Source organism: Fodinibius salsisoli (assembly GCF_026229185.1).
Taxonomy (GTDB): Bacteria; Bacteroidota; Rhodothermia; order Balneolales; family Balneolaceae; genus Fodinibius; species Fodinibius salsisoli.
This window is the reverse complement of sequence record NZ_JAGGJA010000021.1, coordinates 1-47,371: the sequence shown is the minus strand read 5'-3', so window position 1 is coordinate 47,371 and position 47,371 is coordinate 1. Positions and strand designations below refer to the sequence as shown.

Genomic DNA, 47,371 nt, shown 5'->3' with positions numbered 1-47,371 from the left:
ATTTTTTTCCGTTCCTCGAACTCTTCCCGTTCAATTTCTCCGCGGGCAAATCTTTTCTTTAATATTTCCATGGCATTCTCTTCCAGTTCTGTTTTGGGGCGATAGGGGATGACATTGAAAACAACCAATAGGATAATACCAACCACAATGAGCCACCATATCCAATGCATGCCTATAAAGTGATGATCGTAAAACATAATCCTTATTTTTTTAATTAACGGTTGGTAAATACAGTAAGGACTGTATTGAAACTTATAGTAAGATAGGAACGGACGCCTTAAAACAAGCTTAAATTGGGCGGGGATTATTTATTCTTCAGCTTGTGCAGTTATCTGTTGTTCAAGAAGAATCTTATTGAGATCAGACTTTGTAACTATGCCCCAAATCTTGTTGTTGCCAATAACAGGATACATGGATTGATCCTCCATTTGAAGGACATCAACGACATCCGCCAATAATAAATTGGGCTCAAGAGTTTTTACATCATCCTGAATAAGATCAATTATTGGGCGTTCTGATTTACCACCCTGAAGTGCCTGAATAACGGATCTATAAGACACGATTCCTACAAATTGGTCCCCGTTTTTAACAACAAGTTCAGAGGATCGGTTTTCAAGCATGAGAGAAGCGGCCTGTGCTACAGAAGCACTCAGGGAGATACTCTGGTAATTACTGGTCATGATATCTTTTGCTGTTATCACCTTCATAGATTCAGCCATGGAGACCTGTCGGGCTTCAGCCCCAGCGCCAAGAAATACAAAAATCCCAATAAACAGTAGGAATGGATTGTAAAAAAGTCCGAATAGTATAAAGCCTATGGCCAGTAGTTGTCCTATCGAGGCAGCAACTTGGGTGGCTTTGGCACGTTTCATTTTAAAAGCCAGCAAGGCTCGGAGCACGCGACCTCCGTCCATTGGAAATGCTGGTATTAAGTTGAAAACGACTAAGATGATATTAATTACAAGCAAATCAGACAGGAAATTACTCCCCGTTACATGATGGCTAATATCGAGTTGGCTCTGTCCGGTAACCAGTATCAACAAGAATAGTACACCGGCAATAGCCACATTTACTGCAGGACCGGCAGCCGCAACAACTAATTCTTGCTTGGGTCCTCAGGCATTCGCTCAAGTCTTGCTACTCCACCAATGGGTAATAAGTTGATATCCTGTGTATCGATACCATACCTGCGAGCTGCCAAGGCATGTCCAAATTCGTGTAGCGTCACACAAGCAAACAGTAAGGCCAGAAAGAACAGGCCCATTATAATTTCAAAAAGTCCGTGTCCCTGTTGCAGGTGCATCCAGGAGAGCCATATAACCAACAGGATAAAGGTCCAATGAATAAAAACTTTGATGCCTGCTGGTTTACCGAGGTAGAGGGACCACTTCATGATGGTCTGCTTTCCTCTTGGGTATCCTGATCAATGCCAATATTATATATAGCCGCGATCAATGCACCGACCAGCCAACCCAGAATAAAGGTTTGTATGAGGCCAAACAGTGCATCCAATGGCGGTACACTCATGCGAATTATGGGTTCTACATCAAGCCCGTGCAATAGGCTATTAAAGAAGAAGATGGTTCCTTCTCTTCCAACTGAAACCATCAGGATAATACAGCCGATATATAGAACAGCGCCAGTAGTGCCAACGGCCATTCCCAATTTTTTAATGCTTAGCGTTTTCATAGTGACCTCCGTATTTAATGTTGATGATCTTGATGTTTGGATCCTTTTCGGTGGTGCCCAATCATCAGGATGTGGCAGGCAAACATTGCTACGACAAATAGAAAGATGGTTATGTTACTGCTCAGCCCCAGCATTGGGGCGAAAAACAGAAGTAGAAGTGGAACACCACAACCAATAATCATCCAAAGGGTATGCTTGCTCATTTTTATGTGATATGGTTAGTTGTTGGTAAGTGAACTTTTGAGCCTGTTGAACTCTTCTTTCGATATCTCACCGGTTTGAAATCGTCTACGGTGAACTTCGACGGCTGCATTTCTGATTTCAAGCCGGTGCTTGCCACGTAAGGCCAGATACCAGATTAGAAGAAAAACCCCGGCTAATAAAATCCATAGTACCGGGGCCCAATGCGTATTTAGAGCGTTTAGCCAGTCCATGATTAGTTGTGATGTTGTTGGTGGCTGTTGCCGTTCATGCCGTCTTTTTTGTTCATCATTCCTTTTCCGTCCATCATGTCTCCCTGCATCATCTGCATACACATCATATGCATCTTCATCATGGAAGAGTCACCCATCATCTTCATCATTTTAGAGTGGTCCATTTCTCCATCCTGCATCATAGACTGCATCATGTTCATGTGTTTCTGCATGCGCTCCTTCATCTGAGGATTATCCATCATCTTCTGCATATTGCCCATCATCATGGTACTGTCCATCTTCATATCACCCATCATTTTTTGCATCATTTGTTGGCGCATCTGGGGGTTCTGGGTCATATGTTCCATCATCATGGCCCGCATGGTGGAGTCTTGCATCATCTCCATCATTTGCTGCCTTTTTTGTGTCATGTCTCCCTGCTTCTGCTGAGCCATACCCATAGTTGTAAAGAGTAGCATGAAGGATAGAATCATTGTTAAGCGTTTCATAGTAGTCACCTTTTATTTGGATTTAATTCCAGTTTTATTTCTTGTTATAGGTTGCTGATTACCTTTTCTAATCTCTTTCGGACCTCGTCGGCAATAGGCTGAAGCCGGTCATTGGAAACGGCCTGCATCGAAGCCACCGGGTTGACGGCCGAAACTTCTACCGTACCATCTTCATTTTCCTCCACAATGACATTACAGGGGAGCATTACGCCAATTTTGTCTTCCGCCTGCAGCGCCTTGTGGGCAAAGTTTGGATTGCAGGCTCCCAGGATTTGATACTTTTTAAAATCTACATCCAGTTTCTTTTTCAGGGTATCCTTGACGTCGATTTCCGTCAACACGCCAAAGCCTTCTTCTTTCAGTAGGCCAGTTACTTTTTCTATGGTCTGATCATAGGAGAGATCGACTTTCTGTGATGTGAAATATTCCATAGTGTTTTTGGTCTTTTAAGATTCAATAGGTTTTGATGTTCTACTGTAACATACAACAACCTCCCTTAAAGCAACCTTAAAGTGCGCAAGAGTTAATTAAGAACTGTTGCACCCTCTTTACCGTCACGAATTCTTGTTACTCTCTCTATGGGGCAGACAAAGACGATGCCGTCTCCTTTGTGACCCGTTTTTCCATGCTTTTTAATAATATCGATAACTGTAGCTACATCGTCTGATTCCACTGCAATTTCAATCTTTGCCACATGCGTATGCATGGCCGGGAAGTTTAGAGATCCATGCTGATCATTGGGGTCGCTGAAACGACCTGTGCCTTCACCTTCGAAAACAGTCATGCAGCAATGCCCTTCTTTGCGGAGTGCTGTGTAAACATCTTCCAGTAGCATGGGTCGGATGTATGCTTTGACTAATTTCATCATAACCTCGGATTTAGCGTTCTATTTTAAGGAACCGTGCATTAATAGCCACGATTACGGTACTGAGTGACATGAGCACAGCGCCAAGGGCGGGGCTCAGAATAATGCCATAAGTGTATAACACACCTGCAGCCAACGGTATCGCAAAGGCGTTGTATCCCGTAGCCCACCACAAGTTCTGCACCATTTTCTTGTAGGTCGCTTTTGCAAGCGCGATTAATGACGCTACATCTTTGGGATTGCTCTGGGTAAGAATGATATCACCGGTCTCTACTGCAACATCCGAACCAGCCCCGATAGCAATACCCACATCGGCCTGCGCCAGGGCGGGAGCGTCATTCACACCGTCGCCGGTCATGGCCACTTTGAGTCCGCGCTGTTGTACTTCTTTAATTTTAGCTGCTTTTTCTTCGGGCAATACCTCGGCAAAGAAATCATCCAGTCCGAGCTCGTTGGCCACATAGGCGGCTGTTTGCCGGTTGTCGCCGGTGAGCATAATACACTGGATACCCATGTCGTGGAGGCTTTGAATAGCCTCGCGGGAATCTTCCCGGATACTGTCGCCAAGGGCGATCGCCCCCTGAAGTTGATCGTCAATAATGACGAAAACCACGGTTTTCCCCTGCTCAGAAAGCTGCTCATACTGTTCTGTCGGGAGTTCAATATTATTTTCACGCAGATAGCCGGGGCTCACTACTTTGACCTGTTTGCCATCCACGCGACCTTCAATTCCTTTTCCTGTGATAGAGTTGAACTCCTCTACTTTCATCAATCCGTCGGTAGCTTTTACGATGCCGCGGGCAATGGGATGTTCAGAGTTTTGCTCCAGCGAGCCGGCCAGGCTCAAGAGTTGTTCCTTATCTTCGAAGCCATTGAATGTCAGGACATCCGTTACGCCAAACTCACCATGGGTCAGTGTCCCCGTTTTATCGAAGATGATAGCTCCGAGATTACGGGCTTCTTCAAAGGCGGTACGGTTGCGGATCAGGAATCCATTCTGGGCGGCCAGGCTGGTGGAAACGGCTACGACCAGTGGTACGGCCAGTCCCAGCGCATGCGGACAGGCAATCACCATCACTGTAACGGTACGTTCCAGGGCGAATACAAAGCTTTGGGTTGTAAAGAAGGTCCACGCAAAAAAGGTGAGCGCACCGGCACCTAACGCAATGATTGTTAGCCAAAATGCTGCACGGTTAGCCAAGTCCTGTGTTCGAGATTTGCTTTCTTGTGCCTGCCGTACAAGGTCAATGACCTGGGAGAGAAAGGAGTCCTCACCCGTCCGGTTAACTTCAATCGTAAGAGATCCTTCTCCATTGATAGATCCCCCGATGACTTCATCGCCGTGCTTTTTGGATACCGGTTTAGATTCTCCGGTCATTAGCGATTCATTAACCGAACTTTTCCCGTCTACGACCACTCCATCGGCCGGAATCTTTTCTCCGGGTTTGACAAGCACTTTAAATCCTTTTTGCAACTCTTCCAGAGGGACATCCTTTGTGGAACCATCATCTTGGACAACGTGAGCCTCCGAAGGCATGAGTTTGGCCAGCTCTTCTAACGCACGAGAGGCGCTCATCACCGACTTCATCTCGATATAATGGCCGATCAGCATAATATCCACCAAGGTGGCTAGCTCCCAGAAGAAAACCTGTCCTTCTACCGCAAAGACTACGAGAGTGCTATATACGTAAGCGGCCGTAATGGCAACACCGATCAGGGTCATCATTCCGGGCTGGCGATCACTTACCTCGTCGTAGAGGCCCTTCAAAAATGGCCACCCACCATAAAAGAACACGATGCTAGAAAGGATGAATGAGATATAGGTATCACCGGTAAACTGGAGTGTATCTCCTAATCCCAAGAACCCCTGAATCATGTGAGAAAGAATCAGGATAGGAATGGTTAGGGCAATGGATATCCAAAAACGCTTCAGAAAATCCTCGGCCATGTGGGCGTGGTGTTCAGCATGCCCACCGGAGTGCTTGTGTTCTCTATGATTTTCGTGGTTATGTTCATGGTCGTGATGCTGATTGCCACTGTGATTATGATCGTGCTTCATGTCTTGGTGAGAATGTTCCATAATACCATCCTTAAGCTATTTATTGTGGTAACCCATAGATTATGGGCCTTGGTTTTCAGGTATTATAGGAAGAAGAGGCTTAAATTAAGCTTAAAAATCAGTGGTTTTTCCAGATTGATATTTATTTAATAAAAAAAGGCAGCTTTTTTTATTAAATCTGCCTTTTAGATAGTGCGTGGAATTAATCTCTATTTGAATCCTAAAATAGTTTTCGGATTACGCCTCCTATTCTAATCAATATTTTACTCCCGAACTGATCAATTACAATTCGCAGTTCGTTAAGAAACAGATCTAGCAGTCGCTCCTTTTCCTGTGGAGAGAGCTTTTTGCCTTCTTCACTATTGGGGTTGGTGTATTGGGCATACAAGCGAAGGATTCCTTGGGCTTTCTCAAATAACCCGCGAATTTGAACTGAGGCCGACAGGGCAATCACCCCCAAAATTACCACACCAATTTCGGCCAAGTTATTTGGAGCCAGTAGGCCTGATAGCCAATCAGTGCTTAAGAAAACTAAGAGGGTTGTGAAAATGAAGGATAGAAATGTAGTCATCGTTTTTTCTTTGATTTATGGGGTTTGTATTGGAAAATATCTTCGGCGCGGATGTTGAGATCAGAGTAGTCATCATCAAATAAGGAGTTGCCAGGAATCCGGTACTCCTGATTCTTCTGTATTTGCTTAAGCCATTCTCGTCCTAAAAATTTAGCCTGCTGATCTGATAAGCCTTCACCTTTTCCTTGGAGAAGATCATGTACAGGATTGGTCTGCGAGGACCCCGATGAGATCGCGATCATTCCGTATAGGTAGCCAATCATTTCCAGGATGGAAAGAATAAGCAGAAGGGTCGTATCAATTCCAGATGCAGAGAGCCTGCCGGTTGACAAAAGTCCAGAAATGGTAAGGCTAGCGATGCCGCTTTTGACGATTCCCCGGCCTTTTTTAGGGGTTCTGGATTTGAATAGACCAATTAAGGTAGGGACTGCTTTAATAATCGGCGATAGTATCTTTAGCATCAGTAGTGTCTCCTTCGATTGGAGGTTTATGTTGGTGGATTCGACGGGGAATGATTTCAAATTCGATAGATCGAATTCTCTGGTTATGATCGTCGAAAATCTCGTCGGTACGCTGAACATGGGTTTCCAGGCTCTTTTCCAATTTGCTTAGGTTGTCAGCCTGTACTTTTACTTTTTCATTGATGCCAATCATCAGCTCATACCACTTTTTAATCTCGGCCGTCTGATTATTGATGGAATCGTAGATACCGGTCAGAAATAGGCAGATAATCGTGGTAACAATCAGCTCCTTGTATTTTTGGAAAAAGCCATTGGGTTGGGAGTTGCTCATGGCCCGTACCTCCTAATTGCCTCATCCAGCGTAATGGTTTGCCGATTGGTTTTGCAGTAAAAATCGCCACGAGTTAGCGATTGGTAATAGTACTGGCCGTCGATTCGGAGCCAACGGAGCGGGCGCTGAGAATAGCCGTTCCCTGCCCAATCGTCCACGTGCAAACCGATAGCTGGTACTTTGTTACCTTCTTTGTTGGTGTAGCTCCAATCAAAGTACAAGCCTACGCCGTTAAATCCCCAGGTGGTTGCGAGCAGCCAATGCTGGAGCGCGGACGGTTGACTGACCAGCCACTGGTCAAACAGTAGGACATCAAAAGCCAGGCCTTGGCCGTGGGACTTCGGATCTCCTTTGCGCCAAGCCGAGGAAATAAGGGTGGAGATGCCGTGCCACTGGCGCCAAGCTAGAAAAGACCGTAAAAAGCCTATGTCCATGCGACCAATAGTGCCGGGACCTTGGACTTCGAATTCGGAGATCGAAAAATGATTGCCGTAACTGTCGAGGAGGGCCAAGTAATCATTTCTGTTCATATTAGTTTCCTCTCGTGGCTAAGGTGAGAAGGAAAATCAGTGCTACTCCACCAGCAATCTTATAGCTGGTCGGTATTTCGCCGTTAATGTATTTTTTGGCTTCACTGATAAGATCTTTTTGCGTTTCTGGGGCTTTGTCTTCTCCCAGTCCTCCGGTGCAACCGCATCCGGATTGGGAGGTATTACCAGCAAGACCGCTTCCAGCGCATCCACAGGATTGTTCATTTACAAAAGAGGTTTCCATAGTATTTCACCTGAATGTTTTGAGTTTTTAAAAGAGGATTTTCCAAAGAAGCAGGCTGCCTGCAATTCCGCCACCTGCCATTGCCGCATGGGTTTTCTTTACCTGCATGCCGCCAATACTAAAAGTGCCCACTAGGATATCCTTGTGGGAATTAGGCTGCTGCTTGCTGGCAGATTTGTTTGTGGTTTTGGATTTAGTGGTCGGCTGTGACTTTTGAGTAGAGGTTTTCTTAACTGTGTTGATTTTCAGTTTTGGAGGAGCAGGTACCGGATTTTTGTCAATAACCGGCTGAGGGAAAAGAACAGGCTTTGGTTTTGGGATAGGTCGTGGCCGTATTCGTGGTCTAGTTTCCCGGTCTCTATTGCGCGGCATAGGTTCATCCAGTACCGGGCGAAGCATAGTCGGTCGCGTCGGCATTCGTCCCAATCCTTGGGTTTCCGTAGGTTCTTCGTAGATATAACGTGATTCGGTATTCATGGGTGTTGGGTGGTCATATAGTTATAAGTTGCAAAAGCGATAGCGGCCATCGGAAGGACATATATGGATAAGCTGGTTGCTTTGGAGAGGCCGAGCAGCTGGACGATGAGCTGTTTTCGCTCCAGCACATCCTGGCTGTAATCCTTGCCAGTGGTGACCGAATCCGGTGGCAAGCCCGCGTAAATGGCAGTTCGTACTTTATTAGGCCCGGCGTTATAGGCGGCAACGGCCCGGGTGGTATTTCCGTTGAACTGTTGGAGCAGTTTTGCCAAGTACTGGGCTCCATAATCAATATTGGCTTGATGGTCAAAGTGGCTATGGCGGTCGGTAAAGTTGGGATGATGCCGCTTGTCGATCTGCATAATGCCGATGCCGTTGCCATGGTCGCCGGTGCCATCGGGAGCAAGGGCAAGTCCCATTCGGCTTTCCCGGGAAGCTACTGCCAGCAGCAGTGTCAAGGGTACGCCATATCGCCTGGAGGCATCAGCGAAATATCCCATCAGGCCACGAATTCGGGCGTAGGTAAGCTCGGCCGATATCGAAAAAGAGTTGGTCATTACACCACCATCTTAATCTTGTAGTTAACCTTGCGCATTTGACCGGCCATGATGGTAAACTGATCGGCGGGGGCAAGTGCTTTTCGGGCTACGAGTTTGGGGACCCATTCGTCATAGTCATCCCCACGGTTGGCGTAAATACCTACCTCCTTTATGGTGATGTCGGTAGTGCCCCTGTTTTCAAATACGCGAGCTAAGTTGAAGTACGCTTCATTGTTGGCTTCATCAATGGTTACCTGGTCGTCGATGATCATCCCGTGATGGATCAGCTGGCCGTCTCCGCTGCCATGCATGATGCCTCCGATGTTATAGGGCGTCTCTTGGGTAGCATCCGGAGACAGGTCGGTGTCGGTCATGGAGACGAACTTGTTGCTTTGGCCGAGCCGGAGTCCCAGGTGCCACCCCTTATTGATTTCTGACGCCCGGCGCTGCAGAGAGGTCATCGAGGTGCCCCCACCGGCGATACACATCAGATCCCGCCAGTTGGTATTGGTGTTTTCGACCGCTTGTCGCCGGAGGGCGCCCACAAATTCAGCGGTAAACCCGCCGTTGGAACCGTTGAGGTCGGTATCTTGGTTGAAGTTTTCGAGCTCAAACCGGCACTCGTAATCCAAGGTCAGCGTCTTGCCATTGGGCAGGTTGAGGGCTGCCGGTAGCACGTCGCGTGCATAGAGAGTAGCAATGGTGTTGATTTCATGGCGGTTGACATTGATATGCGTCATCAGCCCCATTTCGGTAATGGCCAGGTCACCTCCGGAGCCGTTGGTAAACGGAGCCGATACGGTAAAGACGCTTTTTTGCTGGTCGGTAATCACGCCGGAAACCGACCGCGCGCCCCGAGCCAACAGCGCGTCAATGGGGTTGTGCAGGCCCACATCGGAGATGCTTACCGGGCGGCTGCCTTGCCCGATGGTGGGCAAAATGACGCGAAAAGGTGGGCAGTAGCTTTCGGTGGTCGTAATAGGATGGTAGTGCTTGGCAATAACCTGCGCCTGGTCGGCCACGTAGGTTGCTGGATCAAAATTCGTGGGGGCGTCTTTCAGTCGGATATAATAGTCGCCGTAGGTGCTTTCAACTTCCCAGGTGCCGTTGATCTGTGGGATCGAGCTGCACCCCCAGATGTGTACCCAGACGGGCTCCTCGCCGTTGGGATTCACCCCGTGCATACCGCTGAATATATATTCCAGATAGTACTGGCTGTAGATTTCCAGGGCCCCATCGACAATGTGTAGGGACGTTATTTTGCCGTCCTGCACGTAATCGTCACCGGGGCTAATCAGCCGATCCGTTTTGCCGCCGTGCATCATCCCATGGACGTCGCGCAACAGGTTACCCACGAAGGACTCGCAGTGCATCCGAAACAGGTGCTTCCCGTCGATGCTGACGTTGCAAAACAGGTCCATCCCTGATTTAGGTGTGCCAATAGAGAGAGTTTGATTGATGGTATTCATAGAGTCAGCTAATAATGGTAATGGGGTTGGTGGTGGCATTGCTGCTGGTGGCGCCCGTCAGCTCCGACAGGTTTGCATTTGTTGATAGACCACTGATTATGGGTTGGGAGCTCGCTTCCGGTTGGTGATCCGAGCGGATATCTGTCGCTGGGGTGCAGGCCAGATATCCTTCTTGTTCATCAATAGGTTGCAGCTCTAGGATAACCTGGCTGGTCGGTGAATGGGTCGTCCGCTGGACATCATCGGGGGTAATGACCGAGTAAATGCGTGATTGACCGACTTGGCCCCCTACGGTCTTGGATCGAACCCGGAAGTAGTGCCGGGCGTCCAGGTAGGTGATGGGAAAATAAAGCGTGTGGTAGCGAACCATCTCCGCAGGTTCGCGATGATATTCAGGGGTCGTGGCCAAATTTTCCGGATCCAAGCCCCAATCCATCTGGGACGAGGCTTTTTTACCGGTGGCCCATGAGACCTGGATGGAGCCGTCGACCAGCATGCCGCTGACGACCCGCATTTTAAACCCTTCAGAAAACTCTTTGCCGGTGATTTCACTCATGCTAGGTGGTCCAAAAGATTTCAGTTACGAGGGCTTTTGAGGTCTCTAAAGCCCCGGTGTCTTCATCCCACAAACCCATCATGCCGCCTTTGTACAGCTCCTTGAATTGTCGTTCATCCATGTGCAGGGTTTCGCCGGGCTTCAGCCGAAAGGTGTAGTAGCGCTCATCGATGCGATTTTCGTCCAGGGCGATCATGAATTCTCCATCGCTACTATTCTGGATTATGACGCCCAGCCGCATAGGGTTGCCATTGACTAGTTTTACCGGCTGGGTCCCCTGCTTGAGTACCGGGGAAATAGAGGTCCCGATACGTCCGGCGGGTCCGATCCCTATGGATGGGGCATTCACTCGGAGTTGATCTAGAAGGACATCCATTTTCTGGGTGAGTTCGCAAAGTGACTGAATGAGGCTGTTCCACATCGATTATACCTCCAGCGGGTTGGCATCGGACTTCTGCACCACGTAGGATTCACAGAGGAAACTTACACCAGCCTGTTGCGCTCCTTTGTTAGAAGCGTACACTTGAAAGGGCATATTGGAGCCAATGATAAAAGGGACGTTAGCATAGAACTGGCCGAATTCGTCGTTAATCTGCTCCAAATAAACCTCGTTGCGGATAGTCGTATTATAGACTTTCAGGCTGGCAGTGATATCGCCCGGCCGGTCGCTACTCATTGCCAGGCGTCGGGCTTCTACATCGATGCTTTTGGCTTTCACGCCCATATCAATATTGACCGCGCCCGGGACCAGCGTGGCTTGTCCGTAGAGGAAGCGCGGCTGGGGCATCGGACTGCCAATTTCGGAGTAGATGTTTATCAGCTTGGTAAGGCTGTAATGATCGTAGCCAACGAGCTGGATATTTACGGTCTGAACTGCGTTGTGGGTGTTAGTCAGCTCGAAGACCAAGCTGTTGCTTTTTTGAATAATGAACGGGGCCAGCAGGCCGTCAATGTGGCGGAACAACCGGTGTACTACAGAAAGTTGCAGGTCGCGAAACAGGTACAAATCTTCATTAAGTCGAGCGGAAACAAATACCTTATTCATATCCAAGGCATAGGGCAATATCTTTCGGACGCCAAAACTTTCCCCGCCCATGCCATTCATCATAATATGTCCGCTAGCCCCAGCTTGCAGCTGGACAGCTTTGGCTGGATTAAAGGGCGTAGACTCGGTTGGTGGAATAAAATTCTTAACAATTTTCATTATGGTCAGCTAGGAGTTAGGGCAATAAAAAAGCCGGCAACGACCCGATGGCCGTTGCCGGATAGAGGGGTTATTTTTCGGGCTTCATTTCAGCCACGACAATGCTGGCGCGCAGGTAGAGCAGGCCTTGGCCGGACGTGGTCCAGTTCTCGTCACTTGGGAACACCGAGGAATCCTCGAAATGAACCGAGAGGGACAAGGTCTGATTGACAGCCAGATCGAAGGGATCGGCCAAGCGGTATTCGTCCGCTGAACGAAGGGCAGCGATACGTTTGAAAACCACCGGAGCATCTACGGTATTCGCCGTGCCGGCCACCAACTGCACATCAGTGCCGGAGAAGTTGGAATGCTTGGAGATGGGCACGCGCAGAAACTCTTTGTTGTCATTATCGGCCTGCAAAATGACGCCGGCATCTTTTAGGGAATTAACGATTCCGCGGGCATCGATGCCGTTGGCCTCATCGTCCTCGATGAACTGCTTGGTCACTTCGAAGGAAAGGGCAAGGATGCGTCGCTTGAGTTCCCCCGGGAAGGGATTGCCCACGTAATTGTTCCGGGTAATCTTCCGCGTCGAGTTAGGAGGAAAGAAGTTAACGACAGCGCCGTTTTGGGTGACTTGCTGGGTATCAAAATAGGTTTTGATGCGCGCGCTGGCGGGGACAATAGCTTTTTTAGAAATTTGGTTACTCATAGTTCGTTGTTAGTTAAAAGGGTTTTAGGTTGAGGCCGCTCTGGCCTACTGCTTGTTCCCGCAGGCAGTCCCTTATTCAGCAGGAGCTATGAGAAAAAATGGTAGCCGATTACACCTCCACGGTATCTTCAAATACGGTTTCGATTTGAGAGACATGGCCGGTTTCGATGGGGAGCTGCGCTGGTGGCGTGGGTTGTGGAGCGATATTTTGCTCATCCCACAGGTATTCGCTGCCTTCCATCAGGCCCTGGGAAGGAGTCCAGTCGGGCATGACGAACTTGATCAGTTCCATCACACCTTGCACGCCGAGCCCCATGGCCAGACCGCGAAGGTGTTTGTTTTTGGTGAACATGGTAAAGGCCATGCCAAGGGTGAGCGGGAGGCCAACGCGGGCCGCTTGCTGGACGGTCGCTGAGCTTCCGCCAAGAATAGCGGGTACGGCCAGCCCATTAAGCTGCGCACCAATTGCCTGGCCGCCCACAATATATCCGGCAGTGATAAGCTGCTGCTTAAATTCGCTGACAGCTTTTTCGGTTGTTAGTTGTTTTGCCATAGTTGCAGGTTTTGGGGTTGTTGGGTTTTCAATTACATCCAAGTGTGTTGGATTTTTTGCAAATATTCGTTGGGTCATAGGTCGGTTCGGTAAAGGTTAGTTAAGGATGCCTCGGCCGTCAATATTCAGGTTTGTGATGATGTACACGTCCCCGTAGGAGAAGACGGGACGTTTGCCATCGTCGAAATAGTGGTAGTAGTGATGGTCGTCTCCTTTCTGGTCGCCGGAGTAGATCACCTTGTCGCTGGAGTACATGATCCGTTCGGCGTGACCAATGGAAACCAGCTCGGCGCCGGCCGGTGGAAACAGTTCGTAATCGTAGCCGTCGGCCGGGAAATGGTGGAACTCCTCATACATCTGTTCGGCATCTCCGTTGTCAAAGGCTCCTTTTAGGAGCTTCATGCGCTGGGTCGGGAAGGCAAACAGCGTGGTTCCCTCGGCGTCGATAATCATCGCCAAGTCTTCGCTTTCCGAGACGATGCGCTGCATGAATCCTTTAGTGTCGATAAACTCCAGTTCCCCAACGGTGCCAGCATATACCAGCGGCTGGCCAAAGAGTGTCTTCAAGGGCATAGGGAGAGCTTTTAAGGGTGATTCTTTCTCGGACCGGTTTGGGCGAATGTTTTCGCCCGTTGGGCTATCCCGGTAAATACCCACTTCACGGACGCGGACGGTACCCTTCACGCCGTAGGTGGGGGCAATGCGGTTGAGCTCTTCGTAGAGCTCCGACCGGTCAGAAAATTTGGTTTTGACCAACTCGTTGACCACATCTTGCAATTTGGTTACAGTGTCTTGGTTGGTGGTAAGGTCGGACTGGGCCTGCTCCAACTCTTTTTGCGTTTGCTGGTGGGTACTCTCCAGTTCTCGCAATGTCTTTTTGGATCGTTCCAGCTCCGAGGTAATCTGCTGAATGCGTCCTTCGGCCGATTGCTGCCAGCCTTGTTCCAGGGCTAGGAAGAGTCCGGCCAGTTTTTGTTTTATGATTGGCAGCCAGCGCTCCGTTTTGTACATGCCCAGCTGTTGCTTAATCTGATCGAAAGTTACTTCGGTTCCGTCGGGGCCTGTTTTCTGTTTTTCGGCCTCGATATCTACATCGTAGTGGCTGTAAAAGTCGGACTCATCGGCAATAATATTGCCTTTGTTGCCGGCCAGGCTTCGGCCCCATTGGACCGGCTCGTCCATACTCCAGCCAAATTGCTGATTTAGCTGGTCGCTGGCCATCTGTTTGATCGAGCTCCACTTAATCTTGTTGTAGAAACTTCGGTTTGGAGCATTCGGGTCAGGGATAAGATTAAACAGCACCCGCCCGTTGGCGTTATTTTTTGGGACTTCCAGGGTAAGCTCGTGGCGGAACCGGGGAATGCGTTTGCCGTCTGAAGACAGGTTGTTTTCGATGGTCCCAACCTCCCCGCTGTGATCCAGCCAGTCTACCCGAATAAGTCCTTGATTTAAGGCCTCGGCCCCCGAGGTCGGAAGCTCTGAATCAATCAGGGATTGCTCTCGCTGGATCGCTGATTCCATGCGTTCACTTTTCTTGGCAACATCTTGGCTTGCTTGGGACAGGGAGGACTCCAGCCGCTGGGTTTCGCTAAGCAGGGAATCGATGCGGGCTTTCAGCACCTTGGTTTGTGCTTTGGAGCCAAAAAATTCTTTAACTCGCGGATCAGAGTTGGTGGCGGCCACCATCTGCTCGTATTCCAAGGATTCGCCCTCGGAATCGGCGGAGGTTTCTCGGCCGTCCCCGAAGAAGAGTTCATCAATCCAGCTTTGTTTCTTGCTGACCAGCTCCAGGCGGTACTGATCAAAAGAATCCTTCATCAGATAAAAATGGATGTTCACTTTTCCATGTTGGTTGCCCTGCCGGAGCCCGCGCCCGTTGCGCTGCTGGATCTGCGAGGGCGTATAGGGCACGTCCATGTGATGTAGGTCGGTGGTCCATTTCTGCAGGTTCATGCCTTCAGCAATGGACTGATTGCCGATCAACACGCGGTACTTTCCGATATTAAAATCATCTTGCACCTGCTTTTTGAGGGCTTCCTTGTCATCGGCCGAGGAGACGAAATAGTCGTTGCCCTTCTTATCGGTTCCAATGATGGAGCCATTAATAATGGCAACTTCGTTAGCCGGGATGCCTGCCTTTGTGAGTTCCTCCTTGATCAACTGGTGGTAACTGCCGCCTTTCTGGCCTTCCACAGAGATCCAGTCGCAGAAGATGATCTGGTTACGGAAGGTTGGGAACGCTGGGTTTTCGCGGCCGCCATACAAGACCTCAACAATCATCATCGCCCGGTCAAAGGTTTCTTCCATGGCATCGGAGCCGTCGGAGTGTTTCTCACGCTGTTTTTCGATTTTATTGAGCAAGAACTGTTTGCCAACGGGTACGGCGTGGAGGTCGCCTTCGGTGGCTTCAACTTCACCGGCTACCTCTTCGAAGTGCCCCAGGGATTTGAGCTCTTGAATAAGTTTGTGACGCGACTGGCCCGCGTAGGGGTTCGGGTTTTCTCTGGCCGGCGGTACTTTTGAAAAGAAGTCGCCATAGATGCTTTCCGGTACTCTGCTTGGGGCGGGGTTTTCGCGGAAGGCGTAACTTTCGGCTACGTTGTCCACTAGGGCTCCCAATTTGAGAAACTTGCCATCTACGCCTTCGAAGCTGTGGTCATAGACACGAAGATCCGTAGCTATCTTGCTACCATCGCCGGTAATGACCAGGAAGTTGTCCTTGGTCTGGCATCCGCGCTGGCGCATGCAGTCCAGAATATTATCGGCCCGGAGAATAATGTCGTCAAATAACAATTTGTGAATTTCGCTGGGCTCGATAACCTGCTGTTTGGTTTCGGCTTCGGGGCGCTTGAATTTCGGTTTGAGCGCTTGGGGATTGCCCTGGTTATCGGTTACAATTACGCCAGATTTATCTCTGAGGTAGTCCGGAAATTTCTCGTAGAATCCCACCAGCTGATCATAGCTTTTGATGTCCATGACCTCGTCGATGATAGACCGCATTTCCGGCAGGTTGTAATAGCCGGCCACTACGCGTTCGGTGCGGTATTCACCGTTGGTCTTTTTGACGATCTTTTCTTCCTCACGGACAAACTGGTTGATGAAGTTGTCGAGATTGGCAATCTGGTATTTGTCCAGCAGATCTGGGGCGCAGAGGTTGAGCATATGCCAGACCTCCACCGGAGAGTTGACGACCGGCGTGGCCGTTAGGACAAACACGTTCTTATATCCTATCTTGGAAAACAGCCATTTGGTTTTCTGGAGCGCATCTTCAGCTCGCTGGGAAGGCTTATTCGCGGCAATGCCCAGCTTGGCGGCTTTGGCGCTGCCCAACGCATTTTTGTAGAAGTGGGCTTCGTCAAAGAACAGGGCATCCACGCCGAGCTCATCAAAAAAGATATCGGTATCCAGGCGCTTGGCACTGGCTACGTTGCGGAGCTTGGCCTCCCACTCTTCTTTCATCTTCTCCAAGCGCGTGACCATCGACTTTTTAGCCGTGGAGCTTAGCGCGTCGTCCTCTTCGATAAGCTCGTCAAAATTGTCAATCATCTGATCGAAGTATTCCACGCGCTCCGAATACATTTGCTGCTGGACGGCCGGTGACAGTGGCAGACTCTTGAAGGCATGGTCGGCGATAAAGATCGCGTCCCAGTTGTAGAGTTGGGCCATGGTGAGTTCTTTGTGGCGCTCGGGGCCGGCCATTTTCATGTTGAGGATCTTGGCCTCCGGGAACAGCATCGCGTATTCCTCGACCCACTTTTCCTGCACTTTGCCGGGTACCACAAACATGGGCTTGTGGCAGGCGCCCTGCTGCAGAAGGACTTGCGAAGTGATAATCGAAGAGAGCGTTTTTCCGGCGCCGACGTCGTGGCAGTTGGCGCCGCGCCCGTTCCATACTAGTTTTTCGGCCACCGCGCGGTTGTGTTTATACACCGCAAAATCTTTGACTCCATAGAAGGTATCCGACATGCCGCGCACGCGGAGGGTACTCCCATCGAATTGCGGGTTGATATGAGCGTTATACTCGTGGTTATAGGCTCCCTCGATGAGTTCGCGAATTTCCGTGGAGGCCTTGGTGCGTACCCACTGGTTGAACTTTTGGGGCACGCGCGTCAACATCTGATCGTTATGAGTGCGCTGTTTAGCGCGCGCTCGTTCAATGAGCGCCTGCTGGCCGGTTTGCTCGGCTCGTTTCAGCGTCATATTTGGCAGGACGTTGTCGTTCTCATCATAGAAGACCAGCGGGAAACTGGAATCCTGGATATAGTTGTTAATAATTTTGCTAAATGGCGTCTCGCCCCACCCCTGGTTCCAATCGTCGGCAGTTTCTTCGCCATTTTTTATATACCGTCCGCCTTTGCGGAGTTTCATATAGAAGCGGTTGCCCAGCTCGGCTTTATCTTTGACCAGGCCAATATGGACATCCCGATAGCCCAGCTCATCTTTTATCCATTCTACTAGCACTTTGGCCGGCAAGTAGGTGAAAATGTGTCGCGGATCCACGGTGATCGAATAGGCATCAATCCATTCAGGCAGGACCGCCTTCAAGGCCTGGATGTTTTTTTCCAGCTGGTTGTCTTCGGCCAGCTCCAGCTTCCGGCGGACGTTACCGGCCAAGTATTGATACCGAAACTCGTAAGTATTGGACGCGGGATTATAGAAGAAATCCGGGTGCTCTTGGATGGCTCCAGTGAGCTCGGCCCGACTGGCGGTCCCGCCCTTATAGGTGGACCCGTAGAAATCTAGCGTCAGTTCTTCACCAATGGAGCGGCCATACATGGCAATTTCGGCCAGATCATCGGAGTCGGATACCGCCGGTACGTAGTTGCGGTTAAATAGGGAATCGGCGTCGATAATATCGGCATAGACCAGGTCTCTACTGATGGGATCCCGTTTCACAAAAGTTGTGAGTTTATACAGGCGGTTATCGAAGCGGAATATCTCGCGGATATCCTCGTCTTCGTCTGGAATACCGTAGCTATTGATGTGGCTTTCGAGCAGCTTCTTAAACTCTCCGCGAAGCGGCTCTTTTTGCTGGCTGTCTTGAGCCAGCGCCGTGACGAAATCATCGTATTTGTCCAGCATTTGGCAAGCCGAGCTTATCTTGGCGCGAAGGCCGTCACCCGCATTGTCCTTGCTGCCTACAGCAATAGGTTTAAAATAGTGGCGCTGTTTTTCGTAGAATTTCTCATCATGGTAGACAATATTCCCGGCGTGATAATCGCGGGTCGTCTCCAGCCGCACGCCCTCATCGGGGATCCGGTAGAACGGCAAGGTCCTCGGAAGCGGGTACGGGAAGCGAAGATCATCTCCGAGAACCTGGCCGGCCAGAGCCTCATCAACCTGACCTTTGACGCCCATGCGAGTCAGAAACTGCATGTCGTGGCCTTGGATGTGCTCGCCTAATACCTGCTCGGGATATTTCTGGTAATATGGATTATAATAGGCCCCGTAAGATTCTCCTTTGTGTTCAGTGATACTGACAGCCAGCTCTTGGTAAGCAAACAGCTGGTTTAATTCGCTGCTTACGTCCGGGTGGGTTTCCCCGTCCACATCCGGGTACTTCTGAAACAAAATAAGGTCCGTGGTAACCAGTGTATCGGCATTGTCTTTAAAAACAGTCGAGGGGAGCCGGTAAGCACCCACAAACCGGGCGCGTTGAACCATAGCCTGTCGAATGGCTGGATCCTTCTTGTCCATGGTACCGACTGAGGTGATCACCGCCAGGAAGCCGCCGGGTTGCAGAGCGTCCAGGGACTTCAGGATAAAGTAGTCGTGGATCCTTGGATTGAGGGGAGCCAATGGGTCTCGCTGGGTGTGAATTTTAATATCCCCAAAAGGAACATTACCGACCACGCCGGTCAGGTTATAGGGCGATAGGTCAGTCTGAGCAAAGTTTTCGTGTTTAACTAACTGGTTAGGGTATAGAAGCCCCGCGATGCGTGAGCTTACCGCCGACCGCTCGACCATCAGCATGCGAAAGGCTCCGCTGGTTGGCATGAAGCCTGCAAAGTTACCTACCCCTGCCCCGGGTTCTAAGATGTTACCACCGTCCACGCCCATGGCTCCGAGTTTATCCCAGATCAGGCTGGCCAGTTGGTAGGAGGTGTAGTGCTCGTTAAGTAGGCCGCGTTCGGTTCCTGTGGCATCCTCCCCATACCCGAGCCCGCCAGCACCGGTGTATTGTCGGAGTAGGTCCAGATCCGATTCGGTAATCGAACGATCTTCTTTTTCCAAGACGGCCAGGGCCGCCTCGTTGGCTTTTCGTCGCTCGGACTTCGAGAGTTTAATTGGGGCAAAATTTTTCAGTTGGAGGCCGGAAAAATGGCTTCCAAATCCCGCTTCTCCCGGCCGATCTTCGGAGGGTTGGTATGATGGATCGTCTTCTTTTTTTGGAGTTTCGGTTTTCTTTTGGGCGGCAGAAAATACTTCTTCAAAATCAACGCCAATAATATTTCCGTGCTGGCGAAACAGTTCCAAGGCCTGCTCTCGGTGCTCTGTGGGAAATTTATCGAGGGAAAAAGCCAGGGCTAGTTTCTTTACGGCCAGAGTGAATGAATTTTGGAGCTGTTGTAGGTCACTCGAAGGATTTTCGCGGGTTGTCAACTGCCCCGTCAATTTTTCTGGGTCATCAAGAAGAGCATCAATTTGATTGGCAGCAACTTCATCCCCTTGGTCCGCTTGCCAGGCCAAGTCAGTGAGCTGGTGCATTCGATTAGTGTTAAGTTGTCCGTTCTTGTATGGCGTGTGAGCGGCACTGGCTATTTGTGCCATCCGCCGGGTTTTTACCTGAATCTCGACCGGAATATCTTCGGTCTCCCCCGCCATCACGATAAAGTGATGCGCCCGGTAGCCACCGACGGGCTCGGCATATTTATCTTCATGTTCGAAAACTTTACCAACCGTACCTAAGCTAATCTGTTTGACTATCTGATCCAGTTCGGCTTGACCAGATAGCACGATCATACAGCCGGCCATATCGGTCAGGCCTTGGGTGTAGAGCTCGTTTGTATCAGCCTGTTTTATATCGCCTTTAATGCGTTTGCGACGCAGTTTGTTGATGACCGAGTAGGGCGATTTGACGCGCCCCTTCACGGTAGCTTTGGGTTGCAGGGCTTTAAGTTTTGCGATTACCTCGTCTAAGGCCTGCTGATAGTCGCCTCGCAGGTCGATCAGCTGCTTGATTTCTTCGGTGAGCTGGGTCTCTTCGACGGTTTCGGTGTCGCCAGCCAACTGTGGATTGGGATCATCGGCGTTGGGGATCCCGTCCCCATCAAAGTCCCCAAAAATGCCGGGATAGTCCTCAGTTGTAATGTCTTCAAAAGGGGTCACAGTGGGATTGTCTCGCATACGATTATTAGCCTAATACGTTGGTTAGGAAGGCGTCCAGTTTGGCCTGGCTTGCTTTGGCCGCTTCAATGTCTACCTGCTGCTGGGGTTTTTCCTCAGATGATTTATCCTTCGTCCTTGGCTTTTCTTTTGACGGAGTTTTTACTTGTTGCTTGGTTGAAATGGGTTTGGGTTTAGAAGCTGCTTTCTTCTTGGTCTTCGGGGCAGGTGAGTCGGTCGCAGTAGATTTTTCCTTTTTACCCAGCGCACGTTCCTGCCGTTTATACTCTTTGGCGCCCAATACCACTTTGGCGTGATCTTGTTTGAAGATGCGCACTTCCAGATCGCCATATTTGCTGACCAGCTTTTCCCAACACGCTTTTAAACCGCCCGCTTTGCCTTCCGTGCAGGCCTGGTATTCGAGGTGGCCGTCCAGAAGCAGATCCATGATATACCGCTTCTTGGGATAGTCGGCCGTGTACCGAATCGACAGGTGGGCGTTTTCAGATTCCCCGGAATGCTTGGGCGCGTAGCACGGCATCTTGCTGCCAAACATGGAGTTGATCCGCTTCCAGGAGCGAATTTTGTGGAGGGTGTCGATTTCTTTTAGGGTAATCTTAAAAGGGGTATCCACCGGATTCTCGCGTGATTTGGGGTCGTTTTCTTTGGTCACTGGGGTAGCCGGTTTAACTTCACGGTCTTTCGCTGAAAAGGGCACGGCAATAGCAGTGAGTTCGCGGTAGCGGTTTTTCTCGGTTTCCGCCCCGCCTTCTTTGGTGACTTTGATCTCAATATCACATTCGTGGGCAATGCTGGTGTTGCCTTTGTACTGCCCGTCTTTGGTCGCGTGGGAGACCATGACGAACATGATCCCGTTCTCGCGGCACCATTGGGCCAGCTCGACCGTTTCCTTCGCGTTGGCATCAATCACCGAAATGGAATCCAGGATGCAGGCGAACGACCGGTTCTTGAGCAATATTTCTTTGAGGGCCTGAATGGATTTCCACTTGGTAAAATTCAGGTTCCGGTGGGTGGCACCGAGTCGTTTGACGCGGTCGACCAGTGTTTTGCCAAAATGCTCTTCGGCGGGGATGTATTCGATACGACCATGCTCGGCCAGGGCGTCAGCGAGTCCCAGGCTCATCGTGGATTTGCCGGCCCCTTTTTCGCCCCAGATAAAAATGACGGCATTCTTCTCGGGTTCGCCAAGGAGCCGCCCGTAAGGTTGGGCTATTTTGATGCCTTTGATGTTGAGTTTTGCAAGCTGCTGGGCAGTCATCGATTCCATATTAATCTCGTTTAGTTCGTTTAATTGCGATTCCAATTCCAATGATGGCGATGGTCCCTATGGCCAGGAGTGCTGTTTTTGGCACAGTTCTTTTCAGAGTTCCCCGAAGAGATTGCTGGTTAATACCAAGCCTGCTTAGTAATACCTCGTCAGCTGTTCCACTCGGTGATAGTCCCAATTGTTGCTGGACCTGCTTGACAGCTGCCTGCGTTTCGGGGCCAAATATGCCGTCAACCCCATATTTAGGAAGCCCGATACCGAGGGCTTTCAGTGCCGATTGCAGGTGCATCACCTGCGGGCCTTTATCGCCTATGCTAAGAGTCATGTTGAAGATCGTTTTCGGTTATATAAGGAGAGGACGGCCACACCAATGGCAATACCGGCCGAGAAAATACCTACGTGCTTGATTATAGCCACTGGCTTGCTTTTGGCGACGGTTTCCTGCAGGCCAATCATATCGCTGACCGCCTGCAGATCGACATGCTCGAAATACTGGTTGATGACGTCGGCATTGCGGTTGAACACTCCTTGGAAGGAGCGCCTGTCTTTAGTGAGACCGGCCAGGACAAGGGCCGTGGTAGCGGCTTGTCCTTTTCGCCCGCTCAGGGCACGGTCGGCCAGACCGATGGCTTTTTTAAAAGCATTTCGACTGGTATGACGCAGGTAACTGCTGAGATCACCCATCCCGTCATCAACGATCTGGTAGTCCCGGCCTTCGATTAACTCATGCATCAGATTTCTCCTCCTGTTTCTTGTTGCGCCCGGCCATCTGTTTTACGCTGTCTCGCAGTCCGGGCATGAGGGGAGCCAGGAAATACGCGCCCGCGCCAAGACCAATCATCCACAGGGCTTTGGTGAGCGTGCTATTGACGCCACTAAATGCGCTTTGGGGGTCCGGCAGGTTGATGTCGTACCAGGACTCGGTGGGCTGGGCATACACTCCGCTTTGTTGACCTTCTTCGATATCCAGATCAAGGGTCATCACCTTAGAGGTTGCCAGTGGCTTGGCCTCGGAAATGTTTGCCCCAGTAACATTGCTGTAGTGAAGCTCAAATATGACGGGGTGATTTCTGTCGGGCCGGAACGAGCGGCCGAAAACCAGTCGGGCCTGTCCGCGACAGCCGTCCCACATGCTGGTGACGATGCGGGAGATGGCTAATACTTGTCTGGACTGGGGATCCAGAGCCGCGACCACCACATCCGGACAAACCACAAAAAGAAACGAGTTCCAAAAGGTGCGGTAGATATCGACTTCTACATCCACAGAAAATGGCACGCCGGATTTTGGCAGCCCGCGCTCGGGGTGACGTCCGATGATACGAAGTTCTCCGGCTTCCGAGCTTATGATGTTGCCCGATATGGCCGCCGATCCTAAGCTGTTATCACTATAGTTAGAATGGGTCACCGGTTACCTCCTTCGGGTTATGATTCGCAGGGCCAGGTATCCACCCGCAATCCATCCCAGCGTAGCTTTGTTGCGGTCAAACCACGAGCGAATTCCTTTGGTGGGATCATCTTCAGTCAGGCGCTCACATAAGGTTTGTTTAGTTTCGCCAGTTACTTCTGCTCCCTTCGCTATTTCTTGCAGTTGCACGGTGGGTTGCAGGTACACGGTCTCTTGCGAGGCCGTTGGATTAGGATACCGCCCGTTGGGAATATGACCATCGATAAAGTGAGAAATCCCAACGGGATGGTCTGTAGGTTCAATGGCTTGTGTCATATCAGGACTTCTTTTTTAACAGGGTGTACATGATACCCCCGCCAACGACGACCACGCCGCCAATCAGCAGTAGGGAAGTCATATTCCCACCCGACTTCTGGGATTGCATGAGCGCCATCTGTTGCTCGGGCGTGAGCCGAGCGCCCCCCGATTGGGGTTTTCCGCCATTGATAATCCCGTCAACAGTTACGGCGGTATCGGCCGCGGTCGTCAGGAAACTGGACAGGTCATCAAGTACACTGCCAAATTTGGTCTTCTTCGAGGCGGTAGATGATTGCACCGGTGGAAGCAAGGGATTTGTTACCCCGTAGTTAAACGGTCGGGTCGTCTGCAGAAAGTCTAACTGATCGTAGGAGCTGCTGTTCATAGGGATTGGGATATGTTTATTGGGATTTAGATTTCTTCTTTTTGGCGATAAACATGATGGCGGCTCCCAGGATGGCAACTCCGCCCACGGCGGCCCCCGCAATCATGGCCGTACTTGCAGTCTCTTGCTTTGCAGCCGTATTGGTTACGTTATGCTGTAGGGCCGTCATGAGCTGCTGTTTTTCCTGTTCTATTTTCTTCTTTTCGGCCAGTTTGCGCTCGTGAGCTTTGCAGAGGGCTTGGGATTTTTCGCGCTGACGGCGGCAGCTTTTGAGTTTGCCAAACATTTTGCCTTTGCAGCTTTGGTTGGCATACCGGCAGGGATCATCTTCTTCCCAACCTTCCAATCCACCGCCAGGAAGTTGGCTGGATATAATTAACCGGTCATTTTCGGGCTGTATAGCAACGGGTTGGAGATAGGAACTACTCATAAACAGTTGTTAATGGTTGAAGGCCCAGTAGCTGATTCCGCCGAGCGCGGCAAGCCCGGCTGAGAGTCCGCCGTACAGGAGCCATTTTTTGTTTCGGGATTGTTGTTGGCTAGCCAGAAAGTTGTTATCCAGGCTTCCAAATTTGTTCAAGTAATCAACGGCCGGTTGCCCGTGCTCTTGGATAACCATAGCATACTGCTGGAGGATGGCATTATCCTTTTGGGAAAACGAAATCACGTCCGAGCGAACCCCTCGGGCCATCAGGTAGTCCCGCCATTGTCCGCGCTGGGTGCGTTCGCCCTTATCTTTGGCGCCAAACCATTTGGAAAACAGCGGTTTCATAGCGGCTCCCGTTTTCAGGGCCGTCGTGGCAGCTGCCGTCAGGGTAATCGGGTCAATGCCTAGGCCTTCTGGCATACGGTTGGGCAGGTGCCTGGACTTTTTGATCAGCCGCTCGTCAAATTCGAAACCGGGATATTTGGCAACGGTTGTATCAAAAGATTTCCATCCTTGTGGCGACCGAAAGACCGTATAGATGTGATCGTAGGTTCGCCCCGTTCGGCTGACAATACGAAAGCCGGTTTGGATGCCCAGGCTTTGCAGCAGGGCCGCCGACAGGATCGCGTGGTCGTCGCAATCTCCGGCTTTTTGCCGAATGGTTACGTCCGGGGACTGGATCCGCTCGATATTCCACGGGTCGCGTACGTAGTTGATGTTGCGGGTTATCCATTTGTAGATGGCACCCGCAATCTGGTCTATATTTCGCAGGTCAGGCAGGCCGGTATTGATATTCCTGGGAACCTTGCGAGTAATTTTTAGCGCTAGTCCGCGGATGTCTTCGCGTCCGGTATAGTTGGTAACCAGCTTCGAAGCCAGTTCCAGGACGCCGTCGATTCCAGGGTATTGCCTGCGACTAGCAATAATAGAGGCGGCAACATCTCCTTGGGGGGAGCTTGCTGCCGCCTTGCTGCTCATCACTGAACCATGGGTCGTGACTGCGTTGCGGGAAGTTGGTATGGGATAGTGGCTACTCAATAAGTGTTTCGCTTAAATTTGTGGGATATGATTACCGGCCAGCTTTGACAAGCTTTTGCAGCTCGGCGATGACATCAGTGAGCAGTCGCCGGACTTGCGGGCTGACGTTGGTGCCGGTGAAACTCAATAATTGATTACAAGCGAAAGGGGCAGGGATATAGCAGAGCGTATTAGCGTGTTGCCCTAATCCATCCACAAGGGGATATATCGTTTTTGCAATGCGTTCGGCTCCTATATCCCTGCTTATCGCTTCAACAGAAAGTATCTTTGCCATCCGTACCCAGTCGGCTGCGGTGATCGGTTGCCCGCCAGCCTGCATTAAGGCCAGCTGCGACTTTATACGTTTGGCATAGCAGGCGTAGCCGCAGGGTTGACCCGCCAGGTATTCCAAGGCCATTTTCAAAAGGGTGAGCTGTCCGGGTTTCATTGGTATCCTTACAGGCTGATGGTTGGTTCGGCGTGGCCGTTGGTTTGGGGTGGTTCGAACATGCCGTTCAGGGTAGCAGGCGTTTCAAATTCGTTGGGCTCGGTTTCCGTGTTGTTGTCGGAGGGAAGGTGCCGAGGAGCTGGCTCCCCGGCACCTTTGGGTTGGCTCGCCTCGTCGGTAGAGAGGCTATGGGGTTGTTGGGATAGCGAGCCAAGAGTAGGTTGCAGTTGTCTTTTAAGCGATTCGGCCATCGATTTGGCCTCCTCTTCGCTAATATCAGGAGTGGCCGGAGGATTCAGTTGTTGATTCCTTGCTTGGCCAGCAAACAGCTGCGAGATTACCGTAAAAAACATTGGGGCATTTTCTTCGAGCATATCCAGCATGCGACTGCCCGCATCGCGGCCACCAGCCCGCTGTTCCATCTCCATGCGGAATTTTACCTTTTCTAATTCTCCAAGCTCTTTTTCGAGGGCTTTGAGGTTACTACGTTGAATTTCTTTGAGGCGGTCAATTTCGTTGCGATGGGATTCCTTGAGGTCGCCTAGCTCTTTCTGGTGTGTGAGCAGCGTGGCCGTTTTGTCTTCGGAGAGCTGACGCTTGAGGCCCATGATCTCGTCAACGAGCTGGCGGATCTTGCGGTCGGCGTCATGTAGCTCGCCTTCCAGGCGGAGGGCCCTTTGCTGGTAGTAGTTTTCGGGAGCGGTTCTGCTGGGGTTCAGTCCGTTAGCCTGATTATTTGGCTGCTCTTCTGGTCCGTCAATGCGAAACCCGATAACAATATCTTCGTCGATGCCGGTGTGAAGGGAATACAGGCCGGGCTCTAATTTGAAAATCGCTTTTACTACATTGAAAGGTTGCCGGAAATTAAAGGGGAGTTCCTTCTCTACTTGCTGGAGCCCATCGGTGGTACCGGTGATGCGTCCAAAGATGGGCAGCCCCTGCTCCAGCTCTTGCAGGCAAGTGGCATAATCCCGCTCTTGGGGTTCGTTCGGCAACTTTTCCAGCGTTTCAGGCATCGGGGTAGTGTTGGTTAGCGTAATGCAATAGCATCACTGTGATCAGTAACTGATGCTAACGTAACACTAATTTAAATCAGGAAAAATACCTCGGGATGGGCTGGAACAGGGTGTAATGAACTGTTAAAGAATGGGACAGATTGGGAAAAGATGAGACATCAGTAAATGATAATAGGCTGTGACGAATTATTTGAGTCTTTGTGGTTTATTTATCAAACTCAAACATTGATTCATTACATTTGATGTAACAAACCGAGCTGAAGTAATTCGATTTTTTCACATGAATGAAATTTGGTTAGAAGAGCCAACAGAGAGTGACGAAAGTTGGGCTCAAATTGGAGAACATACATTGGATTGGTTATCGAGATCTACACTTCCCCGAGCTAGACAAATGAGATTATTTCTGAATCATAATCTCTCCCAATTACCTTCATCTTTTGCAGACAAGCTGAAAAATGATTTAAGAGATCATTGGAAGTCCGCTTTCTTTGAACTTATAGTCGGTCGAATACTTCAAGAAATCGGATATGAATTTAAATATGAAGTAACTTTAGCTGGTGGCAGTAACCCTGACTTCTTAATAGAAACTTCGGTGGGTGAAATTGTAATTGAGGCGACTTCTCCAATTATCAATTCTGAAGTAGGTGATTTTTATAAAAAAGTAAACCCACTGATCAAAATCTTAAAGGAAAATGCACCAGAAAATTGGATTATAAATATCAATAATTTACCTGACATTGGATTTAATGATTCCAAAAAACCATTCAAAGCATTTATCAAAAGAGAATTCGATAATATACCAGCTATTGGTTCAAAGGATGAGATAAAAATCACAGAGAATTTTCCGCAAGGAAAACTTAAACTTTCTCTTATATATAGACTAGATCGTTCTAATCCAATCGGTTTTTATCCTTCTATTGGCTATGCTGAAAATTCTAAATACCGCATAGAACACATTATTGATGAGAAAAGAACCCAAATAAGAGAAATTGAAAAACCAGTAATTTTAGCAATTCAAGGATCTAATACTGGCACTGATTTAAATGACTTTGATCAAGTTTTATTTGGTCAAACTTTCACAAGAATGAATCGAGATATGGAAGTTATTGAAAAGGGTTTTAATCCAAATGGACTATTTATAAGTGATAATGAAAGCCCTACCTATCAAGCAATTTTAGCGTTTCATGAGGTTGGTTGTAAAGAGGTAGAAGTTCCAACTTTATATCTGCATCAAAAAGCTAATCCACAACTCAAAAATATATTCGACGCATTTCATATTCGATATTATGAGGAGTCAAACAATTGTATAAAAGAGATTGAGTCACAGAGAAATGATTACTTTAAAGATTTTAAATTCGTGACCGCCTAATCAATTGGGGCATCTCTGTTGGCTTTTTGATTTACCCTTCGTTATTTATTCAATTCAATATTGAATATTCTTATATGACTCGTTAGGTAAATATTAAAACTGATCAAAGAACAATTTTATGACTTTAGTTTTATCATGGATAGCTGAAGATAGTCGCAAGCCCTCCTCAACTTATATTATGACTGATTCAAGAATATCATGGGATATTAAGATGGAAGAGGGAAAATCAGAAAAGATTGAAAGCAATTGGGATTACGGAAGGAAAATTTTTGCCTTTAAAAACTATCCAGACATAATTGGGTATTGTGGTGATGTCCTATTCCCTACCCAAGTTATTTCAAAAGCTGTGGATATATTAGATAGCGGCCAATTTTATAAAAAAGGTTATGATTTTGAAGATAGAGTTGAAGTCATTAAAAGTTTTATTAAGAAACAATTAGACGATTATCCTGATCTTGTAAAACAAGGATTTACTATCCTAATAGCTGGACGTAAAATTGATAATCATGTTTTTAGAAGGTTTATTCTTTCTTGGCAACGAGATTCCTGGAAAGAAAAATATGTTGATGAAGATACCGATGCTATATTTGATAGTTCTATCATTCTAGGCTCAGGAAGAGAATATTTTAAAAAGTTTTATAACAATAAATATTACGATAGTGAACTACATAATTTTAGTAGAGGTGCAGCCACGTCTTTCTCGGATGCATTAACACAAGATAATTTAGAGGAAAGATGTGGTGGGGCCCCACAAATTGTTGCTGTTTATAATGGTGGTATGCCTAAAATTATTGGTACAGTATTTAAATCAAAAAGATATCTGCTAGGATCTGAAATAAATACACCAATTAATCTTGATAGCTTTCAGTGGAGAGATGAATCATTTCAGAGAATAAAGGGAGACAAGTTGGAATTGATTGAAGACGCTCAAGTTCAACCACCCCTACAATAATGAAGGGGGACTTGCACCCCCGTCCTCCCACATGTAGTATGGGCGCTCTACTTCTGAGCTATTCAGACATATTAACCTATAATTCCTAAACTTTACTTCCAAAAAATAATAGTGGATTCCTAACCTAGCCTATTGAGTGGAGATACTTCGCTTTTTCCTGCCGATTTTGGGTTAGCCAATTTCTAAAGTACATTTTGTTTTAAATAAACGTTGGCATTAAGGCACCTTATGCGCAAGATTTTAGCTATAAATAAATTTTCAGGATTATGCGAATGACAAGAGAAGAGGGCATTAAGAAAACCTACCCAGGTGTATCTCATGTTGTAATACTCGGTGCTGGGGCTAGTATCGCAACAACTATAAGAAATCCAGAGAAAAGCGGTAAGGAATTACCATCTATGAATAACTTTATTGATGTGGTTGGTCTGGATGATATTATTGAAACATTACCAGATGAAGTACAAGATGACAATTTTGAAAAACTTTACAGTAATTTGCATGGTCAAAACCCAGAATCAGAGGAGATATTAGAAATTCAGAGAAGAGTTCGGGATTATTTTTCTGATATGGAACTTCCAGAAGAGCCTACTATCTATGATTATTTAATTTTATCACTAAGACCCAAAGATTTTATTGCAACTTTTAATTGGGACCCCTTTTTGTATCAGGCATTTTGTAGAAATGTAGATAAAGCACCTATGCCTCATATTTGTTTCCTTCACGGTAATGTGGCCATAGGATATAGTAAAGCAGATGACAAAACTGGCCCTTCAGGTATGTATTCTAAAAGAACTGGAAATCAGTTTAAACCTACCCAATTATTGTATCCAGTTGCTGAGAAAAATTATAACAGTAATCAATTTATATCTAGAGAATGGAATAGTTTTAGAACAAGACTAGAAAGTGACGGGACTAAAAGAGTAACTATTTTTGGCTATGGAGCTCCTGATACAGATGTGGAAGCCATTGATATAATGAGAGAGGCTTGGGGAGGATCTGATGAAAGGAATATGGAGCAATTCGAATTACTTGATATACGTGAAAGAGAAGAACTAAGAGAGACTTGGGATGACTTCATTCACACACATCATTTTGATTACGGGAAAAGTTTCTTTGATTCAATTTTAGCTAAATTTCCTCGTAGAACAGGAGAGAGATACATGCATCAATTCCTTCCCACTACTCCAGCAGAGGCATTTCAAGAACCTTTTCCAGTACCTCAAGATGTAGATACTCTAGAAGAGTTATGGGATTGGTACGAGCCATTATTTAAAGTCGAAAGAGCATAGTAGTTATATGCGTTTTATCAAAAATGGTCCTGATATACCTGTAGAATTAATTCAAGCATTAGAAGAAGAGCGGCTTGTTATTTTTTGTGGAGCTGGTGTGTCAATGAAGGCAGGACTTCCAAACTTCAAGGGATTGGTTTGTCAGTTGAAAAAAAAGTTGGGCGCAAGTTTTGATTCAATAGAGAAACAAGAATTTGATAAAAAGAATTACGATCGAGTTATAGGCCTCCTTGAACGTGAAGAGCGTTTTGGTGCTAAAATTGTAAGGAAATATGTGAGAGAGGTACTAGATACACCATCAAATCCAGACTTGTCAACCCATGATGCAATATTAAAATTATCTACTTTATCAGATGGCTCTAAGAGATTAATTACTACAAATTTCGATTTATTATTTGAAAAGGTAGATAACAATCTTAAGGTGGCTTCTGCACCTACTTTGCCACCTCCAAAACCTAAAAAGTGGAATAGCTTAGTACATCTCCATGGGAAGTTTGATAAGCATGATCCTTTATGCAAGCATTTGGTCTTAACTTCAAGTGATTTTGGAACGGCTTATCTACTTGAGCGATGGGCAAGTGTTTTTATTTCAGAGTTATTCAATCATTATACAGTACTCTTTATTGGTTATGGCCTTAATGATCCAGTAATGCGATATTTGGTTGATGCGCTTTCAATTGAGAGAAGTATTGATCAACGTATTAAAAAAGCATATGCGCTTGTAGAGTACAAGAGTAAGGAAAATAGGGATTCAATAAGGGAAGAGTGGAAAGCAAAAAATATAATACCAATCCTTTATCATAATGATGATAATCAACATAAAAAACTTCACGAATCATTAATAAGGTGGTCAAAGATTTTTGAGGGTGGGGCTACCTCAAAAAGAGAGATAGTAAAAAAAGTAGCCCCTAATGAACCTGACAGTTTATCAATTGAGCAGGTAGATCAACTATGTTGGGCAATTTTTCAGTCTGATACTCCTTCTTATGCTAGACAGTTTGCAGATATCAAACCAACACCTCCAATAAGTTGGCTAAATACTTTTGAGAAACGAGATCTTTTGAAAGATTTGGTGAGTCCTGAACAAAATTTTAGTCTGGCAGGATATTATTCTCGAACCAAATCTCCACCAAGTTTAAATGATAAAGAAATTGCTATAGGGCGGTGGCTTTCTCAACATTTAGAGAATAAGAAACTTATAGACTGGGTAATTGAACAAGGAGGTAATCTTCATCCCCAATTTGAGGATTACATTAGAAGAAGACTTCAGAGTGATAACAGTGAAATAAAAGAACCTTATAAAAAGGCTTGGAGTACTTTGACAAGTGGCTATTTATTTTCTAGCCAAAATCAATTTGTAAATCCATATCACTTAAAAAAATTAGAATGGTCCAAAGCAACCCGGTTAAAGTTGCTCGAATTTTTAAAGCCTCAAATAAGTGTAAGAAAATATATTAATTGGGGTGTTGGTGAAAAGAAAGAGACATCTGATGAAATCGAAAGTACTAAAGAACTTATAAGAGCTGAAATATCTTTAAAAATCGGTAATACAGCCAAATCTGTATTTGATGATTTAGGTCAAAGAGATGATTGGAGTACTGTCCTTTCTGATATAGTTTTTACTGTTATTCAGTATCTCCGAGAAGCCTATGATTTACTTGAAATAGCTGGTGTGGTAACTGAAGAATATGACCAAAGTCACATACATCAGCCTTCAATTGAACCACACGAGCAAAATAATCACTTCCAGGACCAAACATTTTTAATTGAACTTATTAGGGATGCTATTGATCAGCATGAGGAGGATGTTAATAAGGTTAAGTCAATTATAGAAGTATTACTTTCACACCCTTATCCTATTTTTAAGCGAATATCTTTGTACGCTGTTAATAAGATTAATGCATATTATAAAGTTTATGATCTCATATTAGATCAACCTGATGCGTGGCTCTGGCGATATAGTGTAAGGAAAGAGATCTATGAATACCTGCCTAACCTGTGGGATGAGATAAATTTTATAGAAAGATCCAACTTATTTGATGTTATTAGGAAAGGGCCTTCGAGGGAGCTTTTTATCGATGGTTTAGAGGATGAAGAACTTGAAGAGGCGGTTGATCGGAATGTATGGAATCTATTAGTGCGGATTAATTATCATTCCGAAACCGGTTTAAATAAAAAACAGAAAAGTCTGTTAGATCAAATTGAAGGGCGAAGACCCAATTTTAGTTATAGAGGAACAGAAAGAGAGGATTTTCTTTTTTGGTCTGAATCTGGAAGCAGATCGTACCAAACAGATTACTCAATTGATGATTTGAAATCACAATCATTGAATGAAAGAGTTGACACGCTACTTGACCATGAAGAACATAGACGAGGTTTAATTGAGAACTGGCGGACATTTTGCTCGAAATATCCAACTGAAGCAATTGAAACATTAAATTTTATAATAAGAAAGAAAAGATTTGATGAGGATGTTTTCTCGACAGCTTTTCACGGACTTAATTTAGATGTTATAAGTAGCAGTGACATTTTAGACCTTCTATTAAGTTTAAGTCGTGAGCAATCATCATTAATTATCCGCTCATCTTCTAAGCTTCTTCAATCTATTTCAGAGGAATATGATGTAGTTCCAACAGATAAATTTTATACTCTCTGGGATAGGCTGTATCCATTTGCTGTCAAGGGTTCATCTTCATTAAGTGATTCGGATAGAATTAATCAAGCTATTAACCATCCCGCCGGTTATTTAGTATTTGCCTTAATAATGGTAACCAACCAATATAATCTTAAAAAAGGTGATGGATTTCCTGTAGAAATAAAAGAGAGGCTGATGCAAGTTATTTCATCAGAACAGGGATCAGATAATTTGGGTCAGGTCATTTTAGGTCGTTATTTACCCTTTTTAAATAGTATTGATCCTAAATGGAGCCAGAATGAGCTTATACCACTTTTCGACTTATCAGATCAAGAGCAGTCGATTAATCTTTGGCAAGGATACCTATGGAATCCCTCAATTAATATAGAGTTATGGGAATACATTAAGCCATATTTTATCAAAACATTTGATTATCTAGATAAATTAGAGGGAGGAAGTAAAAACCTGGCTCAAATTTTGGCCCTAGTTAATACAATGGATGAATATGATATAAGCCCAAAGGTAATAAGAAAGTCTCTCAAGAAATTAACAAATGAGGATAGAGCAGAATTTTTTAGATGGTTTGAATTGTATTTAGATAATACCGATAAGGAAGATGAAAAAGCTAAAGTTTGGCGGCAGGTATTAATCCCCCTTTTCAATAATACATGGCCTAAGGAAAAAAAGTATAAATCAGAAACAGTATCTAATAAAATTGCAACAGTACTTTTAAAAAGTGAAGACGTTTTTCCAGAAGCAGTAAAGGCCTGTAAACCATTCTTGGTATCACGAAGTGAACATTTTTATCATCCTCACGAATTGTTGGAGTCAGATCTGATTGAAAGATTTCCTGAGGCATCTTTGATATTTATTAATAAGTCCACTCCGGAAAATCCTCCACAATGGTTTGCCCCAATCCACAAAGTTCTACATAGAATAGAAGAGGCTGATGAGAAGTTAAGGGATAGCGAAGAATTTAAACGACTTCAGAAAATAATAATTGAGAATAACTTGGACCGATTTGATTAAATATTAAAATATGCTTCAAGCATGCCCATTAATATTCAGATTAATGTCAGGATTTATATACATAGCGATAAACAATTCGATGCCCAATCTTATTAAGATTGGTTTTTCTAAGAAGAATCCCTTACACAGATTAGATGAGTTATATTCTACAGGGGTACCTGAACCATTTATGCCAATTGCTTCTTTCAATGTTAAAAATCCTGAAGTATGTGAAAAAGAAATACATGCACTATTAAAAGAATACAGAATTAATAATCAACGTGAATTTTTTAGACTTGAACCAAGCAAAGCATTAAAATTATCGATTGATATTATATTGGAATTTATTCCGGATGGTATTGATGGTGCAGTAATTGAGGGATATACAAAAGCCCCAAGTTTTGATGAAGATCAGACTTTTGCTTTAAGGCTATTAATAGAAAAACCATTTAAGAGTCGAGGCTTATCAATTGAAGCAATGAGAAAAAATGGGCATTGGGCTAATGCACTTGAATTAGAATACAAATTGCTTGAATTAGAAAGAGAAGGATTAATTAAAAAGTTCAAGCAGAAGCGGCGGCAGCCAAGTATTTGGAAAATTACTAGTATTGGTATCAAATTTATGCTAGATAATGACCTAGTACATGATTCTGTACGAGAACAGTACGACTAATTGGGAAGAGTCCTAGTCTTAATTCGGATCAGTTTTAAGCCCTTATTATTCTCAGAGTTTAATTAATATAATTGAAAAAATGACTTTAAAAGAAGAGAAAAACGAGTTATCACAAGATGAAGTTTTATGGATAGAGAGTGTTTATGAACAGACGAATGGGGAAGGAAAAGCAAATTTCCGAGAATTATTAGTAGAACTTTGGGATGATTTATCTGATGACTTTCATCCAACGAATGTCAATTCAAATTTTTATGTGAGTGATACGAGAAACGAGAGATATCAAGAACTAACTTTAATGGGTGTCTTTCTAGTTGATCCAGATAATCAATTAATAAAGGACACTGATGCGGTAATCAAAGAAGTTAGAAGGCTACTAGTTGAGAATCCCCAGTTAGAGGAAGTTAGTTCTGCAAGAATTGCTGAAAGTCTAAGTATCCAAGAGGAAAGGGTCAGGAAGATCTTTGACTATATGAGGGACCTCGGAAACTTTTGGTCGGGAGCGTCCAGTGAAAAAGATGTAGAGGGGCACTCAAAAATAAGGTGTTATAACAGAGTATCTCAATTATTCTGATATAAAGGATCAAATCAATAAGAAACTAGAGAAACGCAGTAACAGGAATAGAAATGAATTTTCTCCTACTACTGAGAAGCAAGAAGAGGAAAAAGAGGGTATTTACAAAAATACCGTTTTTATTATGATGCATATGAATGAAGACATTCCTGGACTGGAAGATGTAAAAAATACTATTAAAGAAGTCTGTGATAAATTTGGACTAAAGGCAATCAGAGCAGATGATATTGAGCATCAAGATCGGATTACCGATATAATCTTAAAATATATTAGGAAGTCTGAATACTTGATCGCGGATTTGTCTGGCTCAAGGCCTAATGTTTACTACGAAATTGGCTATGCTCATGCAATGGATAAAAAACCGATTTTATATCGAAATAAAGGAACCGAAATACATTTTGATTTAGCCATTCATAATGTACCGGTATACAGTAACATTACCGAACTTAAATCAATGCTTATAAATAGATTTGAAGCTTTATTGGGTAGAAAGCTTGCGGAAGATTAAAGTGAAGTAGTCCTATCCAAGATCCCAATCAATACCTTTCAGTCTTTCAGCCACTCTTTTAATAGCCTTAAACACCGCATCATCTTTCGGGAGATCCCCAATGACCAATTCCTTGAAAGTGCCGTTATAAACAGACTTTATCTTATCCCAGGTTGCTTTGGGTTTGTCAAAAAGCAGTGCCGAGACAGGATGCTCATATAGCCAATCGTACTGGTCGCCATAACTTTCGATATCATCGGCTCCCACTTGAAGCAGCATCTCATCTAGCTTTTTGCTTTCAAAGAAGTCTTGAATCGCGGGTTGCTTTAGCAGCATGTGAATGTCATAGGTATGGCGGACTTTATTGCCGAGATCCTCATAGGGATTTTCGGCATGTGAGAAGCGGACCAGAGACATTATTTTTTCGCAAAAGGTCCGTTCTATAGTTAGTACTTTCAAGGGGAAGGCAGCTAACCCATATTCTTCAATGAGCTCTTCCTGGCCTCTTGCTTTCATCATATCGGCAATAAACGAATGGACCTCTACTTCTTCATGAGGCTCGAAATGTCCCAACCTTGATACTTCTACAATGATTTTATCCCGAACCTGGCCAAAAGCTTGGTCATATCCATGTTTGGAATACTCGTAGGCTACTTTCCTGTTTTTACCACGTTTCATGGTAATCCCGGATAATTCTACTTCCTCCAAATCAGTATCGTCAACTACTTTGCTGACGTCCCTGACTCTATTGTCCATTTGGTTGTTGGATAGGTCGGGATCCTCAAACACCACAAGATCTATATCCTCCGAAAATCGGTTGATCGCCTGGTAACATTTGGAAAGCGACGTACCGCCCTTAAATACGGCAACGTCTTTCATATCGGAATGAAAGATCGCATGAAGGGCATAGGTTACCCAGTAGTCTTTCTCGATATAGATTTCCCGAATATTCTTACGATCGGCGGTAGCCCTTATAGCATCCCGAAAGATTTCGGTATCTTCGTGTAGATTCATCTAAACAATATTCCAGTTTTGAGCTGTAGGCAAGCTACTGCTTAGACTACCGAATTCATAGCTCGACAAGGGATTCAGGCTATTCTTCAATTTCGGGAAAGCGCTGTTGAATTCCTGATCGGTAAGCAAGGCTCCCAGCAGCGCTCGTACGCGTGGAGGATATTGTAGGGCAAAGGTAATCAGCTTGTTTCTGTCGGCATCATTCAAATCACGTATGCGGACTTGCAGTTGGCTGATAGCATTATCGATGTCCAGGTCCGGAATTTTCTTGAAATCCTTTATGGCATCCAAGATCTCCAGGAAGCGAATGTTATCGTCAGTGGGATCCACGTAACTTTTGACCGATTTTACCTTCAGGTTATCGATCTCTGTGTTGATCCTTTTTTTATTGCAGGCCAGGGTAACCGTTTTGGGAACTTGGGTCGTAAGTCCCATCCGATTGTACAGGGACAAGCCGGTTATATAGGCAATACGATTATCACCTTTGTACAAATAGGGTTTAAGCAGCTGCTCTTCATTCGGCTTTAAATCGCCAAACAGTGACTTCTTGGGCTTGTAAAACAGGCCTTTGGAAATTCTTTTTACGACATCGTTGGATATCAACCGCTCGATGGCTTTGGTAGCAGCCCCGTACTCGCTGTTATCTATGCCAAGCTGGTCATATTTAAATGTCGTTCCTTCGTCAAAGGAAGAAACTTTGTCTTTTATTCTTTTTGCAGTACTCATAATGCTAGGTGTTATGGTAATGGCTTTTAACAGCTTGTATAAATATAGCATTTAATCGTTAGGTATGTCAAGTTTTTTACGTTATTTACTTGACACATCAATTTATCATATTCACATGTTTAGGCATGTATTGGGAAAGAAATCTTTGAATTAGTTATGGAATGTGCTGAGTAGAAAATCTAATGCTTGTATAAGTGCAGGCTACTAATAAATCGCTATATTTTTCCTGGAACTGAAGAGGATTGGCTTATTTTTTCCTTTTGGTAGTTACTGATGTGTTTTAGAGGGATTTGTTATTCACAAGTAAAAGTTGATACTAGTTTATTTTTGTTTAACTCTTTTAAATTATTACCACATACTATTCCAACACTAAATCTGGCTCTTGTGATTGCAACATAAAATTTTGCTTTCGTTTGATCCTTTAAGTTTGTTTCAGGATCCTTTATCCAATTCAACATGCTTTTTGTAGGGTAAATCAAAACTCTATCATAAGTTTGCCCTTTAGATTCTCCAAAATTTAAAACGGGATACTTTTCTAATACTTTCTTGTTCTTACTACTCCAACGAAGTTGAATAGGATCATACTTATCTAAATATTTAAACCGATCTTTACTCTTAACAAGAAATATTCCATCATGTTCAGTCTCTTCATTATTTGCTGATTTGGCAGGTTCAAAATCTGGATAAAGTCTATTTGCAAAGTTACATATTTCAGGATTATTTCGGTGCGAATTTGATAGTGTTGTTCTATCTATTTCAACATTCTTATCGGCACATTCATCGTTAATAAAATCCGCAATTTTTCCACTCTGATATTTTTTGTACTTCTTCTCCCAGTGGGTCAAGTATGTAACTTGCCTCGGATCCCCCACGAGAGTTAAAGATGAATCGCTACTAAATATTTGTTTCAAAAAAGAAAGGTCATAACCAGCTAAATCTTGTGCTTCATCAATAAAGATATTCTGATATATCTTTGATATGCGATCTATTACTAATCCATTACTTTCAAGGTTACACTTATACACAAATTTCGAAAGCTTGTCAGAATAAATCTTATTTCCTTTTGAAAAATAGTGTCTTTTAAAATTTTTTGATTCTTTAAAAGGAATTGGATTCCCTTTGTAGTAGTATTTTATTCCTGATTGTTTATTAACAAATGTAAGCCCTTTTACTTTTTCCTCGAACAAGAAGCTCTGAAATGGCTTTACACCATGTTGTATTAAAAAAGAAAACCAAGTTTGAATGGTAATATCTCCAGGGATAAAACCATTTAGTTCTATAAACTTTTTCCTTATTTCTTCTTCATTTACTTGAGTATAAGTAGTGATTAAACTATTACCTTCTTCGATTGATAGCGCTTTTTTTACTATATGAGTAGTCTTACCCGCTCCTGCAGCTGCAATCAATAGTTTGTTTCTACTCATCTCCTTCGAACTTAAAAGAGTTAAGTATATACTGAGGGAAGCTTATTTCTTGATCAGAATTGAAAATCTTTAAGGCACAATCAGTTTTGTTATTGTACATATATTTTAGAATTCCATCCTCATCATAATCAGTGTTAAAGACTTTATTTAAAGTTTTTACGTCATTCTCTTTTAATATTTTTGGTTCAAGTGTATTGTAATTAAACTCTTTATTACTGATCGTCAGATCCCCATCATCAATTTCATTGTCAAAGCAAATATTGATGTAGTTTTTAGAATCTTTATCTAGATATTTCTTGTATTTTTTCTTTAAAGCTTCAATATCGCCATCATTATCAGTCACAACAGATACTTCTTTCTTTAATTTGTCAGCAATTTCTAAAAATCTTTTAAACGAGGTACCAACTGATATTATATCGATTCCATCCTGTATTGGAAGTTTATCATTTTCATCTAGATAGGCTCTTTGGACAATAAGTTCATCGGAATCCCCTTCAACGAGAATAGCTTTATCACATAAGATCAGTCTTAGTGTATCATATCCTGAAAGTTTCTTGAAGAAAGTCTGTGTAGATTCTTCAAGATCACTTAGCTGTGTAATCGATAACTCATGTAAAAGAAGTAAGTTTTCTAAGCCGAGTTTGTTCGCGACAAAACTACTATGCGTTGAAATGAGTATTTGTTTGTCCTCACTTCCAGCCTCAATGTCATAAATAAGTTGGTTAAGTTTAGTATGAGATAAATGATTCTCTGGTTCTTCAAGCAGTATCAAATTTGCTTCTTTAGTTTTTTTATGACTCAAAGCCAATTTAGTTTTAATGACACATTGTTCTCCTTTCCCAATATGTTGAAATGGGATTTCATCTAGATAAGTCATCAAAGTATTTTTCCATGCATCTCTTGAAGAAAGTTCAACAGACAGTTCTACTTCTTTATCTGAAATATCCGATGACTCTTTGATTTTTTTATTAATTGCTTGAATGGCTTCTTCATCCCGAAATACATCTTTCATTTTTCTATGAGCTTGAGAAATATCAACTATTTCTTTTGACTCCAACAAATTCCTAATAATACGAGATATATAAATATCAGATCCACTTTTATACCTAGAGTTTGAAGAATCTATTAAAGCTGATTTTACAGGTAAACTTCGAGGTGTAATAGACGAATCTCTGGCAAAGGACTTCCAATAGTATTTATAATATTCTATAGGTAAAGATTTGATATCATCCTGTTGAACTAAATGTTCATACTCATCCTTATAGTTTTCATCAAACTCAATGTTGAAAGAAAAACCACATGCCTTATTACTTTTCAAGCGGTTACCATTTCCTATAAACTCTGCTGCATCATCTGAATCAAAATAAACCTCAATCAAGATATTTGGAGGTTCAATAGGATCTTTTCGTAAACTTGTTAAATACTTCCTGACCTGTTTTTTATTAAAAAGGTATTCTGATAATTCACTCGAGATGTGTCTTCCATTTATCCAACCAGTTAATGCTAAATGAATCGCATCTAAAATTGTGGACTTACCAGCCTCATTGTCCCCAACAATAATATTTAGCCCTTCTTGCAAATCAATCTTAAAAGTGCCACTAAAACATTTAAAGTTTTTGATAATTACTTTTTCAAAAGTCATCTCTTCAAGAACTATTTAGATTTTAAATCTCTACGCTCTTTCCCACTATCCCAATCTCTACCTTAATGAATTCATAAAGAATAATTAAAGCTTATCTATCTTCAGTTTTACTAATTCTATAGTTCTTCCCAATAACGGAAGTAATCATAAACTCTATCAGGATTATTTAAAACATTTTGTAAGTCTAAATTTCTAAGATCAATGTTAATCCTATTGCCATCTTGCCCCAATTCATTAAGATTGTCATAAATATTTAATCCCGGATCAGATGGCCCCGGTAACAAAACTATAAATTTTCTTTCTCTTTGGTCGGTTTTTAAAGTAAATGCAACAGCAAATGATTTTAGGCTTTCAGGCTTAGTAATTAAATTTATTCCTTCAAATTTTGATGGAAAATCTACATCTGCAATCCCAAACCCTGGATACTTTAAGTCGTTATAATTTTGAATTTGCTCTCTTATAACGTGCATATAAGGATTGATTAAACTGGCATACCCGAATTCACTTATTAACCAAAGATAGGCTATTCTTAGTTTTGCAAGCCTTGCACGACTTTTCTTATGCTCACCAAAAATTGTAACCCTGATATTTTCCATTTCCGCATCACCTTTTTTAAATAAACGGTGATAGTGTTTCTCATGGGAACTGCCTTCAATAGCAAGAAGTTTAATTCCACCTTCTTCAGTATGGTGAATAGTTCCACCAATATTCCATTTGTTATCTACCTCAAATCTTGCTTTTCGCTTGATATTAGATGTTCCTGAGAAAAAATCTTTTGTGAGCAATTGTTCTTTTAAATGCTTGTCAAGAGAACTTCCCTGCTCATTATTACAAATTTTACAGGTTAAAAGCCTTACATTTCCTCCCAAGGTTTTAGGAGGTACATCTTCCAGAGTTAGGTGATCATCATATTCTTTTGATAGTCCATTTTTATCAAAAATCTTATTGCACAGGGGACAAATATATCCGGATGTTTTTTCTCCTTTTAAGTCAAACTTTGGATGTTTTTTCAGTAATTCTAAGTTCTTGGAGAAGATATCGTAAATTTTCTCTCTTCTTATATGTCCAGGACTTTTTCCCATTTTTATTATTCTATTTATCCCACACTCTCTTCCACAATCCCAATCTCTTCCTCACTTAAACCATAAAGCTCATACACAAGCTGGTCTATTTCCTCCTCCAGTTCGCGTGTATCTGCATCGGGATTGTCTTTTTTGGTTGAGAGGATTTGATCTATTAAAGTCTCAACCTTTGGCTGGTATTCAGAATTTGATATAATAGGTATTTTCTCAATGTATTTTGTTAATAGCTGATATCCATTTCTAATTTGAGTACAAACTAATGAAATCAAATACCAGCCAAGTTTTGAGTTGAGAATGGCATAAAGCAATAAATCATCTTTTCTAATAAAGTAAATTGCATCATTTACAAATGATCCTTTATCATCATAAACAAATTTTGGTTTTACCTGAAATCGTTGATATATAATTTTGTTCTTCTTGAATTCATCATAGTAATCACAAGCTCTTAATTCCCACCAGTATTGCCCTTGATCATATCTATCCCTTGCCTTTTTCTCATACTGTGCCAAGTAAGAAGCAATTGCTGGATACGATTTTTCAAACCATTCCCATTTATTTTCCTCATTAGTTTGAGAATTAGTCCATCCATGAGGGATCATAATGATATATTTATCATGTTGAGGCAATTCATATCTATTAAGATCCCTACCTGCTAAATAAGGTTCAATTAGTTCAAGGCTGCTAGCATTCTGTTCAACTAAATTATTTTTAGTTTGTTTATCTATGAGAAATGCTTCATTTAATCCAGTTTTTATTCCATAAAAAATATTGCCGTTAACATATTCAATTAGAGGTGTGCCTTTCTCTTTCATTTTTTCAAACAACAGTTGCGAACGCTTATTTATTAATGACCATCCGTCTAAATGAAGCTTCTGTTGTTCGACCTTAAAACTATTTTCTTTTAAATACTTTGAAATACTCTCTATTTCCAAGCTATCAACCTCAACAGCTTTAAAATCTTTTTGAATATTTTTTCTTCTTATCTGTATTAAACACGGATAGGTTGTAGCTTCTCCAAATACTTGAAGGTCTCCGAAATCAATCATCGATTCAATCTGGTAATTCATTAACCATTCGCGTAAAGGTTTCCCATAATTGGTGCGCATCCATTTATTAGAAACAATGTAATGGAGATAATTTTTATCCTTTAAAATTTCGAGACCTAACTGTACAAAATACTGGTAAAGGTCAGCTGTACCATGATAAACTTCATAACTTCCTTTTAAATACGGTTTGATATCTTTTAGCAACTCCTGCCTCACATAAGGCGGATTCCCAATCACTGCATCAAAGCCGGTAAAGTTACCATCCTCGTCGAGTACTTCAGGAAACTCAAATCGCCATTCAAAGGCCTGGTCGTAAAAGCTGGCGTTTTCAAGTTCTTCCAACTCCTCTTCCAGCTTGCCAATTTTCTTTTGGGTCTTAGTAATCTTCTTCTGCTCTTTCTTGCTCTTCTTATCGCCCTCAAACAGGTCCAGTTTGGCTTCTTCCTTAATCAGAATTTCGCGCTGTTTCTTTAGTTTCTGACGGACGGGGTGTAGTTCTTTGAGTCCCACAGAAAAACTTTCTTTAATAGAGCTGATCTGCTTTTTCAGCGCTCGTTTGTCCTCCCGGTCGCCAGTTTCTTTGTAGCTTCGGACGGCCTGTTTGTATTCCTCAATCGTTAAATCGTTATTATTGGCCAGTATCTGCGAGAGGTCTGCATCCAGGTCAAATCGGCTTACCAGTGAGTTGCCTTGTTTGATGTTAATATCAATGTTGGGTAGTACTTCGAGCTGCTGGAAGTCCGTACTTTCCTTGTAATAGGCATGTTTAAGCAGCTCAATCCATAGGCGAAGCCGACAGATGTTGACCGAATTCGGATTGATATCCACCCCGAACAGGCAGTTTTCAATAAGGATATTCTTTTCGCGGAATAGGGCTTTCTGCAGGCGCTGGGTGTCAGGCCCGACCGTTCGCTCAACGGTGCCATTTTCTTTCCATTCCGAATGTACCCGGTATTCGAAAAATGGATCTTGTCCCACCGCAATGCTGAGCTCATCATTGTCCACGCTGATCTCCACATCCCGGATGCGGTGGTTATCCTCATCCACAAAGATACGAAGGTCGCTTTTAATAGCTATGAGTTCATTCAGGGCTGAAACCAAAAAGTGTCCGGACCCTACGGCCGGATCACAAATCGTGATGCTGTTAACAACATCGTTGGCTTTATCATACGGAATTTCGTGGCGGGATATCTTGGCGGCGACATCGTCAATGTCCTCACAGTCCCAGTTCTCGTAGGTTTCATTAAATTTTTGGACCACCGCCCGGCGAATGGTCTCCCGGCACATGTATTCGGTGATATAGCCGGGCGTAAAGAACGAACCGTCTTTATAGCCGTTGATCTTTTCAAAGATGCGTCCCAGCACCGAAGCGTTAATAAGCGTTTTGGCTTCTTTCTGGACCTCGGCCGTACCTTCCGTGTTAAAGTTATAGGCATCCAGAAAACGGAGCAGGTATTCAAGAGCCGACAGTTTTTCTCCTTTGAGGCGCTCCCTGTCCCGGTTGCGAATTTTACTGCGACTGTACACCGGCATTTGGAGTCCGTCCTCCAGCTCCGATATGCGAATCGTATCTTGCTCGATATCAGCCACATCAAACAGTGAGCTGTTCAGGTAGGGAATATGTCCGAAGTGTTTGTTGATACGCTCGGAGCGATCCTCCTGAGGGACGGCCAATACCTGGAAGAAGAGTTTATTGAGTCCATCATATTCGTCAATGTCACGATGACTTAAAAACCGAAAACGATCATCTTCCCGATGGTATTTAAAGAGCTGGGATTCGAGCAACTTCAGAAACAGGATACGGTTGATCCAGGTGATCAATAGCTGAATGGCTACATTGAACAGTTGTTCGTCTTCATCTTCGCCAAACTCTGACCGGTTGGGAAGCCGCGAAATTACGTTTAGACTTTTAAGCTGTGTGATAGTGTTTTCAATCAGGGAAGCATGCTGGCGGTTATCTTCATCCAGCCGGGTTATATAGTGAGTGCCTTTTTCCTTGTATTCTTTCAGCCCCATGATATAAAGCAGCTCACGGTAAAAGGCCTTGTTGAGCTCATTGCTGTCGCTGGCAAAGGGTTGTTTGAGCAGGTGGGTAGGCGTAAATAGCTTAAAGATCGGCACCAGCTTTTTCTGCTCGTCGCGGCTCAGCTCATCTTTTTCCAGCAGCTTTCGGTACTTGCTCAGATCTAATTCGGCTGCTGTAATATTTGCATCCAGCTCTTCCACAAATTCCGCTAGGTGGTCATAGACAAACTGGGTGCGGGAACTTACTTTTTGTCCCTGCTTCCATTCTTTATACCAGCCGGTTAGTTTTTTGGAGTCGTAGAAATGACGTTCGAAATCCTGGGCATCGAAGATGTACCAATTGTACACATCAGTAATGATGATATGTTTGATATCTTCGTTGCCGTTATCGATGCGTTCCCGAAGATAGTAGAGGATGGATTCGTGAAAGGCCTTACGGTTCAGCTCATCCGCGGTAATCATCTCCGAACTGTTGGATGGCCGCTTGGCTTCTATGATGACACCGACATTCGACTTTCGGGTTTTGCCATTATGGATGGCAAGGTCCTGTCGCTCCTTGGTGTTGATGTAGTGATCTTCTTCAAAATTGGTATTGCTGAAGAAGGGCTTGATCAGGTTTTTAAGATGTTCTTCAGATTCGCCTTCTTCTACAGCATCATCAGCCTGGCTCAATAGTTTTAACAGTCGCTGGCGAAAGGTTTCGAACTCGGTCTCGGTAATCGACTCTTGTAAGAACGCATTGTCAACAGCTCGTCTTGGGGATATGGTCTCTATCTGCATCAGTAATTGTTAATAAACCAACTTTTTGTTTGACCTCATTCTAAGGACTGGGAGGGGAAAGAGCAAAAAAGGTTAAAATAATGGGTTTTAAACTATTCAGATCGAACTTAAGATTTTAGTAAACCGATAATTATAAATTTTATGAATAGAAAACAACCTCATTATCTTTTTATTTGGTATTTTTATAAATATTCATTTATATTTTTATAAATCAGAATTAGAAATGAACATTAATTATTATGAAGACTCAGAAGAAGAAACCTCAGAACTCCAAGAAAGACTCTAAGGATAAAATTACAGTTCAGGTATATGCTCCCCGAAGTCTTGATTCCAAGGAGTTTACATGGAAGAAGAATAGAAACGTAGGTGATGCTGCAAAAGAAGCAGCGGATGCTTTCGGCTATGAACCGGAAAAACCACCTAGACTCCAAAAGGATGACGATATATTGGATAACACTAAAAATCTGGTATCCGAAGGAGTCAGAGAAGGAGATGAGCTTGAATTAGTTGGAGGTGGCGGTGGTGTCAGTTCCAACTGAAGTAACGAAGCTTGAAATTGAGGAGGAACTTGGTGCTGCAGAGGCATGGGCTGAGCGGCATCAAATCCCTTTTAAGTGGATTGAGGATCGTCTTGAATTACAGGTTGTATTAACACAACCGGAATCAAAAGATCTATACTATCTAAAAGGTGTATTCGATGACTATAAAGAGATGCCACCCAAATGGATATTTACAGATTCCAATTGGAGTGATGAGATAAAGAAACAGAATTTTCCTAAAGGTGAAAGTACTCCATTTGGTTCGTCCATGTTCCATCCTAACGGGGTTATTTGCGCTCCATTTAATCGTTTAGCATATAAGGTTTATGATGGTCCGCATTCTGATTGGGGGTCACCAGCCCAATGGCTTAATGCAGCAAGAGATAAAGTTGTTGCGGATACGATGGGAGATATGTTGAGTGCAATTTATCGCGATTTTAGATATACCAAAACACATTTATCATGAAAGACCTTCAACCATATTATAGAACTAATCCAATAAAAATAGGACCAATTAAAGGAGAATATGCTGCTACCGAAACTGTTATCTCGCAAACAGCAAGTATTTTAACGGATTATTCAAAAGAAGGAGTCCAAGGTCATGAGGGGTTGGTGTTTTGGGGTGGCAGAGACCTTGGTAATCTTACCATATTTACATCCGTGATAGCTCCAAATACAGAGCATGGAGCACACCGTGTTATGGTCGATGAGAAAGAGTTTGGGAAATGTAGTAGGGAGGCAAGATCCAGCCGCCTTACTATTCTTTGTCAAGTACATTCTCATCCAAGTAGTGACACCATACATTCTGATGGTGATGACCATCTCATTATTATGCCTTTTGAAGGAATGCTATCAATTGTGGTCCCTAACTATGGTATAGGTTTTACCGATTTATCCGAGTCTACAATCCACCAATTCAAGGATGGTTCTTGGTTTGTTTGTAGCGAGGATTCAGTAAAGCAAAATTTGCACATATTACCAGATCTTATTGACTTGCGTGAGGTGAAAAATGAATTCTAAAAGTGAGGAGTTTTATAAGGAAAGGGATAAGAGGACAATCAGATTTATTAATGATACTGATCATTTGAATAAGAGAATCGGTGTTGTCATATCTAAGGAAGCTTGTCATAATCATACGGGACAACTGTTGGCTCTAACTCTTGTAAATCAGCTAAGTAGAGTACACCGTAAGATATCAATTATTGTGGAAGAGTGAACTTGCTACATTTTGGTGGACACCCAGTTAAGCCATAGATTGTCGCCGCAATTTATGACCAATACCTATTATGAGTAAAAGACGAACCTACAGCAAAGAATTTAAATTGGACGTGATCCAACA

Annotated in this window: 51 protein-coding genes; 11 read left to right on the top strand and 40 right to left on the bottom strand. The window is 44.3% G+C overall.

Annotation, left to right across the window (positions count from 1 at the left end; genetic code table 11):
- The 18 genes from J6I44_RS19505 to J6I44_RS19420 all read right to left on the bottom strand — a co-directional run.
- Positions 1–197, bottom strand: a 197-nt coding sequence (locus tag J6I44_RS19505; protein WP_265765251.1) for an SHOCT domain-containing protein, incomplete at its 3' end; no start/stop codon positions are given.
- A gap of 111 nt (positions 198–308) precedes the next feature.
- On the bottom strand, positions 309–1,067 hold the full coding sequence (locus J6I44_RS19500; protein ID WP_265767938.1) for a CBS domain-containing protein: 759 nt from the start codon (positions 1,065–1,067) through the stop codon (positions 309–311).
- 29 nt (positions 1,068–1,096) lie between these two features.
- On the bottom strand, positions 1,097–1,393 hold the full coding sequence (locus tag J6I44_RS19495) for a site-2 protease family protein (RefSeq protein ID WP_265767937.1): 297 nt from the start codon (positions 1,391–1,393) through the stop codon (positions 1,097–1,099).
- Positions 1,390–1,689 (bottom strand): DUF5676 family membrane protein, encoded by a 300-nt coding sequence (locus J6I44_RS19490; protein WP_265767936.1) that lies wholly within the window; start codon positions 1,687–1,689, stop codon positions 1,390–1,392. The genes J6I44_RS19495 and J6I44_RS19490 overlap by 4 nt, the downstream gene beginning before the upstream one ends.
- A gap of 14 nt (positions 1,690–1,703) precedes the next feature.
- On the bottom strand, positions 1,704–1,892 hold the full coding sequence (locus tag J6I44_RS19485) for a hypothetical protein (RefSeq protein ID WP_265767935.1): 189 nt from the start codon (positions 1,890–1,892) through the stop codon (positions 1,704–1,706).
- Positions 1,893–1,907: 15 nt separating this feature from the next.
- Entirely contained in the window at positions 1,908–2,123 is a 216-nt protein-coding gene (locus J6I44_RS19480; RefSeq protein WP_265767934.1) for an SHOCT domain-containing protein, read from the bottom strand.
- Positions 2,124–2,125: 2 nt separating this feature from the next.
- The gene (locus tag J6I44_RS19475) at positions 2,126–2,611 is read right to left on the bottom strand and encodes a hypothetical protein (RefSeq protein WP_265767933.1); all 486 of its coding nucleotides are present in this window, start codon (positions 2,609–2,611) and stop codon (positions 2,126–2,128) included.
- Between the two features lie 44 nt (positions 2,612–2,655).
- Positions 2,656–3,042 carry a DUF302 domain-containing protein gene (locus J6I44_RS19470; RefSeq protein ID WP_265767932.1) on the bottom strand — a complete coding sequence of 129 codons (387 nt, stop codon included), beginning with the start codon at positions 3,040–3,042 and terminating at the stop codon, positions 2,656–2,658.
- Positions 3,043–3,134: 92 nt separating this feature from the next.
- A complete protein-coding gene (locus J6I44_RS19465) occupies positions 3,135–3,479 on the bottom strand; it encodes a P-II family nitrogen regulator (RefSeq protein ID WP_265767931.1) in 345 nt (114 codons plus the stop codon).
- 10 nt (positions 3,480–3,489) lie between these two features.
- Positions 3,490–5,556, bottom strand: a complete 2,067-nt coding sequence (locus tag J6I44_RS19460; RefSeq protein ID WP_265767930.1) for a heavy metal translocating P-type ATPase — start codon at positions 5,554–5,556, stop codon at positions 3,490–3,492.
- Positions 5,557–5,755: 199 nt separating this feature from the next.
- Positions 5,756–6,106 carry a hypothetical protein gene (locus J6I44_RS19455; protein ID WP_265767929.1) on the bottom strand — a complete coding sequence of 117 codons (351 nt, stop codon included), beginning with the start codon at positions 6,104–6,106 and terminating at the stop codon, positions 5,756–5,758.
- Entirely contained in the window at positions 6,103–6,567 is a 465-nt protein-coding gene (locus J6I44_RS19450) for a hypothetical protein (RefSeq protein WP_265767928.1), read from the bottom strand. The genes J6I44_RS19455 and J6I44_RS19450 overlap by 4 nt, the downstream gene beginning before the upstream one ends.
- On the bottom strand, positions 6,539–6,898 hold the full coding sequence (locus tag J6I44_RS19445) for a hypothetical protein (RefSeq protein ID WP_265767927.1): 360 nt from the start codon (positions 6,896–6,898) through the stop codon (positions 6,539–6,541). The genes J6I44_RS19450 and J6I44_RS19445 overlap by 29 nt, the downstream gene beginning before the upstream one ends.
- Positions 6,895–7,428, bottom strand: coding sequence for a hypothetical protein (locus J6I44_RS19440; RefSeq protein WP_265767926.1), 534 nt, complete (start codon positions 7,426–7,428; stop codon positions 6,895–6,897). The genes J6I44_RS19445 and J6I44_RS19440 overlap by 4 nt, the downstream gene beginning before the upstream one ends.
- Before the next feature lies 1 nt (position 7,429).
- Complete coding sequence (locus tag J6I44_RS19435; protein WP_265767925.1) at positions 7,430–7,672, bottom strand: hypothetical protein; 243 nt, start codon at positions 7,670–7,672, stop codon at positions 7,430–7,432.
- A 27-nt stretch (positions 7,673–7,699) separates the two neighbouring features.
- The gene (locus tag J6I44_RS19430) at positions 7,700–8,149 is read right to left on the bottom strand and encodes a hypothetical protein (protein WP_265767923.1); all 450 of its coding nucleotides are present in this window, start codon (positions 8,147–8,149) and stop codon (positions 7,700–7,702) included.
- The gene (locus tag J6I44_RS20705) at positions 8,146–8,706 is read right to left on the bottom strand and encodes a transglycosylase SLT domain-containing protein (protein WP_286670591.1); all 561 of its coding nucleotides are present in this window, start codon (positions 8,704–8,706) and stop codon (positions 8,146–8,148) included. Before J6I44_RS20705 ends, J6I44_RS19430 begins: the two co-directional genes overlap by 4 nt.
- Positions 8,706–9,428 carry a hypothetical protein gene (locus tag J6I44_RS19420; RefSeq protein WP_265767921.1) on the bottom strand — a complete coding sequence of 241 codons (723 nt, stop codon included), beginning with the start codon at positions 9,426–9,428 and terminating at the stop codon, positions 8,706–8,708. The genes J6I44_RS20705 and J6I44_RS19420 overlap by 1 nt, the downstream gene beginning before the upstream one ends.
- Between J6I44_RS19420 and J6I44_RS19415 the strand changes: the two genes are divergently transcribed.
- Positions 9,402–9,938 (top strand): hypothetical protein, encoded by a 537-nt coding sequence (locus J6I44_RS19415; protein WP_265767919.1) that lies wholly within the window; start codon positions 9,402–9,404, stop codon positions 9,936–9,938. The genes J6I44_RS19420 and J6I44_RS19415 overlap by 27 nt on opposite strands.
- Before the next feature lie 223 nt (positions 9,939–10,161).
- Here the strand turns inward: J6I44_RS19415 and J6I44_RS19410 are convergent, their stop codons facing one another.
- From J6I44_RS19410 to J6I44_RS19335, 16 genes are all read right to left on the bottom strand, one after another.
- Entirely contained in the window at positions 10,162–10,671 is a 510-nt protein-coding gene (locus tag J6I44_RS19410) for a hypothetical protein (protein WP_265767917.1), read from the bottom strand.
- A 43-nt stretch (positions 10,672–10,714) separates the two neighbouring features.
- On the bottom strand, positions 10,715–11,089 hold the full coding sequence (locus tag J6I44_RS19405; protein ID WP_265767915.1) for a hypothetical protein: 375 nt from the start codon (positions 11,087–11,089) through the stop codon (positions 10,715–10,717).
- 48 nt (positions 11,090–11,137) lie between these two features.
- Positions 11,138–11,917, bottom strand: coding sequence for a hypothetical protein (locus J6I44_RS19400; RefSeq protein WP_265767912.1), 780 nt, complete (start codon positions 11,915–11,917; stop codon positions 11,138–11,140).
- A gap of 70 nt (positions 11,918–11,987) precedes the next feature.
- Complete coding sequence (locus tag J6I44_RS19395; protein ID WP_265767910.1) at positions 11,988–12,608, bottom strand: hypothetical protein; 621 nt, start codon at positions 12,606–12,608, stop codon at positions 11,988–11,990.
- 109 nt (positions 12,609–12,717) lie between these two features.
- Complete coding sequence (locus tag J6I44_RS19390; RefSeq protein WP_265767908.1) at positions 12,718–13,239, bottom strand: hypothetical protein; 522 nt, start codon at positions 13,237–13,239, stop codon at positions 12,718–12,720.
- Positions 13,240–13,257: 18 nt separating this feature from the next.
- Complete coding sequence (locus J6I44_RS19385; protein WP_265767906.1) at positions 13,258–20,508, bottom strand: helicase-like domain-containing protein; 7,251 nt, start codon at positions 20,506–20,508, stop codon at positions 13,258–13,260.
- Positions 20,509–20,515: 7 nt separating this feature from the next.
- Positions 20,516–21,775 carry a P-loop NTPase family protein gene (locus J6I44_RS19380; protein WP_265767904.1) on the bottom strand — a complete coding sequence of 420 codons (1,260 nt, stop codon included), beginning with the start codon at positions 21,773–21,775 and terminating at the stop codon, positions 20,516–20,518.
- Between the two features lies 1 nt (position 21,776).
- Positions 21,777–22,100 carry a peptidoglycan-binding domain-containing protein gene (locus tag J6I44_RS19375; protein WP_265767903.1) on the bottom strand — a complete coding sequence of 108 codons (324 nt, stop codon included), beginning with the start codon at positions 22,098–22,100 and terminating at the stop codon, positions 21,777–21,779.
- On the bottom strand, positions 22,097–22,507 hold the full coding sequence (locus J6I44_RS19370; protein WP_265767902.1) for a hypothetical protein: 411 nt from the start codon (positions 22,505–22,507) through the stop codon (positions 22,097–22,099). The genes J6I44_RS19375 and J6I44_RS19370 overlap by 4 nt, the downstream gene beginning before the upstream one ends.
- Entirely contained in the window at positions 22,500–23,180 is a 681-nt protein-coding gene (locus J6I44_RS19365; RefSeq protein WP_265767901.1) for a hypothetical protein, read from the bottom strand. The genes J6I44_RS19370 and J6I44_RS19365 overlap by 8 nt, the downstream gene beginning before the upstream one ends.
- Before the next feature lie 3 nt (positions 23,181–23,183).
- On the bottom strand, positions 23,184–23,495 hold the full coding sequence (locus J6I44_RS19360) for a hypothetical protein (protein WP_265767899.1): 312 nt from the start codon (positions 23,493–23,495) through the stop codon (positions 23,184–23,186).
- A gap of 1 nt (position 23,496) precedes the next feature.
- Positions 23,497–23,862, bottom strand: a complete 366-nt coding sequence (locus J6I44_RS19355) for a hypothetical protein (protein WP_265767897.1) — start codon at positions 23,860–23,862, stop codon at positions 23,497–23,499.
- A 16-nt stretch (positions 23,863–23,878) separates the two neighbouring features.
- A complete protein-coding gene (locus J6I44_RS19350; RefSeq protein ID WP_265767896.1) occupies positions 23,879–24,292 on the bottom strand; it encodes a hypothetical protein in 414 nt (137 codons plus the stop codon).
- A 9-nt stretch (positions 24,293–24,301) separates the two neighbouring features.
- Complete coding sequence (locus J6I44_RS19345; RefSeq protein WP_265767895.1) at positions 24,302–25,327, bottom strand: transglutaminase-like domain-containing protein; 1,026 nt, start codon at positions 25,325–25,327, stop codon at positions 24,302–24,304.
- Positions 25,328–25,358: 31 nt separating this feature from the next.
- Positions 25,359–25,730, bottom strand: a complete 372-nt coding sequence (locus J6I44_RS19340; RefSeq protein WP_265767894.1) for a hypothetical protein — start codon at positions 25,728–25,730, stop codon at positions 25,359–25,361.
- Between the two features lie 32 nt (positions 25,731–25,762).
- Positions 25,763–26,770 (bottom strand): PspC-like choline-binding domain-containing protein, encoded by a 1,008-nt coding sequence (locus tag J6I44_RS19335; RefSeq protein ID WP_265767893.1) that lies wholly within the window; start codon positions 26,768–26,770, stop codon positions 25,763–25,765.
- Positions 26,771–27,050: 280 nt separating this feature from the next.
- Between J6I44_RS19335 and J6I44_RS19330 the strand changes: the two genes are divergently transcribed.
- The 7 genes from J6I44_RS19330 (at position 27,051) to J6I44_RS19300 (ending at position 35,775) form a co-directional block, all read left to right on the top strand.
- Positions 27,051–28,139 (top strand): hypothetical protein, encoded by a 1,089-nt coding sequence (locus tag J6I44_RS19330; protein WP_265767892.1) that lies wholly within the window; start codon positions 27,051–27,053, stop codon positions 28,137–28,139.
- A gap of 118 nt (positions 28,140–28,257) precedes the next feature.
- A complete protein-coding gene (locus tag J6I44_RS19325; RefSeq protein ID WP_265767891.1) occupies positions 28,258–29,091 on the top strand; it encodes a hypothetical protein in 834 nt (277 codons plus the stop codon).
- A 272-nt stretch (positions 29,092–29,363) separates the two neighbouring features.
- The gene (locus J6I44_RS19320; protein WP_265767890.1) at positions 29,364–30,380 is read left to right on the top strand and encodes a hypothetical protein; all 1,017 of its coding nucleotides are present in this window, start codon (positions 29,364–29,366) and stop codon (positions 30,378–30,380) included.
- Between the two features lie 7 nt (positions 30,381–30,387).
- Positions 30,388–34,044, top strand: coding sequence for an SIR2 family protein (locus tag J6I44_RS19315; protein WP_265767889.1), 3,657 nt, complete (start codon positions 30,388–30,390; stop codon positions 34,042–34,044).
- Between the two features lie 10 nt (positions 34,045–34,054).
- The gene (locus J6I44_RS19310; RefSeq protein ID WP_350356723.1) at positions 34,055–34,696 is read left to right on the top strand and encodes a GIY-YIG nuclease family protein; all 642 of its coding nucleotides are present in this window, start codon (positions 34,055–34,057) and stop codon (positions 34,694–34,696) included.
- Between the two features lie 79 nt (positions 34,697–34,775).
- Positions 34,776–35,267, top strand: coding sequence for a hypothetical protein (locus tag J6I44_RS19305; RefSeq protein ID WP_265767887.1), 492 nt, complete (start codon positions 34,776–34,778; stop codon positions 35,265–35,267).
- Positions 35,268–35,400: 133 nt separating this feature from the next.
- Positions 35,401–35,775, top strand: a complete 375-nt coding sequence (locus J6I44_RS19300; protein ID WP_265767886.1) for a TIR domain-containing protein — start codon at positions 35,401–35,403, stop codon at positions 35,773–35,775.
- Positions 35,776–35,787: 12 nt separating this feature from the next.
- Here J6I44_RS19300 and J6I44_RS19295 read toward each other — a convergent pair whose 3' ends face one another.
- From J6I44_RS19295 to J6I44_RS19270, 6 genes are all read right to left on the bottom strand, one after another.
- Positions 35,788–36,768 carry a nucleotidyl transferase AbiEii/AbiGii toxin family protein gene (locus J6I44_RS19295; protein WP_265767885.1) on the bottom strand — a complete coding sequence of 327 codons (981 nt, stop codon included), beginning with the start codon at positions 36,766–36,768 and terminating at the stop codon, positions 35,788–35,790.
- A complete protein-coding gene (locus J6I44_RS19290; protein ID WP_265767884.1) occupies positions 36,769–37,494 on the bottom strand; it encodes a DUF6088 family protein in 726 nt (241 codons plus the stop codon). It lies immediately after the preceding gene.
- A gap of 293 nt (positions 37,495–37,787) precedes the next feature.
- Positions 37,788–38,918 carry a UvrD-helicase domain-containing protein gene (locus J6I44_RS19285; RefSeq protein WP_265767883.1) on the bottom strand — a complete coding sequence of 377 codons (1,131 nt, stop codon included), beginning with the start codon at positions 38,916–38,918 and terminating at the stop codon, positions 37,788–37,790.
- A complete protein-coding gene (locus J6I44_RS19280; protein ID WP_265767882.1) occupies positions 38,911–40,560 on the bottom strand; it encodes an ATP-dependent nuclease in 1,650 nt (549 codons plus the stop codon). The genes J6I44_RS19285 and J6I44_RS19280 overlap by 8 nt, the downstream gene beginning before the upstream one ends.
- A 116-nt stretch (positions 40,561–40,676) precedes the next feature.
- Positions 40,677–41,642: a hypothetical protein gene (locus J6I44_RS19275; RefSeq protein ID WP_265767881.1), complete on the bottom strand. Its 966-nt coding sequence runs from the start codon at positions 41,640–41,642 to the stop codon at positions 40,677–40,679.
- 14 nt (positions 41,643–41,656) lie between these two features.
- The gene (locus J6I44_RS19270; protein WP_265767880.1) at positions 41,657–45,493 is read right to left on the bottom strand and encodes a DUF7149 domain-containing protein; all 3,837 of its coding nucleotides are present in this window, start codon (positions 45,491–45,493) and stop codon (positions 41,657–41,659) included.
- Positions 45,494–45,732: 239 nt separating this feature from the next.
- On the opposite strand from J6I44_RS19270, the gene J6I44_RS19265 reads away from it, so the two are divergent.
- From J6I44_RS19265 to J6I44_RS19255, 3 genes are read left to right on the top strand one after another with little or no spacing between them, the layout of a single operon-like run.
- The gene (locus J6I44_RS19265) at positions 45,733–46,032 is read left to right on the top strand and encodes a hypothetical protein (RefSeq protein ID WP_265767879.1); all 300 of its coding nucleotides are present in this window, start codon (positions 45,733–45,735) and stop codon (positions 46,030–46,032) included.
- On the top strand, positions 46,016–46,498 hold the full coding sequence (locus tag J6I44_RS19260; protein WP_265767878.1) for a hypothetical protein: 483 nt from the start codon (positions 46,016–46,018) through the stop codon (positions 46,496–46,498). Before J6I44_RS19265 ends, J6I44_RS19260 begins: the two co-directional genes overlap by 17 nt.
- The gene (locus J6I44_RS19255) at positions 46,495–47,052 is read left to right on the top strand and encodes an MPN domain-containing protein (RefSeq protein WP_265767877.1); all 558 of its coding nucleotides are present in this window, start codon (positions 46,495–46,497) and stop codon (positions 47,050–47,052) included. Before J6I44_RS19260 ends, J6I44_RS19255 begins: the two co-directional genes overlap by 4 nt.
- Positions 47,053–47,371 lie beyond the last annotated feature (319 nt).

Excerpts from the sequence above, each read along its gene's own strand:
- J6I44_RS19495 (WP_265767937.1), bottom strand. The coding sequence starts at position 1,393 with ATGAAGTGGTCCCTCTACCTCGGTAAACCAGCAGGCATCAAAGTTTTT.
- J6I44_RS19490 (WP_265767936.1), bottom strand. The coding sequence starts at position 1,689 with ATGAAAACGCTAAGCATTAAAAAATTGGGAATGGCCGTTGGCACTACT.
- J6I44_RS19485 (WP_265767935.1), bottom strand. The coding sequence starts at position 1,892 with ATGAGCAAGCATACCCTTTGGATGATTATTGGTTGTGGTGTTCCACTT.
- J6I44_RS19480 (WP_265767934.1), bottom strand. The coding sequence starts at position 2,123 with ATGGACTGGCTAAACGCTCTAAATACGCATTGGGCCCCGGTACTATGG.
- J6I44_RS19475 (WP_265767933.1), bottom strand. The coding sequence starts at position 2,611 with ATGAAACGCTTAACAATGATTCTATCCTTCATGCTACTCTTTACAACT.
- J6I44_RS19470 (WP_265767932.1), bottom strand. The coding sequence starts at position 3,042 with ATGGAATATTTCACATCACAGAAAGTCGATCTCTCCTATGATCAGACC.
- J6I44_RS19465 (WP_265767931.1), bottom strand. The coding sequence starts at position 3,479 with ATGATGAAATTAGTCAAAGCATACATCCGACCCATGCTACTGGAAGAT.
- J6I44_RS19460 (WP_265767930.1), bottom strand. The coding sequence starts at position 5,556 with ATGGAACATTCTCACCAAGACATGAAGCACGATCATAATCACAGTGGC.
- J6I44_RS19455 (WP_265767929.1), bottom strand. The coding sequence starts at position 6,106 with ATGACTACATTTCTATCCTTCATTTTCACAACCCTCTTAGTTTTCTTA.
- J6I44_RS19450 (WP_265767928.1), bottom strand. The coding sequence starts at position 6,567 with ATGCTAAAGATACTATCGCCGATTATTAAAGCAGTCCCTACCTTAATT.
- J6I44_RS19445 (WP_265767927.1), bottom strand. The coding sequence starts at position 6,898 with ATGAGCAACTCCCAACCCAATGGCTTTTTCCAAAAATACAAGGAGCTG.
- J6I44_RS19440 (WP_265767926.1), bottom strand. The coding sequence starts at position 7,428 with ATGAACAGAAATGATTACTTGGCCCTCCTCGACAGTTACGGCAATCAT.
- J6I44_RS19435 (WP_265767925.1), bottom strand. The coding sequence starts at position 7,672 with ATGGAAACCTCTTTTGTAAATGAACAATCCTGTGGATGCGCTGGAAGC.
- J6I44_RS19430 (WP_265767923.1), bottom strand. The coding sequence starts at position 8,149 with ATGAATACCGAATCACGTTATATCTACGAAGAACCTACGGAAACCCAA.
- J6I44_RS20705 (WP_286670591.1), bottom strand. The coding sequence starts at position 8,706 with ATGACCAACTCTTTTTCGATATCGGCCGAGCTTACCTACGCCCGAATT.
- J6I44_RS19415 (WP_265767919.1), top strand. The coding sequence starts at position 9,402 with ATGGCGGTTGACATTGATATGCGTCATCAGCCCCATTTCGGTAATGGC.
- J6I44_RS19420 (WP_265767921.1), bottom strand. The coding sequence starts at position 9,428 with ATGACGCATATCAATGTCAACCGCCATGAAATCAACACCATTGCTACT.
- J6I44_RS19410 (WP_265767917.1), bottom strand. The coding sequence starts at position 10,671 with ATGCGGGTCGTCAGCGGCATGCTGGTCGACGGCTCCATCCAGGTCTCA.
- J6I44_RS19405 (WP_265767915.1), bottom strand. The coding sequence starts at position 11,089 with ATGGATGTCCTTCTAGATCAACTCCGAGTGAATGCCCCATCCATAGGG.
- J6I44_RS19400 (WP_265767912.1), bottom strand. The coding sequence starts at position 11,917 with ATGAAAATTGTTAAGAATTTTATTCCACCAACCGAGTCTACGCCCTTT.
- J6I44_RS19395 (WP_265767910.1), bottom strand. The coding sequence starts at position 12,608 with ATGAGTAACCAAATTTCTAAAAAAGCTATTGTCCCCGCCAGCGCGCGC.
- J6I44_RS19390 (WP_265767908.1), bottom strand. The coding sequence starts at position 13,239 with ATGACCCAACGAATATTTGCAAAAAATCCAACACACTTGGATGTAATT.
- J6I44_RS19385 (WP_265767906.1), bottom strand. The coding sequence starts at position 20,508 with ATGCGAGACAATCCCACTGTGACCCCTTTTGAAGACATTACAACTGAG.
- J6I44_RS19380 (WP_265767904.1), bottom strand. The coding sequence starts at position 21,775 with ATGGAATCGATGACTGCCCAGCAGCTTGCAAAACTCAACATCAAAGGC.
- J6I44_RS19375 (WP_265767903.1), bottom strand. The coding sequence starts at position 22,100 with ATGACTCTTAGCATAGGCGATAAAGGCCCGCAGGTGATGCACCTGCAA.
- J6I44_RS19370 (WP_265767902.1), bottom strand. The coding sequence starts at position 22,507 with ATGCATGAGTTAATCGAAGGCCGGGACTACCAGATCGTTGATGACGGG.
- J6I44_RS19360 (WP_265767899.1), bottom strand. The coding sequence starts at position 23,495 with ATGACACAAGCCATTGAACCTACAGACCATCCCGTTGGGATTTCTCAC.
- J6I44_RS19355 (WP_265767897.1), bottom strand. The coding sequence starts at position 23,862 with ATGAACAGCAGCTCCTACGATCAGTTAGACTTTCTGCAGACGACCCGA.
- J6I44_RS19350 (WP_265767896.1), bottom strand. The coding sequence starts at position 24,292 with ATGAGTAGTTCCTATCTCCAACCCGTTGCTATACAGCCCGAAAATGAC.
- J6I44_RS19335 (WP_265767893.1), bottom strand. The coding sequence starts at position 26,770 with ATGCCTGAAACGCTGGAAAAGTTGCCGAACGAACCCCAAGAGCGGGAT.
- J6I44_RS19330 (WP_265767892.1), top strand. The coding sequence starts at position 27,051 with ATGAATGAAATTTGGTTAGAAGAGCCAACAGAGAGTGACGAAAGTTGG.
- J6I44_RS19325 (WP_265767891.1), top strand. The coding sequence starts at position 28,258 with ATGACTTTAGTTTTATCATGGATAGCTGAAGATAGTCGCAAGCCCTCC.
- J6I44_RS19320 (WP_265767890.1), top strand. The coding sequence starts at position 29,364 with ATGACAAGAGAAGAGGGCATTAAGAAAACCTACCCAGGTGTATCTCAT.
- J6I44_RS19315 (WP_265767889.1), top strand. The coding sequence starts at position 30,388 with ATGCGTTTTATCAAAAATGGTCCTGATATACCTGTAGAATTAATTCAA.
- J6I44_RS19310 (WP_350356723.1), top strand. The coding sequence starts at position 34,055 with ATGCTTCAAGCATGCCCATTAATATTCAGATTAATGTCAGGATTTATA.
- J6I44_RS19305 (WP_265767887.1), top strand. The coding sequence starts at position 34,776 with ATGACTTTAAAAGAAGAGAAAAACGAGTTATCACAAGATGAAGTTTTA.
- J6I44_RS19300 (WP_265767886.1), top strand. The coding sequence starts at position 35,401 with ATGAATGAAGACATTCCTGGACTGGAAGATGTAAAAAATACTATTAAA.
- J6I44_RS19295 (WP_265767885.1), bottom strand. The coding sequence starts at position 36,768 with ATGAATCTACACGAAGATACCGAAATCTTTCGGGATGCTATAAGGGCT.
- J6I44_RS19290 (WP_265767884.1), bottom strand. The coding sequence starts at position 37,494 with ATGAGTACTGCAAAAAGAATAAAAGACAAAGTTTCTTCCTTTGACGAA.
- J6I44_RS19285 (WP_265767883.1), bottom strand. The coding sequence starts at position 38,918 with ATGAGTAGAAACAAACTATTGATTGCAGCTGCAGGAGCGGGTAAGACT.
- J6I44_RS19280 (WP_265767882.1), bottom strand. The coding sequence starts at position 40,560 with ATGACTTTTGAAAAAGTAATTATCAAAAACTTTAAATGTTTTAGTGGC.
- J6I44_RS19275 (WP_265767881.1), bottom strand. The coding sequence starts at position 41,642 with ATGGGAAAAAGTCCTGGACATATAAGAAGAGAGAAAATTTACGATATC.
- J6I44_RS19270 (WP_265767880.1), bottom strand. The coding sequence starts at position 45,493 with ATGCAGATAGAGACCATATCCCCAAGACGAGCTGTTGACAATGCGTTC.
- J6I44_RS19265 (WP_265767879.1), top strand. The coding sequence starts at position 45,733 with ATGAAGACTCAGAAGAAGAAACCTCAGAACTCCAAGAAAGACTCTAAG.
- J6I44_RS19255 (WP_265767877.1), top strand. The coding sequence starts at position 46,495 with ATGAAAGACCTTCAACCATATTATAGAACTAATCCAATAAAAATAGGA.